At 64.0% G+C, this 54,434-nt stretch carries 58 protein-coding genes and 3 tRNA genes (1 of these 61 running past the window's edge); 31 read left to right on the top strand and 30 right to left on the bottom strand.

Features of this window, described 5'->3' with window-relative positions; translation table 11 throughout:
• The 4 genes in view from ACSC1P_RS12895 to mbhE are tightly spaced (each overlapping or abutting the next) and all read right to left on the bottom strand, a layout consistent with a single transcriptional unit that may run on beyond the window.
• Positions 1-871, bottom strand: the 5' portion of a protein-coding gene (locus ACSC1P_RS12895; RefSeq protein ID WP_435360594.1) for a complex I subunit 5 family protein. Its footprint begins 773 nt before the window's first position; 871 of the gene's 1,644 nt are visible here — the first part of the coding sequence; its start codon is at positions 869-871; its stop codon lies beyond the left edge, outside the window.
• A complete protein-coding gene (locus ACSC1P_RS12890) occupies positions 864-1,220 on the bottom strand; it encodes a sodium:proton antiporter (protein WP_435360593.1) in 357 nt (118 codons plus the stop codon). The genes ACSC1P_RS12895 and ACSC1P_RS12890 overlap by 8 nt, the downstream gene beginning before the upstream one ends.
• Entirely contained in the window at positions 1,217-1,738 is a 522-nt protein-coding gene (locus ACSC1P_RS12885) for an MnhB domain-containing protein (protein ID WP_435360592.1), read from the bottom strand. Before ACSC1P_RS12885 ends, ACSC1P_RS12890 begins: the two co-directional genes overlap by 4 nt.
• Positions 1,735-4,311, bottom strand: a complete 2,577-nt coding sequence (mbhE, locus tag ACSC1P_RS12880) for a hydrogen gas-evolving membrane-bound hydrogenase subunit E (protein ID WP_435360591.1) — start codon at positions 4,309-4,311, stop codon at positions 1,735-1,737. Before mbhE ends, ACSC1P_RS12885 begins: the two co-directional genes overlap by 4 nt.
• A gap of 456 nt (positions 4,312-4,767) precedes the next feature.
• Between mbhE and ACSC1P_RS12875 the strand changes: the two genes are divergently transcribed.
• The 3 genes from ACSC1P_RS12875 (at position 4,768) to hpt (ending at position 6,523) form a co-directional block, all read left to right on the top strand.
• Positions 4,768-5,334, top strand: coding sequence for a DUF7344 domain-containing protein (locus tag ACSC1P_RS12875; RefSeq protein ID WP_435360590.1), 567 nt, complete (start codon positions 4,768-4,770; stop codon positions 5,332-5,334).
• Between the two features lie 79 nt (positions 5,335-5,413).
• The gene (locus tag ACSC1P_RS12870; RefSeq protein WP_435360589.1) at positions 5,414-5,878 is read left to right on the top strand and encodes an archaellin/type IV pilin N-terminal domain-containing protein; all 465 of its coding nucleotides are present in this window, start codon (positions 5,414-5,416) and stop codon (positions 5,876-5,878) included.
• A 75-nt stretch (positions 5,879-5,953) separates the two neighbouring features.
• On the top strand, positions 5,954-6,523 hold the full coding sequence (hpt, locus tag ACSC1P_RS12865) for a hypoxanthine/guanine phosphoribosyltransferase (protein ID WP_435360588.1): 570 nt from the start codon (positions 5,954-5,956) through the stop codon (positions 6,521-6,523).
• A gap of 32 nt (positions 6,524-6,555) precedes the next feature.
• Here the strand turns inward: hpt and ACSC1P_RS12860 are convergent, their stop codons facing one another.
• Positions 6,556-7,569 carry an ABC transporter permease gene (locus ACSC1P_RS12860; RefSeq protein WP_435360587.1) on the bottom strand — a complete coding sequence of 338 codons (1,014 nt, stop codon included), beginning with the start codon at positions 7,567-7,569 and terminating at the stop codon, positions 6,556-6,558.
• Between the two features lie 260 nt (positions 7,570-7,829).
• Here ACSC1P_RS12860 and ACSC1P_RS12855 point away from each other — a divergent pair, with 260 nt between their 5' ends.
• From ACSC1P_RS12855 to ACSC1P_RS12835, 5 genes are read left to right on the top strand one after another with little or no spacing between them, the layout of a single operon-like run.
• Entirely contained in the window at positions 7,830-9,446 is a 1,617-nt protein-coding gene (locus tag ACSC1P_RS12855) for an ABC transporter permease (RefSeq protein WP_435360586.1), read from the top strand.
• Positions 9,443-10,513 carry an ABC transporter ATP-binding protein gene (locus tag ACSC1P_RS12850; protein WP_435360585.1) on the top strand — a complete coding sequence of 357 codons (1,071 nt, stop codon included), beginning with the start codon at positions 9,443-9,445 and terminating at the stop codon, positions 10,511-10,513. The genes ACSC1P_RS12855 and ACSC1P_RS12850 overlap by 4 nt, the downstream gene beginning before the upstream one ends.
• A 41-nt stretch (positions 10,514-10,554) precedes the next feature.
• Positions 10,555-11,952, top strand: a complete 1,398-nt coding sequence (locus ACSC1P_RS12845) for an ABC transporter ATP-binding protein (RefSeq protein WP_435361504.1) — start codon at positions 10,555-10,557, stop codon at positions 11,950-11,952.
• A gap of 44 nt (positions 11,953-11,996) precedes the next feature.
• On the top strand, positions 11,997-12,509 hold the full coding sequence (locus ACSC1P_RS12840; RefSeq protein ID WP_435360584.1) for a GNAT family N-acetyltransferase: 513 nt from the start codon (positions 11,997-11,999) through the stop codon (positions 12,507-12,509).
• A gap of 59 nt (positions 12,510-12,568) precedes the next feature.
• Positions 12,569-13,273, top strand: coding sequence for an SDR family oxidoreductase (locus tag ACSC1P_RS12835; RefSeq protein ID WP_435360583.1), 705 nt, complete (start codon positions 12,569-12,571; stop codon positions 13,271-13,273).
• A 190-nt stretch (positions 13,274-13,463) separates the two neighbouring features.
• On the opposite strand, the gene ACSC1P_RS12830 is transcribed toward ACSC1P_RS12835, so the two are convergent.
• From ACSC1P_RS12830 to ACSC1P_RS12815, 4 genes are all read right to left on the bottom strand, one after another.
• Positions 13,464-13,538: transfer RNA gene (locus ACSC1P_RS12830), tRNA-Met, on the bottom strand.
• Between the two features lie 334 nt (positions 13,539-13,872).
• Positions 13,873-13,947: transfer RNA gene (locus ACSC1P_RS12825), tRNA-Met, on the bottom strand.
• A gap of 123 nt (positions 13,948-14,070) precedes the next feature.
• Complete coding sequence (locus ACSC1P_RS12820) at positions 14,071-14,574, bottom strand: GtrA family protein (protein ID WP_435360582.1); 504 nt, start codon at positions 14,572-14,574, stop codon at positions 14,071-14,073.
• Positions 14,567-15,349 carry a glycosyltransferase gene (locus ACSC1P_RS12815; protein ID WP_435360581.1) on the bottom strand — a complete coding sequence of 261 codons (783 nt, stop codon included), beginning with the start codon at positions 15,347-15,349 and terminating at the stop codon, positions 14,567-14,569. The genes ACSC1P_RS12820 and ACSC1P_RS12815 overlap by 8 nt, the downstream gene beginning before the upstream one ends.
• 358 nt (positions 15,350-15,707) lie before the next feature.
• On the opposite strand from ACSC1P_RS12815, the gene ACSC1P_RS12810 reads away from it, so the two are divergent.
• Complete coding sequence (locus ACSC1P_RS12810; RefSeq protein ID WP_435360580.1) at positions 15,708-18,353, top strand: DUF2298 domain-containing protein; 2,646 nt, start codon at positions 15,708-15,710, stop codon at positions 18,351-18,353.
• Positions 18,354-18,360: 7 nt separating this feature from the next.
• Here the strand turns inward: ACSC1P_RS12810 and ACSC1P_RS12805 are convergent, their stop codons facing one another.
• Positions 18,361-18,627: an HAH_0734 family protein gene (locus ACSC1P_RS12805; RefSeq protein WP_435360579.1), complete on the bottom strand. Its 267-nt coding sequence runs from the start codon at positions 18,625-18,627 to the stop codon at positions 18,361-18,363.
• A 146-nt stretch (positions 18,628-18,773) separates the two neighbouring features.
• Here ACSC1P_RS12805 and ACSC1P_RS12800 point away from each other — a divergent pair, with 146 nt between their 5' ends.
• The 6 genes from ACSC1P_RS12800 to ACSC1P_RS12775 all read left to right on the top strand — a co-directional run bounded on the left by ACSC1P_RS12800 (position 18,774) and on the right by ACSC1P_RS12775 (position 22,339).
• A complete protein-coding gene (locus tag ACSC1P_RS12800; protein ID WP_435360578.1) occupies positions 18,774-20,009 on the top strand; it encodes a hypothetical protein in 1,236 nt (411 codons plus the stop codon).
• Positions 20,010-20,140: 131 nt separating this feature from the next.
• Entirely contained in the window at positions 20,141-20,422 is a 282-nt protein-coding gene (locus ACSC1P_RS12795) for a 50S ribosomal protein L44e (protein WP_435360577.1), read from the top strand.
• 4 nt (positions 20,423-20,426) lie between these two features.
• Positions 20,427-20,600, top strand: a complete 174-nt coding sequence (locus ACSC1P_RS12790) for a 30S ribosomal protein S27e (protein ID WP_435360576.1) — start codon at positions 20,427-20,429, stop codon at positions 20,598-20,600.
• The gene (locus ACSC1P_RS12785) at positions 20,597-21,397 is read left to right on the top strand and encodes a translation initiation factor IF-2 subunit alpha (protein WP_435360575.1); all 801 of its coding nucleotides are present in this window, start codon (positions 20,597-20,599) and stop codon (positions 21,395-21,397) included. Before ACSC1P_RS12790 ends, ACSC1P_RS12785 begins: the two co-directional genes overlap by 4 nt.
• A complete protein-coding gene (locus ACSC1P_RS12780) occupies positions 21,394-21,576 on the top strand; it encodes an RNA-protein complex protein Nop10 (RefSeq protein ID WP_435360574.1) in 183 nt (60 codons plus the stop codon). Before ACSC1P_RS12785 ends, ACSC1P_RS12780 begins: the two co-directional genes overlap by 4 nt.
• Before the next feature lie 4 nt (positions 21,577-21,580).
• The gene (locus tag ACSC1P_RS12775; RefSeq protein ID WP_435360573.1) at positions 21,581-22,339 is read left to right on the top strand and encodes a proteasome assembly chaperone family protein; all 759 of its coding nucleotides are present in this window, start codon (positions 21,581-21,583) and stop codon (positions 22,337-22,339) included.
• A gap of 92 nt (positions 22,340-22,431) precedes the next feature.
• Here ACSC1P_RS12775 and ACSC1P_RS12770 read toward each other — a convergent pair whose 3' ends face one another.
• Positions 22,432-22,731: a hypothetical protein gene (locus ACSC1P_RS12770; protein ID WP_435360572.1), complete on the bottom strand. Its 300-nt coding sequence runs from the start codon at positions 22,729-22,731 to the stop codon at positions 22,432-22,434.
• 42 nt (positions 22,732-22,773) lie between these two features.
• Positions 22,774-23,673: an alpha/beta fold hydrolase gene (locus ACSC1P_RS12765; protein ID WP_435360571.1), complete on the bottom strand. Its 900-nt coding sequence runs from the start codon at positions 23,671-23,673 to the stop codon at positions 22,774-22,776.
• Positions 23,674-23,793: 120 nt separating this feature from the next.
• Here ACSC1P_RS12765 and ACSC1P_RS12760 point away from each other — a divergent pair, with 120 nt between their 5' ends.
• From ACSC1P_RS12760 to ACSC1P_RS12750, 3 genes are all read left to right on the top strand, one after another.
• Positions 23,794-24,408: a J domain-containing protein gene (locus tag ACSC1P_RS12760; RefSeq protein WP_435360570.1), complete on the top strand. Its 615-nt coding sequence runs from the start codon at positions 23,794-23,796 to the stop codon at positions 24,406-24,408.
• A gap of 134 nt (positions 24,409-24,542) precedes the next feature.
• The gene (artA, locus tag ACSC1P_RS12755; protein WP_435360569.1) at positions 24,543-25,493 is read left to right on the top strand and encodes an archaeosortase A; all 951 of its coding nucleotides are present in this window, start codon (positions 24,543-24,545) and stop codon (positions 25,491-25,493) included.
• 1 nt (position 25,494) lies between these two features.
• Positions 25,495-26,199, top strand: a complete 705-nt coding sequence (locus ACSC1P_RS12750; RefSeq protein ID WP_435360568.1) for a metallophosphoesterase — start codon at positions 25,495-25,497, stop codon at positions 26,197-26,199.
• Between the two features lie 36 nt (positions 26,200-26,235).
• Here ACSC1P_RS12750 and ACSC1P_RS12745 read toward each other — a convergent pair whose 3' ends face one another.
• Positions 26,236-27,513: an NAD(P)/FAD-dependent oxidoreductase gene (locus ACSC1P_RS12745; RefSeq protein WP_435360567.1), complete on the bottom strand. Its 1,278-nt coding sequence runs from the start codon at positions 27,511-27,513 to the stop codon at positions 26,236-26,238.
• A gap of 140 nt (positions 27,514-27,653) precedes the next feature.
• On the opposite strand from ACSC1P_RS12745, the gene ACSC1P_RS12740 reads away from it, so the two are divergent.
• Positions 27,654-28,853 (top strand): threonine synthase, encoded by a 1,200-nt coding sequence (locus tag ACSC1P_RS12740; protein ID WP_435360566.1) that lies wholly within the window; start codon positions 27,654-27,656, stop codon positions 28,851-28,853.
• A 33-nt stretch (positions 28,854-28,886) separates the two neighbouring features.
• On the opposite strand, the gene ACSC1P_RS12735 is transcribed toward ACSC1P_RS12740, so the two are convergent.
• Positions 28,887-29,078, bottom strand: coding sequence for a hypothetical protein (locus ACSC1P_RS12735; RefSeq protein ID WP_435360565.1), 192 nt, complete (start codon positions 29,076-29,078; stop codon positions 28,887-28,889).
• 188 nt (positions 29,079-29,266) lie between these two features.
• Here ACSC1P_RS12735 and ACSC1P_RS12730 point away from each other — a divergent pair, with 188 nt between their 5' ends.
• Entirely contained in the window at positions 29,267-29,956 is a 690-nt protein-coding gene (locus ACSC1P_RS12730; protein WP_435360564.1) for a metal-dependent transcriptional regulator, read from the top strand.
• 162 nt (positions 29,957-30,118) lie between these two features.
• The gene (locus ACSC1P_RS12725; protein ID WP_435360563.1) at positions 30,119-30,805 is read left to right on the top strand and encodes a LysE family translocator; all 687 of its coding nucleotides are present in this window, start codon (positions 30,119-30,121) and stop codon (positions 30,803-30,805) included.
• 29 nt (positions 30,806-30,834) lie between these two features.
• Here ACSC1P_RS12725 and ACSC1P_RS12720 read toward each other — a convergent pair whose 3' ends face one another.
• Positions 30,835-31,530: an HD domain-containing protein gene (locus tag ACSC1P_RS12720; protein WP_435360562.1), complete on the bottom strand. Its 696-nt coding sequence runs from the start codon at positions 31,528-31,530 to the stop codon at positions 30,835-30,837.
• 115 nt (positions 31,531-31,645) lie between these two features.
• Between ACSC1P_RS12720 and ACSC1P_RS12715 the strand changes: the two genes are divergently transcribed.
• Positions 31,646-32,365, top strand: coding sequence for an alanyl-tRNA editing protein (locus tag ACSC1P_RS12715; RefSeq protein WP_435360561.1), 720 nt, complete (start codon positions 31,646-31,648; stop codon positions 32,363-32,365).
• A 6-nt stretch (positions 32,366-32,371) separates the two neighbouring features.
• Complete coding sequence (locus ACSC1P_RS12710; protein WP_435360560.1) at positions 32,372-33,352, top strand: DUF3179 domain-containing protein; 981 nt, start codon at positions 32,372-32,374, stop codon at positions 33,350-33,352.
• A gap of 140 nt (positions 33,353-33,492) precedes the next feature.
• Here ACSC1P_RS12710 and ACSC1P_RS12705 read toward each other — a convergent pair whose 3' ends face one another.
• Together ACSC1P_RS12705 and ACSC1P_RS12700 are read right to left on the bottom strand one after the other, a co-directional pair.
• The gene (locus ACSC1P_RS12705) at positions 33,493-33,666 is read right to left on the bottom strand and encodes a DUF5786 family protein (RefSeq protein ID WP_435360559.1); all 174 of its coding nucleotides are present in this window, start codon (positions 33,664-33,666) and stop codon (positions 33,493-33,495) included.
• Between the two features lie 125 nt (positions 33,667-33,791).
• Positions 33,792-33,894: transfer RNA gene (locus ACSC1P_RS12700), tRNA-Gln, on the bottom strand.
• Positions 33,895-34,230: 336 nt separating this feature from the next.
• On the opposite strand from ACSC1P_RS12700, the gene ACSC1P_RS12695 reads away from it, so the two are divergent.
• The gene (locus ACSC1P_RS12695) at positions 34,231-34,713 is read left to right on the top strand and encodes a hypothetical protein (RefSeq protein ID WP_435360558.1); all 483 of its coding nucleotides are present in this window, start codon (positions 34,231-34,233) and stop codon (positions 34,711-34,713) included.
• Between the two features lie 86 nt (positions 34,714-34,799).
• Complete coding sequence (locus ACSC1P_RS12690; RefSeq protein ID WP_435360557.1) at positions 34,800-35,237, top strand: DUF8147 domain-containing protein; 438 nt, start codon at positions 34,800-34,802, stop codon at positions 35,235-35,237.
• Positions 35,238-35,247: 10 nt separating this feature from the next.
• Here ACSC1P_RS12690 and ACSC1P_RS12685 read toward each other — a convergent pair whose 3' ends face one another.
• The 9 genes from ACSC1P_RS12685 to ACSC1P_RS12645 all read right to left on the bottom strand — a co-directional run bounded on the left by ACSC1P_RS12685 (position 35,248) and on the right by ACSC1P_RS12645 (position 43,624).
• Complete coding sequence (locus ACSC1P_RS12685; RefSeq protein ID WP_435360556.1) at positions 35,248-35,682, bottom strand: metal-dependent transcriptional regulator; 435 nt, start codon at positions 35,680-35,682, stop codon at positions 35,248-35,250.
• 13 nt (positions 35,683-35,695) lie between these two features.
• Positions 35,696-36,193 carry a ferritin-like domain-containing protein gene (locus tag ACSC1P_RS12680; RefSeq protein WP_435360555.1) on the bottom strand — a complete coding sequence of 166 codons (498 nt, stop codon included), beginning with the start codon at positions 36,191-36,193 and terminating at the stop codon, positions 35,696-35,698.
• A gap of 136 nt (positions 36,194-36,329) precedes the next feature.
• A complete protein-coding gene (locus tag ACSC1P_RS12675; protein WP_435360554.1) occupies positions 36,330-36,866 on the bottom strand; it encodes a DUF7261 family protein in 537 nt (178 codons plus the stop codon).
• On the bottom strand, positions 36,863-37,306 hold the full coding sequence (locus ACSC1P_RS12670) for a DUF7262 family protein (protein ID WP_435360553.1): 444 nt from the start codon (positions 37,304-37,306) through the stop codon (positions 36,863-36,865). The genes ACSC1P_RS12675 and ACSC1P_RS12670 overlap by 4 nt, the downstream gene beginning before the upstream one ends.
• A complete protein-coding gene (locus tag ACSC1P_RS12665; protein WP_435360552.1) occupies positions 37,299-37,988 on the bottom strand; it encodes a DUF7263 family protein in 690 nt (229 codons plus the stop codon). The genes ACSC1P_RS12670 and ACSC1P_RS12665 overlap by 8 nt, the downstream gene beginning before the upstream one ends.
• A complete protein-coding gene (locus tag ACSC1P_RS12660) occupies positions 37,985-38,629 on the bottom strand; it encodes a DUF7266 family protein (RefSeq protein WP_435360551.1) in 645 nt (214 codons plus the stop codon). The genes ACSC1P_RS12665 and ACSC1P_RS12660 overlap by 4 nt, the downstream gene beginning before the upstream one ends.
• On the bottom strand, positions 38,626-39,435 hold the full coding sequence (locus tag ACSC1P_RS12655) for a DUF7289 family protein (RefSeq protein ID WP_435360550.1): 810 nt from the start codon (positions 39,433-39,435) through the stop codon (positions 38,626-38,628). Before ACSC1P_RS12655 ends, ACSC1P_RS12660 begins: the two co-directional genes overlap by 4 nt.
• Complete coding sequence (locus tag ACSC1P_RS12650) at positions 39,432-41,291, bottom strand: type II secretion system F family protein (RefSeq protein ID WP_435361503.1); 1,860 nt, start codon at positions 41,289-41,291, stop codon at positions 39,432-39,434. The genes ACSC1P_RS12655 and ACSC1P_RS12650 overlap by 4 nt, the downstream gene beginning before the upstream one ends.
• Positions 41,292-41,395: 104 nt before the next feature.
• Positions 41,396-43,624, bottom strand: a complete 2,229-nt coding sequence (locus ACSC1P_RS12645) for a type II/IV secretion system ATPase subunit (protein ID WP_435360549.1) — start codon at positions 43,622-43,624, stop codon at positions 41,396-41,398.
• A gap of 170 nt (positions 43,625-43,794) precedes the next feature.
• On the opposite strand from ACSC1P_RS12645, the gene ACSC1P_RS12640 reads away from it, so the two are divergent.
• Both ACSC1P_RS12640 and ACSC1P_RS12635 read left to right on the top strand, forming a co-directional pair.
• Positions 43,795-45,297, top strand: a complete 1,503-nt coding sequence (locus ACSC1P_RS12640; RefSeq protein WP_435360548.1) for an outer membrane protein assembly factor BamB family protein — start codon at positions 43,795-43,797, stop codon at positions 45,295-45,297.
• A 26-nt stretch (positions 45,298-45,323) separates the two neighbouring features.
• Entirely contained in the window at positions 45,324-45,728 is a 405-nt protein-coding gene (locus ACSC1P_RS12635) for a VOC family protein (RefSeq protein WP_435360547.1), read from the top strand.
• A gap of 13 nt (positions 45,729-45,741) precedes the next feature.
• Here the strand turns inward: ACSC1P_RS12635 and ACSC1P_RS12630 are convergent, their stop codons facing one another.
• Both ACSC1P_RS12630 and ACSC1P_RS12625 read right to left on the bottom strand, forming a co-directional pair.
• Positions 45,742-46,587, bottom strand: coding sequence for an MBL fold metallo-hydrolase (locus ACSC1P_RS12630; protein ID WP_435360546.1), 846 nt, complete (start codon positions 46,585-46,587; stop codon positions 45,742-45,744).
• Positions 46,588-46,662: 75 nt separating this feature from the next.
• Positions 46,663-48,087 carry a GntP family permease gene (locus ACSC1P_RS12625; protein ID WP_435360545.1) on the bottom strand — a complete coding sequence of 475 codons (1,425 nt, stop codon included), beginning with the start codon at positions 48,085-48,087 and terminating at the stop codon, positions 46,663-46,665.
• Between the two features lie 299 nt (positions 48,088-48,386).
• On the opposite strand from ACSC1P_RS12625, the gene ACSC1P_RS12620 reads away from it, so the two are divergent.
• Positions 48,387-49,580, top strand: coding sequence for a right-handed parallel beta-helix repeat-containing protein (locus ACSC1P_RS12620; protein WP_435360544.1), 1,194 nt, complete (start codon positions 48,387-48,389; stop codon positions 49,578-49,580).
• A 15-nt stretch (positions 49,581-49,595) separates the two neighbouring features.
• Here ACSC1P_RS12620 and ACSC1P_RS12615 read toward each other — a convergent pair whose 3' ends face one another.
• Both ACSC1P_RS12615 and ACSC1P_RS12610 read right to left on the bottom strand, forming a co-directional pair.
• Positions 49,596-50,267, bottom strand: coding sequence for a hypothetical protein (locus tag ACSC1P_RS12615; protein ID WP_435360543.1), 672 nt, complete (start codon positions 50,265-50,267; stop codon positions 49,596-49,598).
• Positions 50,268-50,447: 180 nt separating this feature from the next.
• On the bottom strand, positions 50,448-51,293 hold the full coding sequence (locus ACSC1P_RS12610; RefSeq protein ID WP_435360542.1) for a DUF7351 domain-containing protein: 846 nt from the start codon (positions 51,291-51,293) through the stop codon (positions 50,448-50,450).
• Positions 51,294-51,492: 199 nt separating this feature from the next.
• Between ACSC1P_RS12610 and ACSC1P_RS12605 the strand changes: the two genes are divergently transcribed.
• From ACSC1P_RS12605 to ACSC1P_RS12595, 3 genes are all read left to right on the top strand, one after another.
• Positions 51,493-52,947, top strand: coding sequence for an alpha/beta fold hydrolase (locus ACSC1P_RS12605; protein WP_435360541.1), 1,455 nt, complete (start codon positions 51,493-51,495; stop codon positions 52,945-52,947).
• A gap of 68 nt (positions 52,948-53,015) precedes the next feature.
• A complete protein-coding gene (locus ACSC1P_RS12600) occupies positions 53,016-53,759 on the top strand; it encodes a hypothetical protein (RefSeq protein ID WP_435360540.1) in 744 nt (247 codons plus the stop codon).
• Between the two features lie 113 nt (positions 53,760-53,872).
• Positions 53,873-54,434: hypothetical protein (locus ACSC1P_RS12595; protein ID WP_435360539.1), on the top strand; the 562-nt coding region annotated here is incomplete at its 3' end.

The following is a 54,434-nucleotide window of genomic DNA, read 5'->3' as shown; positions in this document are numbered from 1 at the left end:
CCGAGAGGCCGGGCAGCGACAGCGCGAGGTCGCCTGTGCTCGCGTTGGCGAACACAGTGAAGTACAGCCTGATGATGGCGTATATACCGACCTTCTTCACGACGCCCGCGAGGACAGCAGCAACGGGTGCGGGTGCGGCGCGGTACGCCGCGGGCACCCACCACTGGAACGGGACGATACCCGCTTTCAGGGCGAAGACGACGAACAGGATGGCCGACAGGCCGAGTACCGGCGCGATGCTCTGGATGCCGAACGCGGCTGGGTCGCCCAGCCGACGAGCGAGGTCGGCCATGTTGAGCGTCCCCGTCGTCGCGTACAGGCCACCGATTGCGAGCAGCATCAGCGCGCTCCCGACGAGGTTGAGCACCACGTACTGGAGCGCGGCCCGAGTCTGTTCCGGCCCGGAGTAGAACACGACGAGGACGTAACTCGACATGAGCATCACCTCGAACCAGACGAACAGGTTGAAGATGTCGCCGGTGAGGAACGACCCCGTGACGCCGACCAGCATGAAGTGGTACAGCGGGTGGTACGAGATTCGCTGCCCGTCTTCGTCGACGTAGAGGAACGAGAAGACGAGTGCGGCCAGCGAGACCACGGCCGCCAGTGCCAGCATGAACACTGCGAGGTCGTCCGCAATCAGCGAGATGCCGAACGGGGCGCTCCAGTTCGACAACTGGTAGGTCAGGATGTTCCCATCGGCGGCTTTTACCTGCTGGTACAGATACGCGACTGCGGCGACGTAGCCGACACCACCGAGCAGACTGATGGCTTTCTGGAGCCGCGTGGAACGGTGTGCGACGAGCGCGAGGATGGCCGTCACGAGTGGCACCAGTACCGGTGCGATGACGGCGATTGGGTATTCAGACATCGTCGGAATCACCTCCGGGAGACAGCTGGAACAGGTCGATCGTCCCGTGTTCTTCGTACACCCGGAAGGTCAGCACGAGCGCGAACGCGGTCGTCCCGAACCCGATGACGATGGCCGTCAGGACCAGCGCCTGCACCAGCGGGTCGGTGACGCTCGCAGCACCCTCGCCGTGATGACCGAGGACAGGGACAGACCCCTGCATCACGCCCATCGTGATGAGGTAGACGTTCGCCGTCTGCGAAATGATGCTGACCCCCCAGACGACGCGGACCACGTCGCGCCGCAGGACGAGGAACGTCCCGAGCGCGAACAGTAGGCCGAGAACGGTCGCGAGGACGAATTCGGTCATTCGCCACCCACCACCGAGAGAATCGTGAGGAGGCCACCGACGACCACGAAGTACACGCCGATGTCGAAGACGAACGCGGTCGCCCAGTGGATGGCGAACAGGCCACCCTCGCCGAAGAGGAACTCGCTAATCGGCCCGAGGCCGAGGAAGTCCCCGCCGAGCGTGTCGTCGGTCTGGTTCAGGAACGCGTCGCCGTAGGCGATGGCACCGATGCCACCGAGGACGGCGACGAGCAGGCCGACCGCGTACATCGTCCGGAAGTCCGTGACGATGGCCGGCCGGTCGATGCCGGGTGACGGCTCGACGTCGCGTTCGAACACTGTCTCCTGCAGGTAGTCGAGCCCGAAGATGACGTAGACGAGCGCGAACGCGGCGGCTGTGAGGACGCCCGCGATGAAGCCGCCACCGGGCAAGTTGTGCCCTTGAAGCAACAGGGCGACCGCCGAGACGAGGATGATGGGCACGACGATGCGTGCCACCGTCCGCGAGATGACGGTCGTGTCGTCCGAGTAGCTCACTGCGTCTCACCTCGTTCGCGCATCGCAACGAGAGTGACGACGGACAGTGCGGCCATCGAGACGACGGCTATCTCTCCCATCGTATCGAAAGCGCGGAAGTCGACCAAGATGACGTTGACGATGTTGTTCCCACCCGCGGCCGGGTAGGACGCTTCGGCGAGCGCGCTGGCGATGGTGTCCGGCTGGTGCTGCGTCGTGACGAGCACCGTGACGAACACGACCGCACCGACGACCAGCGACAGCGCCCCGTCCTTGACCAGGCGCTGCCGGTTCCACTTGCCGTAGAACGCCGGCAGTTTGTCGAGGACGAGCAGGAAGATGACCAGCACGAGCGTCTCGACGACGAGCTGGGTCAGTGCGAGGTCGGGTGCGTTGGCGAGGATGAAGAATATCGCCACCATGAACCCGAGAATCGATAGCGTGAGCACGCCCGCGATGTGCGACGGCGCGCGCCCGACTGCGAGCGCACTGACGACCGCCAGCGAGAGGACGAGGACGACCGGCACCGACGTGGCGAGGTTCGCGCCCTGCACGGCGACGCCCCACACGAACAGCGCGACCAGTCCGACGGCGACCGCGCCACCGATTCCGGCCGACACCTTCAGCGAGGCGTTGCTGAAGACGACGGCCGCGAGGACGAGCATGCTGACGACGAGCGCCAGCGGGAGTAGCGCCCCGAGTGAATCCGGCAGCGGTGGGGTCGCGCCCGCAGCGACGTAGCCGAGCGTGGCGAGGGCTGCGAAGCCGCCGATGGTCCACGTCGCGTAGGTCCGAAGCAGCCCGTTCTGGACTTCTCCACGAACCGAGTCACTGAACGGGTTCAGGCCCTCGGTGGCGTTGTCGTACCACCAGTTCGCACGGACAGGGCCGCGAAGTATCGACCGAATGCCGTGGTGCAGCCGGTCGTACTGTGGGTAGGCGAGGAGGCCGAGCGCGATGGTGAGCGCGCTCATCCCGGCCCACGCCGTCAACTCGGTCGGCAGGTGGTAGTGGAACGTCTCGGTCTCTACCCCGAGCGGTTCGGCCGAATGGACGACCGCGGTCATGAAGTCGTCGAGCGGCTTGAAGTAGACGTGGAACGTCTCCGTGATGCCGACGAGGCCGATGAACGCGGCCAGTGACGCCAGAATCGCGGGCGGAATCAACATCGCCTTTGGCGGCGAGTGGACGTGGCCCAGTTCCTCGGGCTTCTTCCCGAAGAACAGCATCACGAACCGGATGGAATAGAGGAACGTGAATATGCTCCCGAACACGGCGACGGCCGGGACGAGCCAGTAGATGCCGCCCGCGTTCGACCCGGTCAGCCACGCCGCGTGGAAGAGGAACTCCTTCGAGTAGAAGCCGTTGAACGGCGGGACGCCGGCCATCCCGAGACCGGCGATGGTGGCGATGACCGCCGTGATGGGCAGGTCTTCGCGCAAGCCGCCGAGTTCCGAAATCTTGCGTGTCCCCGCTTCGTGTGCGATTATCCCGGCGACGAGGAACAGCGTCGCCTTGAACAGCGCGTGGTTCAGGATGTGGAAGCCGCCAGTCTCCGCGCCGTAGTGTCCGGCGAAGCCGAAGCCGGCGACGATGAGTCCGAGGTGTGACGCCGTCGAGTACGCGAGCAACTCCTTGATGTCCGTCGCGGCGACGGCGAGGATAGCCGTGACAGTCATCGTCAGGAGACCGAGCGCGACGAACAGCATCGACCACGCTTCCAGACTGCCGGGGTGTGCGCCTTCGGGCAGGAACAGGGGTCGCATCCGGCCGACGAGGTAGACACCCGCCTTGACCATCGTCGCGGAGTGGAGGAACGCAGAAACCGGCGTGGGTGCTTCCATCGCGTTCGGCAGCCAGACGTGCAGTGGAACCTGCGCGGACTTGGCCGCCGCGCCGATGCCGACGAGTGCGAGCGCGAGGACGAAGACGCCCTTTTCCTCCATCGTGGTGCGCATCGCTTCGGCGTTCGCTGCGCTGCCGAGCATCGCGTTCTCACCGCCGTAGAGTGACCACGTCGCGCTGCCGAGCGCGTCGACGCTCACGGTGTGCAACACGATGAAACCGACCAGCATGAACAGGCCACCCGCGACCGTGATGAGCATCGACTTGCGCGCGGCGTACTGCGAGGACGCCTCGTCGGTGTAGTGCCCGATGAGCAAGAACGAAGTCAGACTCGTCAACTCCCAGAAGAGGAACAGCGAGATGAGGTCCGACGCGAGCGCGACGCCCAGCATCGACCCCATGAACGCCAGCAGCGTGGCGTAGTACTTCGGCTGGCCAGGTTCGCCGTGCATGTACCCACCGGAGTAGGTGAGAATCATCACGCCGACGCCGCTCGCCAACGTGGCGATGAGCAGCGCCAACCCGTCGACGTAGAACTGTAACTGTACCCCGAGCGTCGGAATCCACTCTATCCCTACTGCCCCGTGTGTGCCGTACAACTGGGAGACGAGTCCCAGACACGCGAGCGCGACGGTAGCCGCGAAGTACGCCGTCCGCTCACCGAGGACACGATAGACGAATGGGACGGCCGCCGCGCCCAGAAACGGCAGTCCAACGAGGGCGAGGAGGACCGTCAGGTCCGGTGTCATAGCTAGTCGGAACCAACGAGGAACCGGACTTAGTTCTTCTCAAACCGGCGGGCGAGCGGCGCTCTCGACTCTGTTCAGCCAGCCGAGGAGAACACTCATACCGTACCGACCGGTTCCGGCCGGTAGGTCGACGCCGACGGGGGAGCTACGATTCGGTCGCTCGGTCATCGACGGAAATTTACACTTTCGAGCTCCTCTCGAAGGTGCGGTGCACCCGCGGAACTGTCGACGGACGTAATCGTCTATCGAGGGAAACATCTCGTGGGATTTTGCCCCGAAACGGTAGGTATCTTCCTCCTCGACGCCTCAGCCGGCGACTCCGAACGTTCGTTCGTTGAAAATCACCGCTCAGTGACAGTACGAAACGTTATGTGGGCCGCCGATGGACGATAGGGTGAATGCACCGCGGCTGTGACGACCGATGGGACCGAAGGGAATCGGTTGCACGGGGTGAACATGAGTAATCAACGAATCGCCACCGACGGTGGGCTGTCGAAGGGCGAAATCTTCGATGTGCTCCGGAACCAGCGACGACGATTCGTCCTCCAGTACTTGAAGCGCCGAGACGAACCGGTCGACCTCGGCAGCCTCGCGACCCAGGTGGCCGCGTGGGAGTACCGGACACCGTGCGACGATGTCACTTCGGAACAGCGAAAGCGCGTCTACACGACGCTCCAGCAGACACACCTCCCGCGCATGTCGGAAGCGAACATCATCCGCTACGACTCGGACGAAGGACTGATTCAACCGACTGCGCGCACACGCGACCTCTCCATCTATCTGGAAATCGTCCCCGGGAGCGAACTGCCGTGGCGGGAGTACTACCTCTCGCTCGGCGCAGTGAGCGCAGCACTATGTACCGCAGTCTGGTTCGGCGTCTACCCGTTCACGATGATGCCGGACATCGCGTGGGGAATGCTCATCTCGCTCGCGTTCACCGTCTCCTCCGCGGTCCACATCTACTACGAGCAGAACATGCGACTGGGCGACCTCGAAATCCCGCCCGAACTCGAAATCGAGTAGCCGGGACGAGACACGTCACCGATGGTGACTGTCCGGGCGGCCAGATTGTTTATACGGCAGTGATTCTTACTCCGACCAGATGCAACTTCGGGCCCTCTTCACGGACGACGACGCCCTCTCGCCGGTCATCGGCGTCGTGCTGATGGTGGCGGTGACGGTCGTTCTCTCGGCAGCGATTGGCGCGTTCGTCCTCGATATCGGGTCACAGGTGACCGAAGCCTCGCCCAACATGGTCGTCGAGTACAACATGTCGGTTGGGACGAACGGGTCTGACTACGTCGAACTCTCGCACACGGGCGGTGATTCGGTCGATGCAGAACGATTGACGGTCAATATCGGCGGAACGGCGGCGTACGAAGCCGGGTCCGTCAGTGGGACTGACTTCACCGATGGTACGAACGACTGGTCTGGAACAGTGACTGCAGGTGCGGTGCTGGAGATACGGGAAGATAGCACTGACAGCATCACCGCCGGTCAAGTCGTCCAGGTCATCTGGAGCAAAGGCGGACAGTCCACGATTCTCAGCCAGCGCGGCGTCGCCTGACCGGGCGGGCCACGAGAGACAACCGGCGGTAGCGACAATCGTCACCTTCATTGGCTGGTTGGTACCACCTACGACATGGACCAACTGAAGGAGTCCCTCCTCGACGCGCCAATCATCGAGAAGAACGGCTATCACTACTTCGTCCATCCCATCAGCGACGGGGTTCCGCAGTTAGACCCCAGCCTGCTCCGCGAAATCGTCATCCGCATCATCCGCAAAGCAGAGCTGGAAGACGTCGACAAAATCGTCACACCGGCCGCGATGGGTATCCACATCTCGACGGCCGTCTCGCTCATGACGGACATCCCGCTGACGGTCATCCGCAAGCGTCAGTACGGGCTGGACGGCGAGGTCTCGCTCTCGCAGCAGACCGGCTACTCCGAGAACGAGATGTACATCAACGACGTGCACGAGGGCGACCGCGTCATCGTCCTCGACGACGTGCTCTCGACCGGTGGCACGCTCGCGGCGGTTCTCAGCGCGCTCGACGACATCGGTGCCGAGGTCGTCGACTCCGTCGCAGTCATCAAGAAGGTCGGCGGCGAGAACAAGGTCGAAGAGTCGCCGTACCACGTAAAGACGCTCATCAACGTCGACGTGGTCGACGGCGAAGTCGTCATCGTCGACGAGCGCGGCGACGACTGAGCGAGTCGGTTCGAGTCGAATTTTCCGTTTCGTCACTCCGCGTCGCTACCCACCCGTGGGTCTAACAGCGTGTAGGCGATATCCTGGACGAAGTTGCCGATAATCCCGACGAAGGCGACGAGCATCGTACAGCCGAGGATTAGCGGCATGTCGCGGTTGGACACGGCCGAGAGCATCAGACTGGCGAAGCCCTCGATGCTGAAGATGGACTCGATGACGAACACGTTGAGGACCATCACGCTGAGCATGTCCGTGAAGAACAGCGAGAGCAGCGGGATGGCGGCGTTTCGAAGGACGTGTCTGGCGACACGAATCGGCCCGGCACCTTTCGCACGGGCGATTTTCACGAACTCGGTGTCGATGTATTCGAGCGACTCTGCGCGAGCGTAGCGCAGTTGCCCGGCGAGCAGTGCGGTGGTGAGCGTCGCAATCGGGAGGACGTAGTACTTCTGTGTCGTCGTGAGTTCTGGCCCGGGGACGAGGCCCCAGTGGAGGGTGAAGCCGAGGTGGTACAGTTCGCTGGCGGCGATGGGGTACGGGAAGCCGACGACGTTGTGCTGGTTGACGATGGCGTCGATGAGGATGAACGCGAGCCAGAAGTTCGGGACGCCGAGGCCGAGGTAGGCGACGGTCGTCACCAACCGGTCGCTGAAGGTGTGTTGGCGGAATGCGGCGAACAGCCCGAAGCTGATGCCGAACACCGCGGCGATGATGACGGACGGGACGAGGTAGCCGAGCGTCAGTTCGAGGCGGTCCCCGATGACGTCCAAGACTGGTTCGCCGGTCGTGTACGAGATGCCCCAGTCGCCGGTCGAGATACCGACCATCCAGTTCAGCCAGCGTTCCGTAATCGGGTCGTTCAAATTGCGCGCCGACCGGTAGGACTCGATGGCTTCGGACACGTCGCCGCCGCTACTCGCGGCGTTGAACGCGACGGCGCCAACGTTCGGGTCGTTCGTGAACGCGATGACGCCGAAGGCGACGCTCATGACGAGGTACGCCGAGAAGACGGCGAAGACGGTACGTCGGAGGAGTTTCCACTTCATGCTCACGGGAACCCACCACGTGAGTCGAGCGAACGTCGGCCAGCAGCGAGTCGAACAGCACCCATTCGTCTCTGGTTGCCAGAGCTACAGTAATAAAGTGTGCGGAGAATCGCCCGAGAATCGGAAAAACCGAACGACTGCGGCGAGTTCGTATGTACAGTCTCTGTTTGAGCAACTGGTGGTTTTAAACCTATCTAGCCTGTCGTGTTGAGCAGCTATGCAGTGTGGGTTCGGAACTGAATCGCAGTATGGGTGGGTCGATGGCAGCAGGTAGCGTGAACGAACCCGCTGGCTTCGAGACCATCGACTGGGACGAGGTAGAGCCGTCCGGTGGGTGGCTGACGCGACGGAGCGCACTCTTTCTCGTCTGTCTGTTGGGTATCATCTGTCTCGCGGCGTACGATTACTTCGTCGTCGCGCCGGAGCCACTGTTCTCCAACGTTGGACTGGCAGAAGGCTTGTCTCAGCCGTTTACGTGGGACGTTCGCGGCATCGATTGGCTGTTTGCCCTGTCGCTGCTCGTCTTCGGCTTCTTCGTGCTGTACCCGCTCGCGGCCGACCGCGAACGGACGGCTCGGTACTTCGCGAAACTCACGAACAACAAGTCGGCGACGTTCGCACTCGGCTATCTGGTCTGTTTCTTCGTCTTCGGGGTCGTCGGGACCATCGTCGTAGGGTCACCCGACACGAGTGTTCAGCATACGTCGAAACCGCCAGTGTCGTTCGCCACTCCCATGGGGCGTATCGACCTGTTCACCCTCCTCGTCCTCGTCGGCCTGACCGCGCTGGCGACGTGGACGCTGCTCGCTCGGTTCGACCGCGTACGGGAACTGTCCGCGTTCACGCCGGTTTCTGGCGCGTTCGGTCGTCTCGGGCTCTGCACCCTCACCGTGTTCACGCCACTGAGCGTCGTGTTCGCGCTCACCTCGGTGGGAAGCCTGCTGGTCGCTGCCGGTATCAGCTTGCTCGTCGGCGTCGCCTACACTGGCCGATGGTTCCTGCGAAGCGAGCAGTCGCTCGACCGGGAGACGCTTCGGGCCAGCGGGGTCGTCCTCGCCGGCTTCGGGGCGGTGTTCCTGCTCGGGTTCGCGCTCGTCCAGTTCGTCCTCTACGGGTTCCTCAGGTTCGACCCGGTGGCGACCGGTGTCGTCTCGACGTCGTGCCCAGCGTCCGCGGCCGCCCCCGGTGGCGGCTGTTACGGCACGTGGGACTACCCGCTCGGGACGAACCGCTGGGGGAAGGGGATGATACAGCTCCTGTTCGACGGGATGCGCGTCGCCTTACAAGTCGCGCTCATCTCGTCGATGCTCATCGTCCCGCTGGCGACGCTCGTCGGGACGATAACGGGCTACGTCGGTGGTGTCGTCGACGACACGCTGATGGCGTACGTCGACGTGCAACAGACCGTGCCGGCAATCGTGGTGTACATGATCGCCGTCCACGTGTTCGGACGGAGTCTGTTCGTCCTCGCCGTCGTCTTCGGCCTGCTCTCGTGGGGTGGCGCGGCCCGCCTCGTTCGCTCGGAAGTCATCCAGCGTCGCGAAGAGGACTTCATCACCGCCGCAGAGAGTGCTGGTGCCAGCCACCTGGGCATCATGGTTCGACACGTCCTGCCCAACGTGTCGAACACGGTACTGACCGCGGTGACGCGCCAGATTCCGCAGTTGATTCTGGCCGAGACCGCCATCGCGTTCTTGAACCTGAACAAGATTATGAACGTCAGCTGGGGCGAGACCATCAACATCTCGCTCGACTACCTGCCCGACGGCTGGTGGATGTCGACCGAACCGGTCGTCGTCCTCGCCGTCACCGTGCTCTCGTTCAGCGTGCTGGGTGACGCGCTGCGCGACGTACTCGACCCACGAGGTGATTCATGATGTCCCTACTCGAAGTGAGAGACCTGTCCGTCCAGTTCGACACGGATAGCGGCACCGTACACGCGGTCGATGGCGTCTCGTTCGACGTCGACCGCGGTGAGACAGTGTGTATCGTCGGCGAGTCCGGCTCCGGCAAGACCGTCACGAGCGAGTCCATCACGAAACTCGTCCGTGAACCGCCGGGCAGTGTTTCTGCCGACCGCGTCTCCTTCGAGGACGAGGACCTGCTCTCACTCCCGAAGAAGCGACTGCGCGAGATTCGCGGCGGCCGAATCGGCCACGTGTTCCAGAACCCGCAGGGGTCGTTGAACCCAGTGTACACGGTCGGTCGCCAAATTCGCGAGGCGATTCGTCTACACGAAGACGTGTCCAAACAGGACGCGAGAGAGCGCGCCGTCGACCTGCTCCACCGCGTCGGGATTCCGAAAGCTGGCGAACGATTCGACGACTACCCGCACGAGTTCTCCGGCGGACAGAAACAGCGCATCGTCATCGCCATGGCCATCGCGGCCAGCCCGGACCTGCTCATCGCGGACGAGCCGACCACGGCACTCGACGTGACGATTCAGGCCCAGATACTCCGGCTGTTGCGCGATTTGCAGGACGAGTACGGGATGGCGATGCTGCTCATCACGCACGACCTCGGCGTCGTCGCGGAGGTGGCCGACCGGGTCGTCGTGATGTACGCGGGCAAAGTGATGGAGACTGGTGACGTGTTCGAGGTGTTCGAGAACCCGTCGCACCCGTACACACAGGCGCTGCTGGAGTGTCTGCCCGGTCGCCGCGGTGGGGCCGAGGGTATCTCCGGGTCGCTGCCGGACGCGAAGAGTCCGCCCGCTGGCTGTCGGTTCGCCGACCGCTGTCAGCACGCGGTCGACGCTTGTCGCACGGGCGACCAACCATCGATGGTGCCCGTCGGTGACGAGAGCGACACGCACCGGGCGTCCTGCGTCTACTACCAAGCCGGCTACGACGCCGACACGGTTCGCCAGTCGCCTGCAACAGGCGCGAGCGACGACGCGGGCAGTGATGGCGAGGCGCGGACCGATGGAGGTGCCTCGCGATGAGCAGTGACAAATCGAGCGACGACCAGTCGAACGACGACCACGTGAGTCGGGACCCACTGCTCGAAGTCCGCGGGCTGGAGAAGCACTACCCGGTGACGAAGGGCGTCCTTCGCCGCGAGGTTGGCCGCGTCAAAGCCGTCGACGGCATCGACTTCACCCTCCACCGCGGTGAGACGCTCGGTCTCGTCGGCGAGTCCGGGTGTGGCAAGTCGACCGCGGCGACCTCACTCCTTCGACTAGAAGAACCGACCGACGGTGAAGTCGTCTTCCACGGCGACGTTCCTGCCGACGGGAGCGGGTCTGGCATCGGGTCGCTCGCGTCTGGGCTCTCACGGTCGGCCGACGGCAAATCGCAGGACGACCGCGACGTACTCGGATTCTCCTCGACGCAGCTCAAGCGGTTCCGACGCTCAGCCCAGATGATCTTCCAGGACCCGTCGAGTTCGTTCGACCCCCGGATGAGCGTCGGCGAGTCGGTCGCCGAACCGCTGCTCATCCACGGGATGGCCGACGAAGAACGTCGTCGGGCTATCGTCGAGGACCTGCTCGAACGGGTCGGGCTCTCAGCCGACGATTACGACCGCTACCCGCACGAGTTCTCCGGCGGGCAGAAACAGCGCATCGCCCTCGCCCGCGCGCTCGTCGTCAATCCGGAAATCGTCGTCGCTGACGAACCAGTCTCCGCGCTCGACGTGTCGATTCAGGCCGAAATTCTCACGCTCATGCGCGACCTGCGCGACCGCTTCGGCCTGTCGATGCTGTTCATCAGCCACGACCTCGGCGTCATCCGCGAAGTCTGCGACCGCGTGGCCGTGATGTACCTCGGCGAAATCGTCGAAGTCGCGCCGACCGAGGAACTGTTCGAGGACCCGCAACACCCCTACACGCAAGCCCTGCTCGCGTCGATTCCCCGACCAGACCCACGCCAGCGCGGCCTCGGAATGGAACTCACCGGCGACGTGCCAAGTCCTGAGAGCCCGCCTGCTGGCTGCCGGTTCCACACTCGCTGTCCGAAAGTCATCCAGCCCGACCACCTCGACCTACCCCAAGAACAGTGGCGGCGCGTCCTCGACTTCCGCCATCAGGTCGCTGCTGGCGACGTGGACCGCGATGGCGCGGTCGAACTCGCGCTCGCACGGAGCGACGCGAGCAGTGAAGACACGCTCTCGCAGGCAGACCTCCGGTCGGCGCTGCGCGCCGAGTTCGACCTACCCGAGGCGCTGGCCGACGAACAGGCCGAGTCGACGCTGGCCGACGCCATCGGACACGTTCTGGGCGGTGACACCGACGCAGCGAGCGAGACCATGGCCGACGACTTCCACACCGTCTGTGAAGAACGCGCGCCGACACTCGAAGCAGTCGGCGACGACCACGTCGCCGCCTGTCACCTCGTCGAACCCGTCGCCGAAGTCGAGTCGCCGACCGCCGCAGACGACTGACCCTGTCTGCTGGTTTTACGTCTCGTCTCCTCCTCGCAGTAGTCATGAGTGGCGACCTCCACGTGCGCGGCTTCGACCATCGCGACATCGACCGAATCGACGCGGTACGACGCGCGGCCCTCCGCTCGGCTGGTGTCTCCTTTGGTGACGCCGAAGAAGACAGCACAGTCGAAGCTATCCGGGCGAATTTTCTCGATGGCGATGGCGCGTTCCTCGTCGGGACGGTCGACGAGGAAGTCGTCGCCACGGCTGCATTTCGCCCCGCGAGTCCGGACCTCACCGACGTGTTCGGAAGCATCGACGACACGACGGCCGAAGTGAAGTGGGTACACGTCGCCCCAGACCACCACCGCCGCGGATTCGCGTCGACGATGCTCGCGGAACTGATGTCGCTCGCGAGAGGGCGCGGCTACGAAACGTTCGTCCTACACACGAGCGAGTACCAGACGGCTGCGCACCGGTTCTACGAAAACCACGGCTTCGAACTGGTCGCCCAGACGGACGTCGAACTCGACGGCGAGTCGTTCGAGGCGTGGCACTATCGGAAGCAGTTGTGAGTGGCCACCGAACGGGGTAATGCGCACTTCCTTATTCGACCCACCCGATGACTCGACGTATGACCGAACCGAAGGTCGCAGTCGTGACCGCGGCGGGGAGCGGAATCGGTGAAGCGTGCGCACGGAAACTCGACGAAGACGGCTACACACCTGTGCTGCTCTCGCGGTCGGGGAGCGCCGTCGACGTCGCGACGGAACTCGGCGGGGACGGGTTCGAAGGCTCCGTGACGAATCCCGACGACCTCGCAGCGCTCGTCGAAGCGACGTACGAGCGCTACGGCCGTATCGACGCCGTGGTGAACAACACGGGCCACCCGGCGTCCGGTGACTTACTCGACCTCTCAGACGAGGAGTGGCACGAAGGGCTGAACCTCGTGCTGTTGAACACGGTCAGGATGGCACGACTCGTCACCCCCATCATGCGGGAACAGGACGGCGGGGCGTTCGTGAATATCTCGACGTTTTCCGCCTTCGAGCCGTCGAGTTCGTTTCCGGTCTCGTCGGTACTGCGGGCTGGTCTCGGCAGTTTCACCAAGCTATACGCCGACCGGTACGCGGCGGACGGGATTCGGATGAACACGGTACAGCCGGGGTTCGTCGACAGTTACGACATCGACGAGGAGACGAGAGACCGAATCCCGATGGGTCGACGTGGACGAACTGGGGAAATCGCCGAGACGGTCGCCTACCTCCTTTCACCTGCATCGAGCTACATCACCGGCCAGAACATCCGTGTCGACGGCGGCCTCACGAAGTCGCTGTAGGCACTCGTGGCTATTTCGTTTTTTCCACGACTCGTTCGACTACACTCGTCTCTCGTCGATTTGGTTCTCGAAAAATAGCGGGAGGTAGATTTGAACCTCACTCGCTTCGCTCGCTGGTTCAAACTACCGTGACCGGATTTACGACTCACGGACTCGTCGCTTTGCTCCTCGTCGTTGTTCGTCGTAAAAGTAGCGGGAGGTAGATTTGAACTACCGATCTGCGGGTTATGAGCCCGCCGGAATCTCCTGGCTATCCCATCCCGCTACCATCACGTATCCGGGTCGAACAGATAAGGGTTGTGAGTTGGATGTCGCCTCCGTCAGTGACATTCGTGAGGATTTCGAACCGGGTCGTGATTAATTCTGTTCGGTGGTCTCGACGATTCGGGTGACAGACAAGTGGGAAATTTGGTAAGAAAACGATCGACTCGCTCACCGTGTGAGTTCTGAGGGATAAGCGAGAGGTAGATTTGAACCTCGGTCGCTTGTCTCACTTCGTTCGACGCGCTCCCTGGTTCAAATCTACTCGTGGCTATTTTCGAGAATAAGCGACTCACTCCTCGCTACGCTCGTCTCTCGTCGGTTTGATTCTCGAAAAATAGCGGGAGGTAGATTTGAACTACCGATCTGCGGGTTATGAGCCCGCCGGAATCTCCTGGCTATCCCATCCCGCTATCATTACATACCCGAGTCCACTACTTAAGGCCTATGATGCGGCGGCCGTGTGCGTGTCGCTCCCACGCTGCCCGCTGGCGATTTTCGACACGGCCGACGCGGAAAATATCTCGTGGCGACACTCAGTCGTGGACCTTCCACGTGAACAGGCTCTCGGCGACGTAGTTGACGAGCATCCCGACGCCGATACCGCCGACTTTCGAGACGACGAACCAGCCGTCGATGCCGAGGACGGTCGTCGACAGCGAGACACTCCCGATGACGAGGGCTTCGAGGGCGACGACCCGGTACAGCAGTCGGAACGTGAGGAGTTGGACCAGAATCCCGCCGGCCCGAACGACGTTCGAGCGAGCGAGTCGCTTGAGCGTCGGGAACAGTCCGTTTTCGCCCTCCTCGGAGAACGTCCAGTTGTCGTTGAGGAGGAACATGACGACGACGGCGACTTCGATGCCGACGAAGACGGCGAGTTCGGGAAACACCCCGAGTTCGCGCAGCACCGTCGCGGTCGTTACGTCGAAGGCCGCGCCGACGACGCCGACCGAGGCGAACTGGCCGAAGCGGACGCCGGAGAGGAGTGCCTCGGCTTTCTCTGTGGGCGATTCGCCGTGGCCGTCGCCGTCAGTCATCTGTGTCGACTGTATGGCGTTCGACCAGTGCGAGGCGGTTCTGGCGACGGGCGGAGATGAACGTGTGGACCGGATTGCCCCGCAGTCGCTGTGCACGGTGGCGTGACTTGGCCAGCGACACCGCGAGTTCGATGGTCGTCCCGATGGGCGAGACGGTCGACTCTGGCTGGTCCTCCCACGTCACCGGGACTTCGGTCGCACTGAAGCCGAGCGCGGTGGTGATGGCTACCAGTTCGATGTCCCAGGCGAACCCGGGTTCGTAGAGGTGGTCGCGGACGTGGTTCCACACCTCGGCGTCGATAGCCTTCGCACCGCACTGGAAGTCGTAGAAGTCGACGCCCAGTGCTTGCCGGGCGAGCCAGGCGAAGCCGTCGCCGAGATAGCGACGAGCGAACGTCTGGTGCGAGCGCACGTCGGCCTCGGGGTGCCGGCGTGAGCCGACGGAGAGTCCGACGTGGTTCTTCTGGACTGGCTCGACCACGTCGGCGATGGAGTGTGCCGGGGTCGCGCCGTCGGCGTCGGCGAACGCGAGGACGTCGGTGTCCAGTCGCTCGAAGCCACAGGTGATGGCTGCGCCTTTGCCGCGGCGGCTGTCGGCTGGGTAGACACGGCCGGGCGCGTCGCGGAGAGCGGCGACGACGGCCGACGTTGGCGCGTCGAGTTCGACGACGAGTTCAGCCGGGTCCAGCCGGTCAGTGAGGGCGTGCAGGAAGTCGACGAGTGTGTCGACGTTGGGGTCGTACGCGGGGACGACGATCCCGACGGACCGTGACATCAGTACGGATAGGGTCGCCCGAGAGAGTAAAAGGATTCGCTTCCGCTTGATGAAAGGTCGGGACTTCGTGGATGTTCGTTGAGAGTGGATTCGAGCACCGGCGTCGCGGGTGTGAGTACGGGAAGGCAGCCCACTAGCGCCGACGGTAGATACCGCAGCCACACCCTCCCCAACCGACTCCCTCCGCTTCGCTCCGGTCGTCCCTCGCGCGATGTCTCTTCGCGGTCTCACTCCGTTCGACACGCTCGCCAGCGCGCGCCAGAGCGGCTGTGTCGGCGCACGTCTGCAAACACTAGTCCAGTCACATCGACGATTCGAAGGGAAAAACCCTTAGCCGCGAAAGCCCCGATTCTGGGCAATGGAATACGGGCTGGTCGTCCTCTGGTTCGTGATGCTGGTCGGACTGACCGCCATCACTGCGCCGCTCGCGGCGCTGTTGTTCTCGCCGTTGTCGGACCGCGGCGGGTCGCTCGCCCTCCCGCTGGCGCTCGCCGTCGTCGGCGTCGTCGGCTACTGGGTCGGACAGGTCGCGTTCGGCTGGCCGGGACTCGTCGCCACGCTCGTCGTCCTCGGCGGCGGCTCGGCGTACGCGCTCTGGAGCGACGTGGAGACGGACTGGCGAGCGGTCGGGCGCGGACTCGCGGTGTTCGGTATCGGGTTCGCGCTCATCGTCCTGATTCGTGGCGCACAGCCAGCCATCGTGGCTGGTGGCGGTGAGAAGTATCTCGACTTCGGACTGCTGAAGACGCTGCTCCGGGCGAATCAGCTCCCGCCGGAGGACTTCTGGTACGCGGGCGACCGCGTACAGTACTATTACGGTGGCCACCTCGTCTCGGCGCAGTTGACGCGCCTCACCGGGATTGCCCCGCGGTACGCGTACAACCTCGCGCTGGCGACGTTCTACGGCGCGTTGCTCACCACGGCGTTCGGCGTGGCGCGGAACGTCGCCGTCGAACGAAATCTCCCAGCCACGCTCGCTGGGGCGGCGGCGGTGTTCTTCGTCGGCTTCGCGAGCAACCTCACGCCGCTGGTTCGGGCGTTCATCTGGCTCCTGCCGGCGAGCATGAAGTCTCCCATCGAGACGAACTCGAACCACCCTGGTCCCGAGGCGGTGGAGGCGTTCGGTGTCCGGTGGAGTCGGCTGGCGACCGGTCCGGAGGACTTCCACTACTGGACGGCCTCGCGAGTCATCCCGAACACCATCAACGAGTTCCCGCTGTTCGCGTGGCTCAACGGCGACCTCCACGCGCACATGATGAGTACACATCTCTTGCTGCTCGCGGCCGCGGTTGCGCTCGCCTACTGGCTGACGCCGCAGGCACAGGTCTGGCGGCGTCGGTTCTACCTGTTCGTCTGCGCGCCCGTGCTCGCGGGCTGGCTCGCCATCGTAAACACGTGGAGCTATCCATCGGTGGCTGGCGTGACGACGCTCGCGGTCCTGTTCGCGGCACCGCACCCGGCCAGCGCGTTCCCGACACGCGTCTGGGAACGGGTCGAACCGGTCGTCGTGGACTCCCGGCCGGCCGCGGAAGCGACCCGACTGCTCGCGGCTGGCTGTATCGGTGTCGCGGTCGGCGTCGGTGGCTTCATTTTCGCCATCCCGTTCTTCAGCGGGGCGACGAGTGGCCAGTCGCTCGCGTTCATGCCTGAGCGGAGTGGCCTACCCGGACTCGTGTTCGTCCACGGAGCCTTCTTGCTGGCGACGCTGGCGTACTTCCTGCCGCGTCTCGCTCCCGACCGTGACCTCGACTTCGGCTTCACCGTGCCGGTGACCGTCATCGCCGTGCTCGCAGTCGCCAACGCGGTCGTCGGCTGGGTTCCGCTCCCGACCGCACTGGTGGGCCTCATCGGCCTGCTCGCCGTGACGCAACTGCACGAGGGCCAGACGGGCGTCGCGGCGGTGCTGTTCGTCGTCGCGGCCGCGCTCGCGTTCCTCTCGGGACCGACCATGGGCCGCGTCGGCGTCTACGGCGCGACGATGCTCGCCGGCGTCGGTGCAGCCACGCAGCGACTGGACGAGGAGACCAGAATCGTTGCGGCTGCCGGGGTCGCCTTCGCCGTCTTCGCTGGCGTCGCGTGGCTGTTCGACGCGGTCGTGCTGGCGGTCGTGACACCAGCACTGGTCATCGGCTGGGTGTTGCTCCGCCTCGACCGCGACCTCGGCTACGAGACGGTCCTGGTCGTCGCTGCGGTCGGCCTCGTCACGATGGTCGAGTTCGTCTACGTCTCAGAGCGCGCCGGAAGTGGCCGGTACAACACCGTCTTCAAGTTCTACATGCAGGTGTGGGTTCTCTGGGCAACTGCGACGGGAATCGTCCTCACCGATGTGGTCGCACGACAGTGGCCACGGTGGAGTGTTGGCGAGCGTCTCGCGGCCAGACGAGGGCCGGGCCTCGCGCGACTCACACAGGTCGCCGCAGTCCTGTTCGCTGTGTTCCTCGTCTGCTCGACGTCCATCTACGGCGCGCTCGCGCTCACCGCGCACTTCGAGCGCCACGACGGGCCGGCGACGCTCGACGGCAAGCAGTGGACCGAGGACTACTACCCGGACCAGTACGCCGCCATCGAGTGGCTGGACGCGAAAGAGGGCCGTCCGGTCGTGGTCGAACGCCCGACGACGGAACACCTCTACAGCGTCAACACGCCGTCGACGCCACTGGTCAGCGGCGTCTCCAGTCTCACCGGCTTACCCACCATCGCCGGCTGGGGCCACGCCTCGAACTACCACACCGAGGACGGCTGGCGAGAACGGATGACCGACGTGGGAGCAGTGTACGAGGGTAGTGAGAGTGAGCGAGCAGCAGTACTACAGAAGTACGATGCCGAGTACGTTTACGTCGGCCCCCACGAGCGCGAACACTACGGGAACGTCGACTTCGCTGGTGAATCGTGGGTCGCCGAGACGAAGGAGTTCGGGGACGTGACGGTCTACGTGGTCGACCAGCAGGCGCTCGCGTCGAGCGCTGACGAGTCGAACGGGTCGAGCGAAACGGTTCGCGCGTAAGGAGAACTCAGGCCGAGGGGGACGCTTTGGCCTGAATGACTTCGACGGCTTCCGCGTCGACGCGGTCGACTTCGAGGTGGTGCGGGATGTAGTTCTGCAGTTCGAAGTCCTCTTTCTCGTCGTCGTTTCCGACGACGCACCAGAGCTGGACTCGGTCCGGCCCGTGCCACTCGCCGTTTCGGCTGATGGAGAAACAGCGGACCTCCTCGTCGTCGTACTTCACGACAGCGCCCTTGCGGATGCCGGGGTCCCCGTGAATGATGAGACGCTTCATGCGCCGAGGTTTGCACAGCGCCCAATTAAGCGTGTCGAAGCACCCGATTCGACTCGTTCACAACGAGCCCAGAAATGATTCTACAGTTACCAATCGTGAAACTAATGTAGTATCGTGCTGAATACTGCAGTCGATAGAGGGTGGGCATGTATAGCACGGAGGCACTGAGCAACACGACAACAGTCTCGAAGGAGGGCGTCCACGTCGAGAAAGGCATCGAACCGGGAGACAACAGAATGACGGTCCACTACCGACTCACGTCGGACCACGACACGGCGGTCGCGGTCAGAATCGTCGAAGCACTGGGGGCTGGCTTCCCGACCGAGGCACTCGACCTCGACGCGGCCGGTCGGAGCGACTGGCTGTTGGAGGGACCGACCTCCCAAGCCGTCCTGATGGCTATTCTCGACCCCGAGAAATCGGTGACGACGCGCTACGTGGTGAACAGCGACGAACCGAAGGCAGTGGAACAGATTTTCGCCGCGCCGACCATCGACGTGGTCGACCCGGTCGAATCCTCCGGCCGGAGCAGTACCGACACTACGCACGAAGACGCAGTCGAAGTACGCCGTGACGCAAGCGAAGTGGGCCGGACCGCTGGTGGGCGGCGACACAGTGGCGAACGTGCTGCAGAATCGACCGGCCACGAAGAGCACAAAACGCACCGAGCGACCGTATCGGCCCCGGCGTCACTCGACGGCGAGACGGTCGTCGATGCGCTGGTCGCGGCACTCGCTGCTGGCGCAGTCGACGACGAGCAGGTGGCGACGCTCCGCAAACACGTCGCCCCACCAGTCTCTCGCAGTGATAGCCTCCGCTTTCGACGACTCCAGTCCCGACTCGAAGACTTCGCAACCTACGCAGACGGCCTCGCCGACCTCATCGACGAACACGGGACGGCTAGTGGCATCGTCGACGACTTGCACGACGACATCGCGGCCGTCCGAGCGTCACTCGACGAGACGGCAGCGCGACTGGACGAAGCGAGCGGCGAGCAGCCCTCTGCGGCGGCCCGCTTTCGTGCGGCTGAAGAACAGTTGACGACCGTGGCGAACCGACTCGACACGGTCGACGACAGACTCACGACGGTGGATACTCACCTCGACCGTATCGAAGCACGCTTCGACCGACTCGACGGGCGAGTAGAGTCGCTCGACGGCCGGGTAGAAGGACTCTCCGTGGAACTCGACGCGGCCCGTTCGGAGACCGCGTCACTCTCCGAGCGTGTCGACGATTCGATGGCCGACCTCGACGACCGTCTCACGTCGCTCGAATCGTCTGTCGAATCGACGGAAGCGTGGCGCGAGCAATTGGGAGAGGCGTTTCAAGGCCGCGTCTTCGGTGGCGACGACGAATTCTCGGCAGAGCACGCAGAGGAGTGAGGGTTTCGGGGGCGTCGTGAGCACGGGTTTCGCGCCGTCCGGAACGGCCGAATCCCGTGCAGTCTGTCGGTCGAACCGAACCAAATGCGTTTTAAAGGACCGTAGCCAAACCCTCCGTAAGGCCGATATCTATGCAGATGCCACGACGTTTCAACACGTACTGCCCGCATTGTAACGAACACCACGAACACGAGGTCGAGAAGGTCCGAACAGGCCGAACGACCGGGATGAAGAAGGACCAGCGCAAGCAGCGCGAGGGGAAGAAAGTCATCGGTAACGCCGGTCGCTTCTCCAAGGTCCCCGGTGGCGACAAGCCGACCAAGAAGACCGACCTCAAGTACCGCTGTGCAGACTGCGGCAAAGCCCACCTCCGTCAGGGATGGCGCGCCGGTCGACTGGAGTTCCAGGAGTAAATCTATGGCAGGAAGTTTCATCAAAGTCAAATGCAGCGACTGTGAGAACGAACAGATCGTCTTCGAGAAGGCCTCGACAGACGTGAACTGCGCCGTGTGCGGAACCACGCTCGCCACGCCGACCGGCGGCAAGGCGGAGATCCCGCACGACATCCTGGAGACGGTCGAAGCACGATGAAGTACAGCGGCTGGCCCGAGAACGGCGAACTCGTCATCGGGAAGGTCGACGAGATCGAAGACTTCGGTGTCTTCGTCGACCTCGAAGAGTACGAGGACAAGCGCGGTCTCTGCCACATCAGCGAGGTCGCCAGCGGGTGGATCAAGAACGTCCGCGACCACGTCCGAGAGGGTCAGACCGTCGTCGCCAAAGTGCTGGACGTGGACGAAGGGTCCCAGCAGATAGACCTCTCCATCAAGGACGTCAACGACCACCAGCGCTCCGACAAGATTCAGGACTGGAAGAACGAGCAGAAGGCCGATAAGTGGATGCTGCTGGCGTTCGGCGAGGACGTCTCCGACGAGAAGTACGCGTCCGTCGCCAACGAACTCCTCGACAAGTTCGGGAGCCTCTACGAGGGCTTCGAGCAGTCGGCAATCCACGGGCCGGAAGCACTCAAAGACCGCGACCTCTCCGACGACGAAGTGGAGATACTCGTCTCCACCGCACGCGAGAACGTCTCGGTCCCGTACGTCAACGTCACGGGCTACATCGACCTGCGGAGTCCGAGTGCGAACGGCGTCGACGACGTGAAGGAGGCGCTCCAGGCAGCCGAAGGTAACGGTGAGGTGCCCGACGAGGTCGAACTCGACGTGACCTACGTCGGGTCGCCCGAATACCGCATCAAGGTGAAGGCACCGAACTACAAGACCGCCGAGTCGGAACTCGAAGCGGCGGCCGAGCGCGCGAAGGTCGAAATCGAATCGCACGGCGGTACCGCGGCGTACCACCGTGAACGTCGGTCCGACGACGAATGAAGTCCGACATCCGGGTGTGTTCGGCGTGGCGCGACCGCCACGAACGCCCGGTGTACACACTTTCTGCGAACTGCCCCGACTGCGGAGCCGAGGCCGTCAACAGTGCGCCTGCACCGTTCGACCCGGCAGACCCGTACGGGGAGTACCGACGCGCTCTTAAGTCGGCCGCACGCGAGTGACGGTATGGAGCAACTCGACATCGAGCGCGTCGCTGAAGCGGAGCTTTCGGACCCAGTGTTCGTGGAAGGACTGCCCGGCGTCGGCCACGTCGGGAAGCTCGCGGCGGAACACATTCTGGACCAGCACGATGGCGAACTGGTCCGCCGGCTCTACTCTCGTGACCTGCCGCCACAGGTCGACGTCGACGACGACGGCGTCGCCGAACTCACACACCTCGAACTGCACGCCGTGGAGACGGACGGCCGCGACCTGCTCGTCCTGACAGGTGACCATCAGGCACAGAGCAACGAGGGCCACTATCGACTCGCCGACGCGATTTTGGACATCGCTGCGGACTTCGGCTGTGAAGAGGCGTACGCACTCGGTGGCGTCCCGACTGGTGAACTCATCGACGAGTACGCGGTGCTGGGTGCGGTGACGAGCGACGACCTCGTCGAGGCGATGGAAGACATCGGTGTCGAGTTCCGTGAAGACGAACCCGCTGGCGGTATCGTCGGTATCTCCGGCCTCGTCCTCGGTCTCGGCCGTCGGCGTGGGCTCGACGCGGTGTGTCTGATGGGCGAAACCTCAGGCTACCTCGTCGACCCGAAGAGCGCACAGGCCGTCCTCGAAATTCTCGAGGAACGGTTCGAGATGGAACTCGATTACGCGTCGCTCGAAGAGCGCGCCGAGGAGATGGAAGAAGTCATCGGGAAGATTCAGGAGATGGAACAACAGCAGGCGAACGTGCCGAGCGACGACGACCTGCGGTACATCGGCTGAGTTTCGGCGTCACATCCGTTTCGGCGTCACACCCATCGTTTTTCGACAGTCGTGGCGGTCTTTTGACGGTCTTTCGACGGCTGTTCCCACACTCACAGGAGTGGCTTCTCGACGTCTCCTTCCAGCGCCAGCGGTTCGTCGGCGCGTTGTTCGTCGCGGTCCCGCAGGTAGACGATCGCCAGTGCGAACACGGCGGCGATGACGATTGCGTCCGCCAGCGGCCCGACCGAGATGGTCCGAATCGCGAACGCGGTCCAGGCGATAGCGCCGACGAGACCGACTCGGATGTTTTGCCACGACCAGTCGCCGCGCTGGTAGAGCGCGAGGCCTCCGAGGGCGAACGCGAGCCAGCAGCCGACGAGCAGCAAGTGGAGCTGAGTCGTCAGGTCCATGTCATCGGTACGGGTGCGAAGCGCATAACCCCGCGAGTGAGGTCACGGTGTGGTCGTTTCGGCGAGGAAGCGACCGATGCGGTCGGCGACCGGCCCGGGGAGTTCTCTGGGCGGCATATGGCCGCAGCCGGGCACGACGTACAACTCCGCATCGGGGAGCAAGGCGTGGGCGCGGATGGCCCAGTCGACCGGCACCAGTCGGTCACGTTCGCCGTGGACGAGTAACGTCGGCACGTCGAGGTCGGGTAACTGGTCGAGGTAGGCGGTTCTGAGCCCGGTCGGTGTGACTTCGTACCGCTGGAACGCCTGCCAGGCGTCGCCCGCGTCGTCGCGGTCGAGGGCGGCGACGCCGTCGGCGCCGAGTTTGTCGTCCGGGGCGACGGTGATTCCCTGGAACGCGAGGCGGCCGAGCAGGTCACTCTGTCGGAGTGCCCACCAGAGCGCGCGGTTCAGGGGTTTCGCGCGGGTGAACCAGTACGCGAGTTTGCCACCGGGGACGCTCGTCCCGAGGCCGTAGCTGTCGACGAGGACGAGTCGGTCGACCCGGTCTGGGAATCGGGTCGCGAACTCCAGCGCGACGCCGCCGCCCATCGAGATACCGACCAGTGCGACGCGGTCGTGGCCCAACTCGTCGAGGAACTGGTCGAGGACGTCCGCGTAGTACGACAGTGTAGGCGTCTCGGCCGGTGGGCCGCTGTTGCCGTAGCCCGGCCAGTCGGGCGCGAGGACGTGGTCGTCGGAGGCCAGTTCGGGGAGGAGGTAGCGCCACGAGAGCGCGGCTTCGTCGAGGCCGCCGCCGTGGAGGAGGACGACGGGTGTCCCCGTCGACTCGGCGTCGCCAGCAGTGTAGTAGTGCAGGCGCACCCGGTCGAGGTCGAGGTAGCGCGAGAGGGTCGGGTGGCTCGCCGGTCGCTCGGAACTTGGTGGTTCAGTAGTGGCCATCTGTCACAGATACGGCAGCAGCGGTCAAGTCGTTTCCTCCAATTCCCGCAATCGCTAACCCCCGCCTCCGTTGCACTCTTTAGCCACGGAAGCGTATCTTCTGGCAAGAGGGAAACACGCGTGTTCGAGTTCGGTTTCGATTGGCTGGCGACACTCCCGTCGTGGTTGCTCCTCGGCGTCTCACTCGGCGCAGTGTTCGCTGTCTTCTCGGCCTCGATGTTCGTCGTCGGCGAGTACTTCTTCCCGGAGGCCACGCAGCGCGGGGTAGACCCATCGCTCTCTGGTGAGGCGAGGCGGCGAGAGGAGATACGCTGGTACCTGACCGAAATCGGTGAGCGATTCGCCGAAGACCATCCGGTCGACGGACACCCGGTCGCGTTCTACCTGCCCGAACGTGACGTTGCCGTGACGTTCGATGCCCACGCGTTCTTCCGTATCCAGTCGACGGGCACGCACGCAGTGCTGTGCGAACACGAGATGCACGGCCACCACCTCGGCAAGCGACTACCGTTCGAGGTACCAGAAATCGAGTGGAAGGCGACCGACGAGGACGCGGACATCATCGCACAGGCGTTCCACGCACTGGGACTCACGACGTCGGCGTCCACCGAGGAGGTCCGTACTGCGTATCGCGAACGCGTCAAGCAAGTCCACCCCGACCACGGCGGGACCGAAGAACGATTTCGCGAGGTCAGAGAAGCGTACACGACCGCCAAAGAACACGCGGCCGACTGAGTTCGACGGCGACCTGTGCAACCCGAAGCCAGCCGATTCGCGGCCCGGGAACCGACAGCAGACACGGTTACGCTTCGGTAACCAACTGCTCGGATGGCAACAAGATTTTATGCGTTCTCTACGTGCCCCCCTACATGAACTTCCCCCCTGTTGCGACCCTCCCGAGCGTGTTCGGCATGCCGTTGCCGGACCTGCTCGCGTGGGTCGTCATCGCGGCGTTTCTGGTCGGGGCTCTTCTCGACCAGTACGACCGCGATATCGCGCGGCGGTGGCTGGCGGGTACGTGGGTGGTGTTCGGCGTGTTCTGGCTGCTGGTGTTCCCGCACTTCGCGTTCGAAGTCCGGAGTTTCGTCGAAGGTGGGCTCTCCCTCGTCGCGGTGCCAGCCTGTATCTACACCGGCTACCTCATCTGGGGCGGCCGCGAGGGCTTGCACACCCTGTCGAAGGCTGTCGGCGTGATGGGACTCATCTACCACCCGACGCAGGCGATTCCGGCCGTTCGTAAGTTCCTCATCGAGCAGGTCGCCTGGCAGGTGTATCAGGGCATCACGCTGCTCGGCTACAACCCCGAGTTCACCACCGGCCCCGACTACGGCTACTTGAACAAGTACGTCTTCGCAGACTTCTCGACGTACATCGTCTACGCTTGCACCGGCATCGGCTCCATCGCCATCTTCGCCGGCCTCATCGTGGCCGTCCAAGCCCCGCTCCGTCGCAAACTGAAGTCGTTCGCACTGGCCGTGGGCGTCATCTGGGTGCTCAACATCATCCGGAACGTGTTCGTCGCTATCGCCGCAGGCAAGCTCTGGTTCGAGCAGGGTCCGGTCTTGTGGCTGGCCACGACTGCGGGCGTGGAGCAGGGACACGAGTCCTTCTGGTTCGCACACAGCGTCCTCTCACAGACGCTCTCCGTGTTCGCACTCGTCGGTATCACGTGGGCAGTCGTCCACGTCCTGCCGGAACTGCTCTCCATCCTCGAAGAGGTGCTCTTCGTGGTGACTGGCACCGAGTACGACCTCGAAGACGCACTCGGCGTGAACGAACCGGTTCGGGCCGACGGCGGCACTGTCGACGGCGAGCGCTGACGTGGACCGTCGAATCGAGTTCGCCGACCGGGCGGCCTACTTTCCCGACGCCGACGCGCTCGTCCTCGCGGACCTCCACCTCGGTCGTGCACACACGTCGAACGTCGACTTTCCGTTGAACGAAGGCCACGAGACCTTGGACCGACTCGACGCACTGCTCGAACAGTTCTCCCCAGAGACAGTCGTCTTCGCGGGCGACGTGTTGCACTCGTTCAAGACGGTTCCAGTTCCGGCTCGCGAAGCACTCGACCGGCTGACCGAGCGAGTCGAGCGAGAGGCGACGCTCGTCGTCGTCCGGGGCAACCACGACGAACAGCTCGACCGCGTGTCCGACGGCGAGGTCGTGGATTCACACCGACTCAGCGATGGGACAGTCGTTTGCCACGGTCACGAAGCACCCGACATCGACAGTGATGCGACCCCCGGCCGGTACGTCGTCGGCCACAACCACCCGACCATCGAAATCGAGAGTCGACGTTATCCCTGTCTGCTGTACGGGCCGAACTGTTACCGCGGTGGCGACGTGGTGATGCTCCCGTCGTTCACGACACTCGCCGCTGGAGTATTGGTCAATCGGAAGCGAGCGAACGACTTCCAGTCGCCCCTGCTGGCGAGGCCGAAGCAGTTCCACCCCGCGGTTCGTGACGAAGAGAGCGAAGAGACGCTGTGGTTCCCCCCGCTGGGGAAACTGCGGCGCATGCTATAGGAGGCAACAGCGCGATACCGCGGGTGTTGTCGAACCTCAGGACAGGTCCGCGACGACTGCATCGGCGGCGACCTTGCCGCTCTCCATCGCAGCTTGAATCGACGACCAGCGTGTGTAGTCGCCGGCGAGGTAGACCGGGTCTTCGGGGTCGCGGGTGTCGGGGAGTGTCTCGGAGAAGCCCGGCGGCTGCTGGAACTGTGCGAACGGGATGCGGTCCGTGTGTCGCAACTCGAATCGGTCGAAGCGACGCTCGGGGTACCACGACGCGACTGTCTCACGCGCGAGTTCGGCGAGTTCGTCGTCGGACTCCTCGCGGTCGCCGAGGAACGTCGCGCTGAGCAGACGGGTCCCATCCGGTGCGTAGGTCTCGGAGACGGCCGTGTGGTCGGCGACCTGATTCGGTGCGTCGGATTCGGTGTTGAGCATGAGTCGCTTCCCCGCGTCGAGCGCACCGGTGTCGTCGATGGCGTACCACTGCGTCACACAGCCGTTCGCGTCGGTCGGAATCGACTCGACACCGGTGAGTTCCTTGGCACGCTTCGGGTCGGTCGCGACGACGACCGCATCGGCAGCAACCTGTTCGCCGCCGAGGTGGACCGTCGCACCCTCGCCGCCGTCGTGACTCTCGACCGCTTCGACCGGCCTGCGTGTCTCGACAGTCGCCCCCGCGGCTTCGGCGCGCTCTCTGAGTTGGATGGCGATGTCACCCATCCCATCGGCTGGGACGGCCGTCTCGCCCGAGGCGAGCATCGTGAAGGTGGCTTCGAACACGCGTTTCGAGGTCGATAGCGACCGGTCGAGCGTGATGCCGCCGTAGAAGGGGGCAGCGAAGTTCTCGACGAACTTCGTCGAGAACCCGCGTGAGTCGAGGTACTCGCGCGTCGACTGGTCGTGGCCCTCGAAGAGCGAATCGAGCGAGCGACCACGAAGTTCTCGGCGCAGCCGCAGTGTGTTCACCTTGTCGGTGACGGTCACGTCACGGTTGAAAATGGACTCGGTGAGCGAGCCGGGGTCGCGGAAGGGGTCGGCGAGGATGGACCGATGGCCGGGGCGACAGAGGCAGGCACCGGGGCTGAACGGGCGCAAGTCCAGCGCGTCGTAGTCGAGTTCGCGCTGTGCGGCAGGATAGGCCGTGAACAGCACCTGAAACCCCCGGTCGTAGATGTAGCCTCCGTCGTGGGTGGAGCGGACCCGACCACCCACGGACTGCTCACGCTCGAACAGTGTGACCGTCGCCCCGGTGTCTGCGAGATGTCTCACCGCCACGAGTCCGGCGAGGCCACCGCCGACGACCACCACGTCGTGTCCAGTCATTACTCGACGTTCGCTGGCGAGCGTGAAAGAGTGCGTGGCTTCGGTAGTCGGGCCCGGGTTCCTGTGCGGCGGCGGGCCGACCGCTCTCCGACGGGTGCGAGATGGACAGGGATTAGGTCGTACCACGCGAAGCCCGGCACATGGAGACGACCGACGCGTTCGTCGGCCTCGACTGCGTGGACTGCGGGGAACGCTTCGACCCCGCCGAGGCGACACACCGCTGCCCAGACTGTGACGGTATCCTCGACCCGGCGTACGACTACGACGCGCTCGACCTCACCCGCGAGGCCCTCGAATCGCGCCGCTTCGACTCGCTCTGGCGCTACGAGGACTTGCTCCCGTTCGCCCGCGAGACGGCCGTCTCGATGGACGAGGGTGCGACGCCGCTCGTCTCGTGTCCGACGCTCGCCGACGAACTCGGTGTCGGCCAGGTGTACATCAAAGACGAGGGGCGAAACCCGACGGGCACGTTCAAAGACCGCGGCCAGACCGTCGCCGTCACCGCCGCCGTCCAGCACGGGGCGACCGACGTTGCCCTCGCTTCGGCGGGCAACGCCGGGCAGGCCGCCAGCGCGTACGCCGCTCGTGCCGGCCTCGATTCGCACGTCTTTCTGCCCGCCCGCTCCGGCTTTACGAACAAGGCGATGGTCAACGTCCACGGCGGGGACATGACCGTCGTCGGTGGCCGCATTTCTGACGCGGGCGCGGCCTTCGCCGACGCGATGGAAGACCCCGAGAACGAGCACTGGTACTCCCTCCAGACGTTCCAGACGCCGTATCGCCACGAGGGGAAGAAGACGATGTACTACGAACTCGTCGAGCAACTGGACTGGGACGTGCCGGATGCTGTCGTCTACCCGACTGGCGGGGGCGTCGGCCTCGTCGGGATGCACAAGGCCGCGGGCGAGTTCGAGGATCTGGGTCTGGCCGACGAGACGCCAGCGTTCTACGCCGCGCAGGCGACCGGCTGTGCGCCCATCGTTACCGCGTTCGAAGACGGCCGTGACGTTCACGAACCGTGGGAACACCCAGACACCATCTGTGGCGGTATCGAGATTCCCGACCCGGGCGCGAGCCCGTGGATTCTCGAGGTACTGCGCGAATCCGACGGCGGTGCCGTGGCGACGAACGACGACGAGATTCTCGACGCGGCCATCACCGTCGCCCAGCACGAAGGACTGGAGATGGGTGCGACCTGTGCCGCGGCCGCCTCGGGTGCGTGGGAACTGTCCGAGCGAGGGGAGTTCGGCGAGGACGACACGCTCGTCATCATGAACACCGGCACCGGAAACAAGGACGACGACGTGCTGCGCAGTCACCTGATGGGTAAGGGTATCTGAGCAACGTGAGGAGATAGACGACGAACGGCCGTCTCAGTACTGCTTCTCGGTGAGCAGGTACGTCGAGCCACCGCGGCGTTCGAACGTCACCGGGCCCTCGCGAGCACGGCGACGGGCGATGTCCGCGACCGATTCTGTTCGGAGGTCCGTGACGTCGATGCGTCGCCGGACCGGTTCCGCGGGTTCTGCGGGGTCCGCGTCTTCCGGGGTGGCGAGTACGTTCATACTGGACAACAGGACTGGTTTCGGTATTAAAGCGACCCACGCGGAGTGAAAGTGAAACTGACCGACAGCGATGGCCTGTGTCGACTGTTCGCATAGTTAGTGGATGTCGAACCACGCTGTCGCTGGACGGCTGTCCTCGTTCGCTGACCGTAGAACTTTAGGTTTAGACGGGGCTAATTCCGGGTAGAATGCTCAGTGACGTCATGGAGGACTACCTGAAGGCCATCTACTACCTGCAGGAACACGAGGGCGTCCCAGTCACGACCTCGCAAATCGCGGAGTATCTCGGCGTCACTGCGCCCACGGTCACGAGTATGGTCGAGAAACTCGACGACCGCGGGCTCGTCCACCGCGAGAAGTACAAGGGCGTCGAACTCACCGAAGAGGGCGAGACCGTCGCGCTCGAAGTCCTCCGGCATCACCGCCTGCTGGAGGCGTACCTGACCGAACACCTCGACTACGACTGGTCGGAAGTCCACGAGGAGGCGGACGTCCTCGAACATCACATCTCCGAAGAGTTCGAACGTCGCGTCGCCGAAGCACTCGGCAACCCGACCGTCGACCCACACGGTGACCCGATCCCGGGTGCAGACCTCTCGCGGCCCGAGGAAACCGGCCTGACTGCTCTGTCGGCGCACGACGAGGGCGCAGTCGTCGAAATCGCCCGAGTCAGCGACCGCGACGAGGAAGAACTTCGCTACCTCAAAGACGCAGGTATCACGCCGGGAACCATCGTCGAAGTGGTCGACGTGGCTCCGTTCGGGATGGTCACCGTCCTCGTCGACGGCCACGAACAGAGCCTCCCGGACGCGGTCGCGAGCTCCATCCGCGTGAAGCCGGTCAGTCACGAACCGGAGCCACCTGTTGGCGACACCTGAGTCCATGCCACGATTCCGACAGCCAGCCGACTAGGTCACTGTCCTCTCACCTCGGTCGTCACAGTGATGGCTGGTTCTCCGAAGCAGTCGTGAACCCACAGACTCCGGCGGGGTCTGCTGGCATGCAGAGTGTTTTTCACTCGGCCTCTCCGACGACTATCCGTGTCCACGTTGCTCACCTCGGCCCTGACCGGGGTCGTGTTCGGGTTCGCACTCGCGTCACCACCCGGTCCGATGAACGCCATCATCGCCGAGGAGAGCGTCGTGCGTGGCTGGAGCGCGGGCGTCCGTGCCGGGCTCGGTGCGTTCACCGCCGACGCCGTCTTCTTCGTCCTCGCGGCACTCGGTCTCGTGACGTTCGTCGAGGACGCCACGCTGCTCAAGGCGGCGATGGTCGCCGTCGGTGGCGCGTTGATGCTGTACTTCGCCGCGGGGGCACTGGCCGACGCGCGTGCCGGTGAATCGTTCGTCGACGCCGACGGCGAGAGCGAGAAGGGATTCCAGAAAGCGTTCGTCCTCGCGCTCACGAATCCGTATCAGATCGTCTTCTGGCTCACCGTCGGTGTCCACATGCTCGACGACCAGACCATCGACGTGTTCAGTCACGTCCCCTACGTCGGCACCGACCTCGCGGGCGTCCTGCTCGTCGAATCCGGGAGCCCGGCGCTCATCGTCGGGTTTTTCTGTGGAATTTTGGTCTGGGTCACGGGATTTCCCGCGACGCTCGTCTCGGTCGGCAACCGCGTCGACCGATTCGCCCCAGCAGTCGCTGCGGCGAGTGCGGTCGTCCTCGCCGGCTTCGGCGTCTTCTTCCTCGTCGATGCAGGGGCGACGCTCGGCGTGTGGTGAACGCTGAAGACGTGTGGTCGCGCCTCGATTCAGATGTCGAGGTCGCGGCCGTCGTGCTCCATCTCGGAGACTTCCTCTTCGAGCCACTCACGGAACCACTTGACGCGCTTGAGCCGCTGGTGAGCGATGCTCTCTGCGGCGTCGGATTCGATACGGTTCGCGGCGTCCTTGCCGCGTTCGAGGACGCGGTCGACCATCTCGGAGGCGTCCATGTGCGTGCGGGCTTCGTAGCCCATGCGTAGCAGCATGAGTGCCGTCCCGTTCGCGCCGACTTTGTCGAGGATGTCGGCTTCGATGAGACAGCGTGTCTCCAGTGGGAGGTTGGCGAGGTCACCCTGATACGAGTGGTCCTCGATGGCGCGACAGACCTCGTCGATGAACGACACCGGGAACTGTCCCTGTGCTTCGAGGTACTGGCGGGCGACACGAGCACCCTCTTCGGCGTGCACTTCTTGGTCGGCGTCGAGCTTGGCGATGTCGTGGAACAACGCGGCCACTCGCGTCACGTCTACGTCTGCACCCTCACGGCGGGCGATGGTCACGGCGAGGTCGACGACGTTCAGGATGTGGTTGTACCGGTACTCGGCGGAGTGCCACGGGTACCAGCGCATCCGGCCACCCTCGTCTTCGTTCTCCACGCTCGCGACGAGATAATCATACACGAAATCCGTCATCGCTGCAAACTCTTCGTCTGTCACGCGAGACTCCTTGATTTCTACACCCACAGAGGCTCACCTCGCGCTTGGCGGTCCTTAGTCATTCTTAGCCGTACAAACGTCTGTTCGACTCTTAGGCGTTACGACACCGTGAATTAAGACCCTGAGTCGCCTTCCGGTGAACGTGACTACCCCACGTTATCTTGAAGATTCGACAGTTAGGCGGTTCGAGGCGACGGTCGAGCGGGTCGTGGACGACCGCGTCGTCCTCGACGAGACACACTTCTATCCGGCCGGTGGTGGCCAGCCAGCAGACACCGGAACGCTGACCGTCGACGGCGAGTCGATGCAGGTCACCGACGTGCAGAAGAAAGACACTATCTATCACACAGTAGATGGGACTCCTCCCGAAGCGGGCACTACAGTAACCGGCACCCTGGACTGGGACCGCCGCCACGCCCACATGCGCTATCACACCGCCCAGCACCTCCTCTCCGCACTCTTGCTCGGCGAGTTCGATGCCGAGACGACGGGGAACCAGGTGTACGCCGACCGTGCTCGGCTCGACTGTGCGTACGACCGGTTCGACACTGACGACCTCGCGACCATCGAAGACCGACTGAACGACCTCGTCACGGACGCGTTGCCGGTCCAGTGGTACGACATGGACCGGGCGGTCGCCGAGGAGCGACTCGACACCGAACGAACGCGAATCGACCTGCTGCCCGACTCCATCACCGAGTTACGCATCGTCGAAATCGGCGACGAAGCCGACCCGTTCGACCGCACTGCCTGTGCGGGCACACACGTCGAGAACACGCGAGCAATCGGCGACGTGACGGTCACGGGTCGTGAGACCCGCGGCAGTGGCGAAGAGCGAATCTACTTCGAACTCGAGGCGTGAGTGAGCGTGAACGTCAGACAGGTCCTGCCGCCGGACGCCATCCCGAGCGTCGACGACCCTTCGTTCGAACCGCTCACCGAGTACGACGGCGAGGACAGCGACGAAGTCGTGCTCGTCGACGGCGAGACGCCGCGTGCCTACCCGATTCGCTACCTCCACTACCACGAGATAGTCAACAGTGACCGAGACGGCGACCCCATCGCCGTGACGTGGTGCCCACTCTGTGGCAGCGCAGTCGTCTACGACCGGGTAGTCGACGGACAGGTACTCGACTTCGGCGTCTCTGGGAAACTGGCCAACGACGACCTCGTGATGTACGACCGCCAGACCGAATCCGACTGGAAGCAGAGTACCGGGACCTGCATCGCAGGTGAGTTCGACGGCACCGCCCTCGCGGTCCTCCCTGCAGCGATGACGACCGTCGCACAGGCTCGGGCAGTACGCGACGACGCCGAGGTCGAAATTCTCGTTCGCCCCGGTGGCGTGTCCGAGGCTGGCCAGAAAGGCGGCGCCGCTGCCGAGATTACGTACGATTCCGACCCCTACGACCACTACTTCGATATGGACGGCTTCGGCCTCGGCGCACATCGCGGCACTGGCAGCCGCGAGTGGGAGCGCGAGGACGACATCGCAGCGAAAACGGTCGTCCTCGGTGTGGAAGCGACCGACACGTGCGGTGACGGCGTGGCACTCGGCTTTCCCCTCCTGCGGGTCGAGGCAGCCGGTGGCGTCGTCCAGACGACAGTCGGCACGAAGTCGGTCGTCGTCTTCGCCACCGACGACGGTATCCACGCGTTCGCAGACCCCAGTGTCGGCTTCGAACCCACAGACGACGGTCGGTTCGCAGGCGACGGGACGACCTGGAACGGCGCGACCGGTCGAAGCGACGACGGCCGCGAACTGACCAGACTCGCTGCTCGCCGGTTGTTCGCTTTCGCGTGGCAGGACGACCACGGGCCCGATAGTTTCTACCAGAGAACCGAGTAAAACTGAGGCGCTGCGAGTTCGGACTTCACTGCGCTCGCGACGTCGAAGTCGACCCGTTCCGACTCCCCGACGCTACCGTCGTCGGCCGCCAGCGCGAACTACCGGAGAAAACTGAGACAGATATTCGTCGCGGAACGGCCCTACTCGTCGTCCTTCATGTGCTGCAACTGGTCGATGAGTTCGTCGTTGGACATCTCGGGGTCGAACTCGACTTTCCCATCGTGGTCGTGCTCGTGGACCGAAACGCCGTCTTCCTCGTCGATGTCGTTGTCCTGATTCTGCTGCTCAGACTCGTCGTAGGTGCCGAATCCCATAGGATTGCAAACTTGTGTACGCGAGATTGAAAAAGGTCCTGTTCTGCCGGGAAGAGTGGATACATCGTTCGTGAAGGTTAGCCAAGCACGTCGCTACAGGAGCGATTATGACAAATTATGTGTGATAGTCCCGGGCGGATTCGAACCGCCGTCATAGGCTCGCTTCGGCGGTGGAAGGTACCAGTCGCCTCCAAAGGCCCATATGATTGGCCACTACACCACGGGACTTCGTCTACCGGTTAGAAATCCCCGTACAATAAGATTGCTTTTTATCTCACGGATGTGGTGCGGTCACGTCTCCCGATTCTACCCGGCGATGCCGTGGACTTTGGTGTGGTGTTGACGCATTCCGCGCTCGGTCTGGAGCACTCGGTCACAAGTCGGGCAACGCATATTTTCGCTGCGCCTCGACTGGATAAATCACTTCGCCACGCGGGGTGAAAGTGGTCCGAGTTGTGAGAGGGAGGTACTGTGTGTGAACCCCAACAGTCACAATGGCTGAAACGTCGTCTAACAAGCGTCTGACGGAGTTTGAAGTACGGCCACGGTGAATAGGTGAACGAGATGTCTACCAGCCCCTTGGGGCACCGCCACCGGAAGCGGGCGGCCGAGTTCACAGCGCTTTACGGGCCAGTGAACAAGCTGCTGCTGTTGGTCGGTGTCTTCCTCCTGAAAACGAGCGTGCAGTTCGCGTTCTTCTCGGATTCCCTGCTGAGTGCGGTCGCGTACTACGTGATTACGGTCGGCCTGCCGATTGTGGCGTTCATCGCCCTGCAGCGGGCGAACCCGGCGCGACGTGGGTCGATGCGCGGTCGAAACGACGGGCCGCTCGACAGTCTTTTCGACTCTCTCGGGCTCTCGGTGCCGTCGTTCGACGTGTCACTGCCGTCGCTGCCATCGCTGGGCAGTCGGCGTCGAAGCCGTAAGCGGGGCAGTCGGCGGTCGTCGCTTGGCGGGTCGCAGTCGCTCGGGTCGCGGATTCGGAACCGAGTCGGCGACGTGTTGTCGGCGCTGCCGTTGCCTGGTGACGATATGGACCGACTCTGAACGCAGGTCGGTCGCGTTCTGAACGAGATTCTCAGTCGCAGAGACTCAGACTCCCGGTATATCTGTTCTGTCGTCGTATATCGAGTATGAACACTGTTTCGCGGACTCTCGTGAGTGTCGTCGTTAGCGTCGTCGTGTTCCTCGCGGTCGGTGTCGGCGTGACTGCTGGCGTCGAGCCGTGGGTCGAATTTTCGGTGTTCGTCGGGGTCCCGGTCGGTGTCGCCGCTGGCGTGGCAGCACTGTTCGCGGTCTGGGTCGAACTGTGGCGTCGTGCGGTGCAGTCAGCAGGAACGGACGCAGCAGTCGTGGCGCGCTGGCGTGGGTCGTCACTCGCCGCGCTCGTCGGTGTCGCGGTCGCGACTGCCCTCGGGGTCTTCGCGTTCTTCGTCGTCGACTCGACGCTCGGAATCGGTTTGCTCGTCTTCGGTGTGCCGGTCACACTGCTCCTCGCGGCGGTCGGCGGCTACGTGCTAGCTGGCCGTCGTAGTGGGAGCACTCCGAAAAAGGGGTCGTTCTCGGGGTAGCAGCGGCAACTCAGTCCGCGGTCTCTTCGACGCTCAGTTCGAGGTGTTTGCACTTGTCGGCCTCGGCGTCGAAGCAGTCGGGGCAGTCGCCGCGGCGGTCGATGATGGTGTCGAGTCGCTCGGCGACGGTGTCGTCGATGACCGCTTCGAGTGCGTGGGCTTCCTCGCGGAAGTTCTCGACTTCGAGGACGTTGGCGAGGAAGCGTTCGATGATGCAGTAGTTCTGGAGTGCGTCCTCGGCGCGGACGATGCCTTCGTCGGTGAGGGTCGCGCCCTTGTACTTCTCGTGTTCGACGAAGCCACGGTCTTCGAGTTTTCCGACCATCTCGTTGACGCTGGCGGGGGAGACGCTGAGGGCGTCCGCCAGTGTGCCGGTCGCGGCCGGGCCGTCTTGCATCCGCTGTACGAGGTAGATCGCCTTGAGATACTGGTCTTGTGTGTTCATCGGTTCGCTCGCCTCATTCGCGTGCCTCCATCACTGCGGTCACTTCCTCGACGCCGTCCGCTTCCTCTTCGCGGATGGTTCGAAGGGTAGTGAGAACTTGTTCTCGGTCGACGCTGAAGTCCGTCTCGCTTGCCTCGATGGCGTCGATGAGGTCGTCGTAGAACTTGTACGCCGTCTCCTCGTTGCAGAGTTGATCGTAGAGGAGGCCGTCGAAGTCTTCGGGCTTCGTCTGTGCGTACTTCGCCTCCACGAGGGCATTTATCTCTTCGTAGGGGACGGTCTCGGCGTCGAGTTCTTGGATAAGCGCTTCGAGACGGTCGCGGTGGTCGGCGGACTCTTCGGCGGCGTGTTCGAGCAGCTCGCGGACGTCAGCGTCCACGGCCGGGTCCTCGTCGCCGAAGGAGTCCAGGTGATGGTAGGCGCGGGATTCGACGACCTCCTCCAGCACCGCGCCTATCTGTAAGAGGCGCGCGAGCTGGTGGTCGGTCGAGACGCGCTGGCCCAGGCTCATACCACCAACGTATGGACACACGGACTTAACGCTCCCTATCGTCAGTTCGGGTGACGAGAGCAGCATCGGGTCGTGGCACACTGGCGATTGGACCGTGTGTGGAGGAATGACCGCCAGTGCTCACTCGCGCCGGTGTTCAGCTGTCGCCGCCGCCGACCGGGACTAGAACTGTCACCGTCGACACGCCTCGATTCGTCGTCACGGTCAGGTCCACAGCCACCGCCAGTACCGTCGTCTCGCTTGCTCGGTCCTGTACGACGACACCCCGCGTGGCGACACAGGAGCCGAAGCGTCGGTTCGGTCCAGATGGGCACTCGGTGTCGGCCCACGCTCGTGCTGCGGACTGATTGACTGCGACTTGGTAGGCGACACCGGCGGTGACCTGCGAGGCTTCGAGTGTCTCGAACCGTGGTTCGAGGTCGGCCCGAACCATCGAGACCACTCGTTCACGCGCCGCCCACGATGGCCCGGTCGCGTTGCGACCGGCCTCGTGAACGACACGTTCCAGCACGCGCACCCCGTCGCCGACCGGCCGTTGCGGGCCGTCTGTCGCCGCGAGGTCGGGATGTGCTCCGAGTTGCAGGTACGCGAGTGCGAGTGGAATCAGTGCGACGACGAGCACGCCTGCCGCGGCGAGGACGAGTTGGCCGCGCTGAGTCCCGTCCCGAATCATACGTACCACACTCGGACCGTTACGTCGCCGTTGGCAGTCGGTACCGTCGCGACGCCTACCGAAACGCCGGCCGGGGCGGGGTAGCCGACCGCGCCGTGCGGCGTCTCGATACGGTACAGCAGGTTGTCGGGGAGGATACGGCCGACGCGGCGTTCTAGTGAGGCCTTCTCACGGTCGAACGAGACCGAAGACGAGACGACTTCCGCGAGTCGCGTCGCACCGCCGTGTCTCGGTGGTTCGCCGGCGAGGACGGTCGCCGTGTCACTCGCGTAGGTGTCGAGTTGTGCTTCGGTCGTGTCGCCGTCGGCGACGGGGAGTGCGAACAGCGTGACGACGCCGAGGACGAGGAGCACACCGATACCGGCTTCGACAGCTGGGAGCGAGAGCTGTCCCCGGTCGGACCGAACATCGCGCCGTAACGCCGGGTTGAACTCACGCATCGACCGTCACCACCAGCGTCCCTTTCGTCGTCTGTGTCGGGTAGTAGGTGAGTTCGACACTGCCGGTCGGTGGATTCCCGGTCGTCTCGAACGACAGCGTCGTGGTCTCGAATCGGGAGACCGTGACCGTCGTGTTCCCGTCGAGACCAGCAGGATCGCGCAAGACGATACGGCCGTTCGCCCGGACAGTCGTGACGTTCGTCCCCGGTGGCGCGTCGACAGTGATGGCGACGCGGTCGGTCCGGCGCGGAAGCGTGACCGAGTCGGTCGAGTCCAGTGGCGGGGTCAACGCCACAGTCCGCTCTCGCTCGACGAGGACGATGCGACGGACCGTCGACCCGTAGTCGGGAGCGCCGGTCTCGACGAGTGTCCGGTCGTCTATTCTGACTCGAACGTCAACGTTGGCGTCGGCAGCGACCGGGAAGTCGGCTTCGAACGTGGCAGTGTCGAGCGAATCGAGTGCGTCGGCATCGAGGACGTTCCCTCGGCGGGTCACTGGACCATCAGCAGCGACCAGTCGGTTCGAGAGCGAGACCGCGAGACGCCGTTCGCCGGGCTCGCGGTCTGCACCGGCCAGTGCGCCGTCGGCGACGGCGAGCGCCACGCCGAGAACCGAGGTGAGTGCGAGGAGCGCGATGCCGAGCGCGACGAGGTTCGCCTGTCCACGGACGTCGGTCGTCATCGGCTGACGCCTCCTGTCGCGAGAGATGCTCCGTCGCCAGCCGAGGCATCGACTGCTCCGGTGACGGCCTCCGGGTCGCCGCCGGCTGCCGAGTCTTCGCTGGCTTCCGAGCCGTCATCTCCGGCCAACCTAACGACGACGCCGTCCGTCGTCCGTTCGACCACGACGACAGCCTGTTCGTTGCTAGCCCACTCACCTTCGACTCGGACCACGTGTGCCGGCAACGCGAGCACCGCGTCACTCGTGACGTGTTTGTCTGGATGGTCGAGGACGAGCCGACGGCCGTCGACACGAATCCGATACGGCTCGCCGCGGAGCGTCCGCGGCAGGTCGACCGCGTGTCGAACGGCGACACGGGTCGCGTTCGGTGGCACCGCCGCCTCGACCTGCTGAGTCGTCGCTGCGAGCGTTCGGTCGGCTAGCTCGTCTCCCGCGTCGCCCCGATAGTCCGGAACGACACCGCCGTACATCGTCGTGGTGAGCATGCCGAGGTAGAGGAGGACGACACTCGCTTCGAGCACCTTCCCGACGACCGGTGAGAGGCCGCGTTCCTCTCGGTCGTTTCGGTCGTCGCTGACACCGCGGCCGACGCGGCCACCGCGAGCGATATGGCCACCGCGGCAGATGTGGTCCGGCCTCACGACGAACCACCACTCGCCTGTCCGTCGGCCAGTCGCGGACTGTCAGCGTCGTCCGAGCCTACGGGCTCGTTCAGGCCGAGGCGGAGCGCGTGGACGACCAGATACGCCGGTCGCTGGCCGTCGAAACTCGCGATGGTGCTCTCGACGCCATCGCCGTCGATATCACGGCTCGTCACCGTCGCCCCGAGGCTCTCGAAGTACTCGCGCCACGCAGCCGGCGTGGTGGTTTCGACGGCCAACCGGTAGTGGTCGCGGGGGAGTTCGGTCCGCTCGTGGGAGACGTTCGTGTACAGCGTGACTGGTTGCCCGCCGATGCTCACGCTGGCGGTCTCGGTGCCGACCGTGGCGACGCCCGCCACGAGGACGGAATCACCCGACGCAGCGACGACGGGCGGCGCTTCGACCATCCGAGCGGCGTGCCCATCGCCGCGAACGATACCCCCCGCGAGGAAGGTGACTCGTTCGCTGCCGGATTCGTAGACCAGCGCGTTCGCCTCGACCGTCTGGACCGTTCCCGAGTCGTTCAGCAATCGGACTGTGCGGGAGACGGTTCCGAGTCGGCCGTCGGTCGCGTGGAGTCGTCCGACGTGTGTCCCGGTGACTTCGACCGGCCTGAGCGCCGCGTCGAGGTCGTCCGTGACCCGGTTCGCGTCGGCGGTGGCGGCACCGCTGTCGACAGCGACACCGATGCTGGCCGTGAGCGTCCCGAGTGCGAGGACGGTGATACCGAGCAAGAGCGCGACGCCGATGACGTGCGACTGCGCCCGCATTCCGCGAGCACTGGTGGAGTTCGACGCGGCAATCATACCATTCCCACCCCATTGAAGACGACGTGTGCGACGAGCACGAGCGCGCCGGAGTGAAAGAGCGCGTCGTACCAGTCGCGGTTCGCCACGCCCGCGAACCAGCCACAGGCGAGCATCGTCGCCTGCGTAACGACGAAGAAGCGAAAGTGCTCACGCTCGACCCGAATCGCGTCGGCGTCGAGGGCGAAACTCGTCCCCGGCGCTGACACGGCCGAGAGTTGCGCGAAGCTATCGAGGACGTAGGTGTTTACCGCGACCATGATGCCGACGATGAGCAAGGCGACCGTCCAGCCGACGGCGACGTAGACGAGCATCGCGTTCCGGAGCGATTTCTTCTCGTGGTACAGTCGTCCGACCTCGGTCTGTAGCGTGTCGAACACCGTCTCCACGTCGCTCCCGGCGTCGAGCGCGCCAGTGACCAGGCCCATCGTCTGCTCGGCCAGCGGCGTGCCGACGCGACGGACGAACCGGGCGAGTGCGGCCGCCCGGAGGTCACCCTCACGTGTCGTTAGGTTCGCGTTGAACGCGAGGTCCGCCACGTCGGCGTCGAGTTCGCCGAGGTCCACGTCGTTGGCGACGAGTTCGACTGCTTCGGCGAAGGGGCGACCGAGCGCGACGTGGCCCGAGACGGCGTGGACGAAGTCCTTGATTTCTCTGTCCTTCGCGTCGTCGATGCGCGCCCGGCGTAGCGCGACCGTCCCGACCGGGAGCGCGTACGCCACGTAGGCGAGGAGACACGCCGACAGCGGGTGCGCACCGGCGACGAACGTCACCAGTCCGAACAGCGATGCAGGCGCTGGCAGCACGACGGCTGTACTGGCCGGGTTCGTTGTCACCGTCGCCAACGTGGCGACGATGCCGTGCGGTCTACGGTACGACGGCACGCCCGTGGGCGGGCGAAGCTGTTCGACGAGGGTCGCGGCACACCAGCCGACGACGAGGACGAACGCCGCAGAGCCGTAGACGATACCGAGTCGCGGTGTCACCGGTCCGAACGGCGTCGGTGTCGGGCGGTTCAGTCCCGGCGTCAGGACGCTCATCACTGTGAGGACGATGACGAGCAGCGCCGGCAGGACGAGCAGGACGACGAACAGCTCTGCCAGCAGTTCGAGGAATCCCTCGGCGCGGTCCTGGTCCCGGGTCTGCCGGTGGCCGAGCATCCGTGCTTCCATCCGGAGGTAGCTGGTGAGTTCCTCGGTCCCCTGGTCGGCGTGTTCGCGGTACTTTAGCAGGAACGGCGCGAGTAGGTCGCGAGAGGGCGTGTCGCGGGCCACGATTCGCAGTCCAGTGTCGAGGCTGCCAGTCAGTTCCGCCTTGTTCAGCACTGTCCGTGCTTCGACGGCGGTTTCGCCGTATGCCTCGCGGTTTTCTGCGACCTTCCTGAGCATCGCCCGGTGGTCGTCGCTCCCGCTGGAGAGGGCGCGCAGGTAGCGCACCGCGCTCGGAAGGGTCCGCTCGATGTCTGTCCGGCGAGCCGACGCCACCCAGCCGAGGTAGCGGCCGCCGAGCAGTCGCGTCGTGAGTTTGACCGCCAGACCGACGACGACACCGCCACAGAGCGCGAGGACTGTCGGTGGGAGCCGCGGGACGGCACCGGGTGCCAGCAACGGCAACCCGGACAGGAGGAAGTCGGCGAGCGTCGTCGCGGTTCGGCCGACGAGCAACGTTGTAAGCACGGCCCCAGTGAGAAACCCCACGAGTGCCGCGACCCACGACAGCGCGTACAACCGCGAGATGTAGCAGTCGAACGGAATCTCGATGGCTGTCGCTCGGTAGTTGTCGCGGGCCACGTCGTGGCGGCGGCGGTCGGCGTGGCGCGAGAACAGCGCGTAGCAGAGGCGGTCCACGAACGCGATGCGGCCGGTGGTCGGTCTCGCAGTGGCGGCGGTCGACCCCGCAGTGGTGGCCGTCGATGCCGACGAGCCCTCGACCTCGCTCGCGTCCGAACGGTGTCGAAAACTCACGCCTTCCTCCGGCCGCGAATTCGTTCGACCGTGGCCGTCTCGTCGGTCCGCAGGTCACAGAGGAACCCGAAGAGGGCGTCGAAGTCGGTGTACTCCTCCTGTACGAGGTACTCGACGTAGCGGTGCTTGCGGTGGAACTCCTGTTCGACAGCCTCGACCGGTCGGTCCGTGCGGGCCGCGAGCGCCTCGAAGAAGTACATGTCGCAGTGGCTGGTCGTCACGTCGTGCAGGTCGGGGTGGGCGTAGCCGAACTCGAACGACCCGTCGACGGTCCTTGTGAACACCCGATTCCAGTAGACTTCGGTTCCGGTCTTCTCGACGACGCCGCACTCGCCAGTACAGGTCTCGAACTCTTCCTTCGTGACGAACTCGATAGCTTCGCCGACGTAGCGCTGCCCGCCGACGTGTTTCGGGAACACGACGAGGTCGAGTTCGCGGAGCAGGTAGGGTGGGAGTCCTTGCTCCACGACCCGGTTGACCAACTTCTCGATACTCTGGGCGTGTGTCGTCCCGAGCAGGCCGTGGCCGGTGTTGAGCGCCTCGGCGAACGTCGAGAACGACGCCGGTGTGTTGATTTCGGCAATGACTTCCACGTCCGGATTCAGGTAGTTCGCCTCGGTCATCAGGTCGGCCATCGTGACCGCCTTGAACTCGTTCTCGTGGTCGCGCGTCGTGAGCGAGACGCCGGTTTCGTGCGGCAGACGCACCTCACGTGACCCTTCGTCGATGCTGATTGGCCGGTCGTCGTAGGGAACGAACGGAATGTGCGCGTTCATCAGCGTCGTCTTCCCGGCACCGGTCGGGCCGGAGAAGAGGACGACGCCGTGGTGTTCATACGCCATCCAGAGCAGGGTGACGAGGTCAACCGTGAGCGACCCGCTCTCGACGAGGTCGATTGGCGTGAGTGCGTCGGGTGCCTGCTTCCGAATCGAGATGTGCGGGCCGTCCTCGGAGATGACCGGTAGTGCGACCGCACACCGGATGGTCACGTCGTCGTCGACTTCCTCGGGTCGCAAATTCACCTTCGCCGACGGGTTCGACGCGTTCAGTTCCACGCCATCGGCCGCGGCGAGTTGCGTGACCACGTTGATGAATGCCGATTCCGAGTCGAACACGAGATTGGTCGGCACCCGGCCGTCGTGGCCGAGCGCGGTCCGCGGGACGACCTTCACGCGCTCGCCGACGCGGTTCGCCTCCACGTCTTCGAGGTTCGGGTCCCGAATCGGGACCGTGAGTTGGCCCTGTCCCACGTAATCCCGAACGACGTAGTAGACGAGGTCTTCTAGTCGCCCTTCGTCGTACCGGCCGTCGACCGGCGGGACGCCGAGACCAGCGTCGGCGAATGCCTCGCGCACTCGGTGCGCACTCGTCTCGGCCCATGCACTCGCGTTGGCCGCGGTGAGCTGTCGCGACAGAAATCGCTCGGCACGGTCGCGAATGAAACTAGTTCTGTCGTCGACGACGCTCGCGACGTTCGTCTCCCAAATGCGCTCTTTGCACTCGTCGATGAGCGCCTCGTCGCCGGGCATCAGGCCGGGTTCGAGGACGGCGTACTTCGTGGCGAACGCGTCGGAGCCGATGAGGTTCTCGCGGTAGAGGACGACGGGCACGTCGAACTCGCGGAACGGGACCTCGTAGCGGGCGAGTCGTTCGCTAGCGAATCGGTCGAGGAAAGCCACGTCGTTCGCTAGGTCAGTCGTCGCCGGTGCGTAGTTTCGCGTGTGCACCGCCAGCGCCTCGCCGCTCGGGTCGGCGACCTCGATGTGGTCGTCCATCGCGAGTGGCGTCAACTCGCCGAGACAGCCCACGTCACGGACGGCGTGATAGCGGACTCGTCGTCTCGCTGCGGCGCTCCCGTCGAGCAACCGGTCCAGTGCGCGTTCGTACTTCGGCGCGAGGCCGTCGTGCATCCGGGCGACGGTTCCCTCTCTGGTCCGCGGGCGGCGGAGGTTCGCGGCGGCGAAGTGGTTCGTGATTCGGTCGAGGAGTTCCGTGTCGGACTCGGTGAGCGAGGGCTCCCGTACCGAATAGTGGAAGCCGTCGTCCGTCTCCCGAATGGTAGCGACGGTGTCGCTGCCGACCGAGTGCTGTGCCCGGACATCGGGTGCGTACCACGCGTCCGGGTCACCCGGCGGAATCGGTGGTGGCACGGTCCCACCGTCGTCGTGCTGCGACGCCGCACTCCCGTGGTCGTCGGGGAGTGAGAGCGTCGACTCGTCGGTCATGGAACAAAATTACCACGATATAATATTTAAATTCTTAGATTCTAATATTTTATTTTGTGTCTTGATGTGCGGTTGGAGGTGATGTGGCGGAATAAAGAGTCGAGGGTTCCTCACGAGAGAATTGTCCCGGGGAGCGATAGACTAATGCGAATAAGTTGAGACTCAACCGTATGTCTGGAGGACGTGGGTCTGAGCCCTACGCCTTTTCTGTCGTCGCTATCGAACACGGCAACTATGTGGCCGATGGGCGACGTGGAAAGGAATTTGTGTGTTACGATTCGGAAGAAGACGACTTCAGCCATGGTGATTCAATCGGCGTTGCGAGTTTTTCAGTGGATTTGCTGCCACCGGAAGCGATTCATCCACAGTCACGACTATCGCTGACGTTTGAACTCTCGAACACTCTTCCGTCTCGCTCCGAGTTCCGTGGAAACCGAGAGTCATTCAGCGTGTTCGAAGGAGAGTTAGAGACTGAGTTCCGCTGGGTAAATCTTCACGACCGTAGATCCGGGGCGTACGTAGGGGAGACACATTACGATGAGGATGGGTATTTGCCGACAACGTTCGGCTGGTTAGAGGAGCACCTATACGTTGCAGTTCACGCCATCTACGATAGAGAATTCAACATGGTACAGCGTCAGCTCCCGACCGATGTAGACAGAACGTCTGGAAACGTCCGGACGCGCTGGAACGTCGGCCGTGCTGGACCCATGTCACGCCCCTCAGTAACGCCAGATACAGTCTATATTGGGACATTGAACGAAATTCTCGCTCTCGACTCGGCCTCTGGTGAGTTTAGGTGGACCACCTCTCTCCGGCAGGCACCGTCTCAGATGGACCCAGTTCGTCCCACAGCCCATAGTGGAACAGTCTATTTATGCGATGCAGAAGGAACGGTGTACGCACTCGACGCTGTGACGGGCGAGAAGCGATGGACTGCATCTATCAGTTCCGGACCGACAGCAGCACCGACCGTCCTTCCGGCTGAGGGAGGAGAAAAAGTGTCACACGACTCCACAGCGACGGTCGTTTTCGTCACAAGAGATCGACGAATCCATGCTCTCGACTCCGAGGAAGGGGAGCAAATCTGGACTGTTGAAATTGACTCCCGACAGATGGACTCTCCCGTAGGTGATGGAAATTGGCTCTATACCTGCCTTGACGACTGGGACCTCTACAGAATTGCGTGTGACTCGGGTCAGCGAGAACTGGTTATGACAGGATGGTTTTCTCCGTATCTCGTGTCTGACCGGGAATCGCTGTACGTAGTGAGTGGTGGCAATCAATTAGTCGCAATCAATTTGACCAGAGGAGAGGAAGTGTGGCGGTTCGTAACCTCGTGTAAAGGGAAGATTCACCGTAATCCAGTCATCGTCGACGAGACTGTAATCGTTGCAAACAACACGGGCTCAGTCCACGGAATCGATGCGACCACAGGAGATGAAATCTGGAAAAAAGAGCGATTCCCCAACACCCTGAACGTTGTTGGAAACACGGTCTATACTACGGCTGGCCACCACGTTTGTGCGCTCGACGCTCACACTGGCACTGTTCAATGGCGATATAGAACTGGCCTCGGCGATCTTACTGCAACAGCGGATGGAGTCTATGCGGTCGGCGAAAATGAGGACGGGACACAGACGCTTTACGCGCTCGAAGAGCCCCACGAATAGTTGTAGTTAGAAGTTCGACGATAGATATGAACCCCAGAATCAGCATCGTCACCCTCGGCGTCGCCGACCTCGCCCGTTCGACCGAGTTCTACCGCGACGGTCTCGGTCTCCCAGCGCGCGACGACGACAACGACGGCATCGCCTTCTTCGAACTCGCGGGGGCATGGCTCGCACTGTATCCATGGGACGCCCTCGCGGAGGACGCCACAGTCTCGCCCGAGGGCAGCGGCTTCCGTGGTGTAACACTGGCGCACAACGTCGCGTCGAAAGACGCGGTCGACGCGGCCCTCGACGAGGCCGCAGCGGCCGGCGGGACAATCGTCAAACCGGCACAGGACGTGTTCTGGGGCGGCTACTCCGGGTACTTTGCGGACCCTGACGACCACCTCTGGGAGGTCGCGTGGAACCCGGGTTTCCCGCTCGACGAGTGACCCATCGAGGGATTCAGAGCGAGAACCGCAGCCCGTCTTCGGCGACGACGACCTGCCCGTCGAACGCCGATTTCGCCTGTTCGGCCATCGCGTCGGTATCTCGGTACGGGAGTAAGTGCGTGAGGACGAGCGTGTCGACGCCAGCCTCGGCCGCGATTTCGCCGGCTTCTCGCGGCGTGCAGTGTGTCTCAGACAGTCCAGCCGCGGCCTCGTCGGACATGGGTTCGGTCAGTCGGTCCCACACGAGACCGTCGTGGTCTGGGTTCGGGTCGACGGTCTCGCGGGCTACACAGGCGTCCTGCACGAGCAAGTCCGCATTAGCAGCGAAGTCGGCGATGCCTGCCTCGGGCGTCGTGTCCGCCGAGAAGACGAACGTCGCGTCGTCAGTCTCGAACCGGTGGGCGTACGTCTCGATGGCGTGGTCGACTTGGCGCATCGTGGCCTGCCAGCCGTCGCCCTCGACCACGAGGACGTCTGTCGTCTGGACCCACTCTACGTCGTCGATGCCCGCTTCGTCGTAGAACTCTCTGCGATACGCGATGTCCTCGTCGTAGCAGTCGTACAGTGCGTCGAGCAGACGTTCCGTGTTCGCCGGGCCGTACACCGTCAGGGCCTCGCGGCCGAGCGACCAGCTGGCGACGACGAAGTGAAACAGGTCAGCGGTGTGGTCGAGGTGGTTGTGGGTGAGAAACAGCGTCTCTACGTCGGCCGGGTGAATCTCGTGTTCGACGCAGCGATGGGTCGTGCCCGGGCCGCAGTCGACCAGTACGGTTTCGTCGTCGAACTCGACCGCGATACTGGTCCCGGCGCGGTCGAGCGTCGGAATCGGGCTGCCGGTCCCGAGGAGGGTTACGTCCATGTCGCTATCTCTCGCAGCGAGTGAGAAAAAGGCGGGTCGAAATTCGTTGTCGCCGGTCGAAACCAGTTCCAACGATTAGGCCATCGGGAACACGGACGAGAGAGCCAGCGTCATCACCAGCCCGGTGACCGAGATGATGGTCGTCACGACGGTCCACGTCTTCAGCGTCTCCGTCTGCGTGAGGCCGCCGATTTCCTTCACGAGCCAGAAGCCGCTGTCGTTGTACCACGAGCAGATGTTCCCGCCTGCGCCGATAGCCATCACGAGGAACGCCGGGTGGACAGCCAGTTCGGGTACCTGCGGGGCCATGATACCTGCTGCGGTGAGCATCGCGGCCGTCGCCGACCCCTGTGCGATACGGACGATAGCGGCGATGAGCCACGCGCTGACGATGAGCGGGATACCGACGCCCGAGAGCGCGTCCGTGATGTAGGCACCGACACCAGAGGCGGCGAGGAGTGCACCGAACGCGCCACCTGCGGCGGTGATTGCGGCGATGTTGCCACCGCTTTTGAGTGCCTCGGTCAGTTCCTCGCTCCACTCGCTCTGTGAGAGGTCGCTGTGCTTGTAGAACACCCACGCAGCGACGAGTGCGGCGAGAGTGAGGGCGACGTTCTTGTCACCGAGGAACGCGGCGTAGGGTTCTGCAGCCACCATCGCCGCTTCGATGGTGTCCCAGAGTGGGATGTCGAAATCCTGCCCGACGAAGGCGTTGATTGCGGTGAGCGCGCCGATGAGGACGACGGCGACGATGATGGGTGCGAGCGACTCGAAGACGCTCGGCAGGTTTCGTGTATCACGTTCTGCGAGTTCGTGCAGTTCCTCGGTCGAGGTCGACATCGCGTCGCGCAGCGGAATGTCGAGCCGACGGTTTATCCAGCGACCGTAGACGATGCCGCCGAAGAACGCAGCAGGGAGTGCGGTCGTGATGCCGATGAGCATCGTGATACCGATGTTGACGCCGATTTCGTCGGCGACTGCCAGCGGACCGGGTGTCGGCGGGACGAAGACGTGTGCCGTCGCAGCACCGGCACCGACGACGACGATGAATAGCGTGTAGTCACGGCCGACGCGGGCACGCATGGAGCGAGCCAGCGGCGCTAGCAGGTAGAACACGCTGTCGAAGAACACCGGAATCGCCAGAATCGAACTACTTCCCCAGAGCGCGTAGTCCGAGTTCTCCTTTCCGAGGAGCGTCTGGAACCCGCGCACGATTCGTTGTGCGGCACCGCTTTCGAGCATCGACTTGCCGATGATCGCAGCCATCAGGATGGGTATCCCGATACCGCCCATCCCGTCACCGAACGCAGTGGCCACCCTGCCCGCGGCCATCGAGGCGGTGAAGTCGGGCACGAAGACGACGTTTATCACACCGACGAAGAACGCGGCCATGATCAGGCCGACGAACGCAGGCAGGTCCCAGCGGACGAGCAGGACGATGACGGCGAGCAATCCGAGGACGAACGTCAATAAAGGACTATGTGCGAATTCGATTGCCATTAGTTCTCGTGGTTGAACGTGTTCACCTTTCAAGTCGGAAAATGGTGTCGATGTGACAACCATATAGTACGGAAATAGTATAGAAAGAAAGTCGCAGATATGACTGCGAAAGCCCGTTTACTAATCAATAATTTACATTATTTATGCAGCGCTTGTGGCAATCAAATGAGTGGAACGAGTCGGTGGATTTGGGCACCGATAGTTGCGCAGGTCGGCTCCGTCGCTCGAATGTTCCGGAGTGACTGGAGAGCGCTGAAAATCAGGACTCCCGTTACGTCTTCGAGAGACCTCTAGGAGACATGGGGACCGAAACCTCACGCGACGAGGGGGTTGGGCGGAAACCGACGACGGGCGTCACTCGCCGGTCGCTGTTACAGGCCGCGAGTGTCGGTGTCTTCTGTGTCCCAGGAACGAGTAGTTCATCGGGCGTACCGAACGTGTGGAGTCGGCCCGGAAGTCGAGCGGTTGCGGGCGAGCCTGTCACCCAAATTCCCGCAGGGTCGGGGTCGCTCCACCTCAGCCGTGGTGGGACCTACAAGCTTGCAGGCGACGTGTTCGGACCCATTCTCATCACCGGACAGGGCGTCGTCCTCGACGGCGACGGCCACTCCATCACCAGCGGCTACGACGTCGCGGGCATCACACTCGTCGGAGCGACCGACGCCGGGATACGGAACGTGACGGTCGTGCCCCGTGACTCCGGCATCGTCGGCCACCGAGTCGGTGCCGTCTCGCTGACGGACGTGACTGTGTACGGCGGAGCAGATGGAGTGCGGTTCGACGACGAGATTATCGCCAGCACCGTCCCCGTGGACCCAGACCGCCAGGCTGGCACGGACGCGACGAGCCAGACCGCGGAGACACCGACGACCGTCCAAGCGAGTACCGTCGTCGTCGTCAACGCGGCCGGTCACGGGTTCTCACTCGACTCGACTGCCGGGACGTTCTCCCAGTGTCAGGCGATTCACTGCGGTCGGAACGAAGAGTATCACGGCATCAAGAGCGCGAGCCCGTCGGGGCTGACGCTCGACCAGTGCGTCGTCTCGGGTGCCGGTGGCTACGGATACCTGTTCACGGACGGGACGGGTGAGACGGCCGGAGCGCAGTCGGCCGTGGTGGTCTCGAACTCACTCGCGCGTGACTGTGGTGCCTCCGGCTTCTTCGCGATGCGAGTCGACGACGTTCGGCTCGCGTGCGACTGGTCGACGGGAAACCGTGAGCACGGGTTCGGACTGCTGAACAACGGGCAGGTCACACTCGTTCGGAACAGTGCAGTCGACAATGGCCAGTACGGCCACCTCATGGAGAGTAACACGAGCGCTCGTTACTTCGAGTTGCGCGCCGCTGACAACGGTATCGAAGACCTCGCCGCCAGGGCAGGAGCGACCGAAGTCACGGACGGGAGCGAGGTCGACGCCAGTACGTGCGTGAAACCGAAGGAACTGACGGAGGCGACGCTGCCGCCAGTCACCTCGAAAACGGGAGCAGTGTAGGAGCGTCCTCGTCGCTCAGATGAACCGCTTCGCCTCGAAGTCGCCAGTCAGGCGGTCGTATTCGAGGTCTAACTCGACGGATGTGTTGCGGAAGCGACCACTGTCGGTCCGGAAGTCGACACCGAAGTCGAGGAGTCGCGTGTCGTCGACACCGTCGAAGTCGAACCGCAGGTCGCCTCGCACGTCGAGTTCGGGGCCGTCCGTCTCGAAGGTGAAGAACCCACCGCGGTACTCCACGTCGTCACGGTCGGCCTCGAACTTGAGTGGCAGCCCGCCGACGAACAGTTCGTACTCATCGCCGCCCCACTCGGCCTCGATGAACTCGTCACCCACGTCGAGCGTGAACTCGATCTTGTCCTCCTTGCGTTCGAGGTCTAAGTACTGGACGAAGCTTCCGGGACGGCCGACGATTTCCAGTTCGTAGATGCCTTCGTTCGGGCGCTCACGCGAGCGAGTGAACGGGTCGTCGTACTCCACGTCGTCGCCCTTCGTCTCGAAGTGGGTCCCCGACACCGGGTCGTCGAACTCGATGTCGCCGTTTGGCTTGCGCTCGTAGTCCAGCCGTAACCCACCCCCGTACTGTGGCACGTTCGAACTCGATTGGCCGAGGTCGCCGACGACCCGCGTCCCGACAGTCCCACCGACGAACCCGACGGACAACGCTGCTGCTCCACCACCAACTGCCATCAAATACTGTCGCCGCGATACTCCTGCCATAGCTGTCTCACTCATGGAAATGTTACCTCAGTAGATAGCACATCTCGGAGGGCTGGGTAGTGTCGACACTGGCGCGTACGGGCGTGAACCAGCCGAAAGTACGTTTCGGGGGTGCCCACCGCCGATGAGCCGCCGATGAGCCGCCGGCGCTTACTCGATGGCTGTCACGGTGGCCGTTTCGTCGAGTTCGACCGTTACCGACTCGTCACCAACGAAGGTGATGCGGTACCGGGACGGTTCGCCGTCGATGCGTTCGGTGTCACTCGCCAGCGAGGGGAACTCCCACGGTGGGTGGTCGGCGACGACGATGCCGGCCGAACGGAGCCGTCTCCTGACTGCCTCGTCGACGAGGACCCACACTTCGACTGGCGAACTGTACACTATCCCACACCGTCTACAACCGGCACGGAGCACCGCCCTCCCGGCACTCTCACGGATTTCGTCGGGGAGCGAGACGGTCGTCCACTGGAAGTCGCCGACGCACTCGGGACAGGTGTCGTCTGCGACGGAGGTCAGTTGGTACAGTACCTTCCGTGACGCCTGGCGCAAGACCACGTCGACGCCACGGTCGAGCGCCGATGGTGGGATACCCAGTTCCTGTAACCCGTGGCCATCGTCGCAGGTGAACGCGACACCGCCGGTCGTGCCACGGGCGACGATGGGCGACGCACAAACCGGGCACTCGTAGCCGGTTTCGACGGCGCGAGGTTCCTCCGAGGCCAACACGCCGGACTGGACCGCGCTCGCGACGCTCTGTCCCGCGTGGGTGAGGCAGTACCCTTCTGCCGTCTTGTGGACGTACTGTCCGAGCAGTTTGTCGAGGTGGTACGAGAAGTTGCCCGAATCTTCGAACCCGACTGTTCGCCGCAGGTCCGCGAAGCCGACCGCCGGGTCGGCGGGTGTCTCTCGCTGGTTGGCCGCGAGGACACGCAACACCGACAGCCGTGTCTCGTCGGCCAGTGCCGCGACAGTCGACTCGGCGTCCGTCTCGTCCATATTCGACCATGGACAACGGCGGTGAAAAACGTGACTCGGTCGGTCGACCGCTTGCGGAAATCGGTCCGTCGGCTACCGACGAACGGGTTGCCCTGCCCCGGTCGGCGTGCTACTGTATCGAATTACAGGAACGACTTTTCTCACCCCGAAACCGACGACCACGTATGTCAACGAAACTCGCCGACGTGGGGATAGCACCATGACGGACAGACCCGGTCGGCGGACTCGCCGAACCCTCCTGCGCTCGCTCGGGGTGGCGGCCGCGGTCGGTCTCGCTGGCTGTAACTCGGGCGGTGACGACACGACAGCGTCGTCGACGACCAGTGGCGTGCCCACGACGACCGCCACCGGAACGTCGACTGACACAGCGACGGAGACGACCGACCAGCCTGCTGGAGACGTAACCGAAGCCGCTCGGCAATTCGTCGAGCAGTGGTCCGCCGGCAAGAACGAGGCTGCCGCGGAACAGTTCACGCCACAGGTCGCCGCACAGCTCGACCCGGCTGCACTTGGGCAGTTGTGGGCGAACCTCCAGCAGGAGTCCGGTGCCTTCGTCGGCATCGACGGCCTCGAAGAGTCGACCGTCCAGGAGTACCGGGCGGTCGTCGTCAGACTCCGCTTCGCGCAGGGGCTGCAAGGCCTCCGGCTGGTGTTCGACGACCAGGCCAAAATCGCGGGTCTCCAGTTCGTCTCCGTCGCGGACACGGAGTGGACGCCACCCGAGTACGTCGATATGGACGCGATTTCGACGACCACAGTCGAGGTCGACGGCCCCGGTGACTGCGTGCTCCCCGGTGAGGTGACGGTCCCGAAGAGCGCGCTGGAAACCGACGGGGACGGCCCACCGAGTCTCGTCCTCCTCGGCGGCTCCGGCCCGACCGACCGGGACGGCACCGTCGGCCCGAACAAACCGTATCGAGACCTCGCGTACGGGCTGGCGACCGACGGCTCGGCGTCGCTCCGGTACGACAAGCGGACGGCAGTCTGTCAGGTCGACCCCGCGACGCTGACCATCGACGACGAGTACACGGACGATGCGGTCGCCGCCATCGACCGACTTCGAACCGCACCCGGCACTGACGACGGGCAAACGGTCGTGGTCGGGCACAGTCTCGGCGCGAAACTCGCCCCGCGAGTCGCGACCCGCGCCGAGGGCGTCGCTGGTGTCGTGCTGCTCGCGCCGCCGGGGCGACCGCTCCACGACCTCGTCCTCGAACAGACCCGCTACATCGCCGAACTCGATGGGTCGGTCAGCGACGAGGAGCAGGCGCAACTGGACGCCGTCGAAGCCGCCGTGGAACGCGTCGAAGCCCTCGACATCGGTGACGGCGAGACGGTCCTCGGCGGCGGCCGAGCCTACTGGGAGAGTCTGCGCGAGTACGACGCCTTCGCCACCGCTCGCGACCTGTCCGTGCCGATATTCGTCGCCCGCGGGAGTCGTGACTATCAGGTCACGGAGACCGACATGCAGCAGTGGCAAGACGAACTTGCCGGACAGTCGGACGTGACCTTCCGGACCTACGACGGCCTGAATCACCTGTTCGTGTCCGGCGAGGGACAGCCGTCGCCCACCGAGTACGCAGAACCCGGTCACGTCGCCCCCGAAGTCGTCGCGGACCTCGCAACGTGGCTCGACGCTCGGTGGAGTGCCTGAGTACCGGGTAGTGGACACGGTCATTGAGCCTGGTTCGACTTAGGGCGCTCCAGTGCCTCTCTAGAGCTGTGTTCGTCGAGTTCCTCACCGAGGCCAGTGGCACGACCGAACTGACGGTCGCCGGCCTGGTCTTCGCGTCCCTGCTCGCGGTGGTTCACGTGTTCGCCGGGGCTGTCCCGTTCGGGACGGACCGGTCGCGCCAGCGATGGCTTTCGGCAGCAGGCGGTGCATCCGTCGCCTACGTGTTCGTCCTCCTGTTCCCCGAAGTCTCGGAGATCGTCTTGGAAGTCGCCGACCGCGGATTCTTCCTCGAGAAGTTCGTCACCCTCTTCGCCCTCCTCGGCTTCGTCGTCTTCTACGGCGTCGAAGTGTTCGTCGCGCAGGAGCGCCGCGAGGAACCCGAAGAGTCACCCCTCGTCTTCTACGGCCACGTCGCGACGTTCGGCGCGTACAACGTCCTCATCGGCTATCTGCTCGTCTATCAGGAGCGGCCTGGACTCGCGAACCTGACCCTGTACGCACTCGCGATGGCGTTTCACTTCTTGGTGAACGACGCTAGCCTCCGCCGGCATCACGGCGACCTGTACGTCGACTTCGGTCGCTGGGTCCTCGCTGGCGCGGTTCTCGCAGGCGCGCTGATCGCACTGGTGCTAAAGGTGAACGAACTACTCGTCGCGGTCCTGTTCGCGTTCCTCGCCGGGAGTATCGTGTTCAACGTCGTCAAAGACGAGGTGCCGAGTGTCGAGGAGAGTAAGTTCTTCGCGTTCAGCGTGGGAGCGGCAGCGTACGCAATCGTGCTGGTCCTCCTGTGACGACAGCCCGGCGTCGGTGACTGGGTAGTTCCCGCCGAACTGCCCCGTTGCGAACCGCGCGGTGAGCTATCACTAAAGCCGACAAATCACCTCTGTTCGGGCGGAGAGATTCGATGACCGATTCGACCAGACGGCGGTTCCTCGGGTCGATTGGCACGGCAGCGGCAGGCGTCGTCTCCTTGGCTGGCGGCCTCGCCGTCGCCACCGAGCCGACGCTGTTGTTCGGTCGTAATCGTGTCGACTCGGTGGTCGCCGATGCGCAACTGAAGCGTCCAGAACGAGGCGACTACCTCAGCTACGAGGTCGAGCCCGGCGGGGACATTTCGCTCGAATTCGGGCGGCACAAATTCTCGACCGGTTCGAACTCCGTGTCGATGGACGACGGCGTGCTGAGCTTCGACGTCGACGTCGGCGAGGTTCCGGCGGCCGGAGACACCTTCGACCTGGAGACGACTGTCCGCGGCATCACCTACGAACTCGCCTGGGGGTTCGAAGACGAGTTCGAGTTCACGGCGACGTTCCCTGAGGAGGAAGAAGAGGACGAAGAGGACGAAGAGGAAGAAGAGGACGAAGAGGACGAAGAGGAAGAAGAGGACGAAGAGGACGAAGAGGAAGAAGAGGACGAAGAGGACGAAGAGGAAGAAGAGGACGAAGAGGACGAAGAGGAAGAAGAGG

Origin of the sequence: Haloarchaeobius caseinilyticus, from assembly GCF_051207395.1 — an archaeon.
Lineage (GTDB): Archaea > Halobacteriota > Halobacteria > Halobacteriales > Natrialbaceae > Haloarchaeobius.
This window is presented reverse-complemented; position numbering and strand designations above follow the sequence as displayed.

Excerpts from the sequence above, each read along its gene's own strand:
- ACSC1P_RS12890 (WP_435360593.1), bottom strand. The coding sequence starts at position 1,220 with ATGACCGAATTCGTCCTCGCGACCGTTCTCGGCCTACTGTTCGCGCTC.
- mbhE (WP_435360591.1), bottom strand. The coding sequence starts at position 4,311 with ATGACACCGGACCTGACGGTCCTCCTCGCCCTCGTTGGACTGCCGTTT.
- ACSC1P_RS12875 (WP_435360590.1), top strand. The coding sequence starts at position 4,768 with ATGAGTAATCAACGAATCGCCACCGACGGTGGGCTGTCGAAGGGCGAA.
- ACSC1P_RS12870 (WP_435360589.1), top strand. The coding sequence starts at position 5,414 with ATGCAACTTCGGGCCCTCTTCACGGACGACGACGCCCTCTCGCCGGTC.
- hpt (WP_435360588.1), top strand. The coding sequence starts at position 5,954 with ATGGACCAACTGAAGGAGTCCCTCCTCGACGCGCCAATCATCGAGAAG.
- ACSC1P_RS12860 (WP_435360587.1), bottom strand. The coding sequence starts at position 7,569 with ATGAAGTGGAAACTCCTCCGACGTACCGTCTTCGCCGTCTTCTCGGCG.
- ACSC1P_RS12855 (WP_435360586.1), top strand. The coding sequence starts at position 7,830 with ATGGCAGCAGGTAGCGTGAACGAACCCGCTGGCTTCGAGACCATCGAC.
- ACSC1P_RS12850 (WP_435360585.1), top strand. The coding sequence starts at position 9,443 with ATGATGTCCCTACTCGAAGTGAGAGACCTGTCCGTCCAGTTCGACACG.
- ACSC1P_RS12840 (WP_435360584.1), top strand. The coding sequence starts at position 11,997 with ATGAGTGGCGACCTCCACGTGCGCGGCTTCGACCATCGCGACATCGAC.
- ACSC1P_RS12835 (WP_435360583.1), top strand. The coding sequence starts at position 12,569 with ATGACCGAACCGAAGGTCGCAGTCGTGACCGCGGCGGGGAGCGGAATC.
- ACSC1P_RS12820 (WP_435360582.1), bottom strand. The coding sequence starts at position 14,574 with ATGACTGACGGCGACGGCCACGGCGAATCGCCCACAGAGAAAGCCGAG.
- ACSC1P_RS12815 (WP_435360581.1), bottom strand. The coding sequence starts at position 15,349 with ATGTCACGGTCCGTCGGGATCGTCGTCCCCGCGTACGACCCCAACGTC.
- ACSC1P_RS12810 (WP_435360580.1), top strand. The coding sequence starts at position 15,708 with ATGGAATACGGGCTGGTCGTCCTCTGGTTCGTGATGCTGGTCGGACTG.
- ACSC1P_RS12805 (WP_435360579.1), bottom strand. The coding sequence starts at position 18,627 with ATGAAGCGTCTCATCATTCACGGGGACCCCGGCATCCGCAAGGGCGCT.
- ACSC1P_RS12800 (WP_435360578.1), top strand. The coding sequence starts at position 18,774 with ATGTATAGCACGGAGGCACTGAGCAACACGACAACAGTCTCGAAGGAG.
- ACSC1P_RS12795 (WP_435360577.1), top strand. The coding sequence starts at position 20,141 with ATGCAGATGCCACGACGTTTCAACACGTACTGCCCGCATTGTAACGAA.
- ACSC1P_RS12790 (WP_435360576.1), top strand. The coding sequence starts at position 20,427 with ATGGCAGGAAGTTTCATCAAAGTCAAATGCAGCGACTGTGAGAACGAA.
- ACSC1P_RS12785 (WP_435360575.1), top strand. The coding sequence starts at position 20,597 with ATGAAGTACAGCGGCTGGCCCGAGAACGGCGAACTCGTCATCGGGAAG.
- ACSC1P_RS12780 (WP_435360574.1), top strand. The coding sequence starts at position 21,394 with ATGAAGTCCGACATCCGGGTGTGTTCGGCGTGGCGCGACCGCCACGAA.
- ACSC1P_RS12775 (WP_435360573.1), top strand. The coding sequence starts at position 21,581 with ATGGAGCAACTCGACATCGAGCGCGTCGCTGAAGCGGAGCTTTCGGAC.
- ACSC1P_RS12770 (WP_435360572.1), bottom strand. The coding sequence starts at position 22,731 with ATGGACCTGACGACTCAGCTCCACTTGCTGCTCGTCGGCTGCTGGCTC.
- ACSC1P_RS12765 (WP_435360571.1), bottom strand. The coding sequence starts at position 23,673 with ATGGCCACTACTGAACCACCAAGTTCCGAGCGACCGGCGAGCCACCCG.
- artA (WP_435360569.1), top strand. The coding sequence starts at position 24,543 with ATGAACTTCCCCCCTGTTGCGACCCTCCCGAGCGTGTTCGGCATGCCG.
- ACSC1P_RS12745 (WP_435360567.1), bottom strand. The coding sequence starts at position 27,513 with ATGACTGGACACGACGTGGTGGTCGTCGGCGGTGGCCTCGCCGGACTC.
- ACSC1P_RS12740 (WP_435360566.1), top strand. The coding sequence starts at position 27,654 with ATGGAGACGACCGACGCGTTCGTCGGCCTCGACTGCGTGGACTGCGGG.
- ACSC1P_RS12735 (WP_435360565.1), bottom strand. The coding sequence starts at position 29,078 with ATGAACGTACTCGCCACCCCGGAAGACGCGGACCCCGCAGAACCCGCG.
- ACSC1P_RS12730 (WP_435360564.1), top strand. The coding sequence starts at position 29,267 with ATGCTCAGTGACGTCATGGAGGACTACCTGAAGGCCATCTACTACCTG.
- ACSC1P_RS12705 (WP_435360559.1), bottom strand. The coding sequence starts at position 33,666 with ATGGGATTCGGCACCTACGACGAGTCTGAGCAGCAGAATCAGGACAAC.
- ACSC1P_RS12695 (WP_435360558.1), top strand. The coding sequence starts at position 34,231 with ATGTCTACCAGCCCCTTGGGGCACCGCCACCGGAAGCGGGCGGCCGAG.
- ACSC1P_RS12690 (WP_435360557.1), top strand. The coding sequence starts at position 34,800 with ATGAACACTGTTTCGCGGACTCTCGTGAGTGTCGTCGTTAGCGTCGTC.
- ACSC1P_RS12685 (WP_435360556.1), bottom strand. The coding sequence starts at position 35,682 with ATGAACACACAAGACCAGTATCTCAAGGCGATCTACCTCGTACAGCGG.
- ACSC1P_RS12680 (WP_435360555.1), bottom strand. The coding sequence starts at position 36,193 with ATGAGCCTGGGCCAGCGCGTCTCGACCGACCACCAGCTCGCGCGCCTC.
- ACSC1P_RS12675 (WP_435360554.1), bottom strand. The coding sequence starts at position 36,866 with ATGATTCGGGACGGGACTCAGCGCGGCCAACTCGTCCTCGCCGCGGCA.
- ACSC1P_RS12670 (WP_435360553.1), bottom strand. The coding sequence starts at position 37,306 with ATGCGTGAGTTCAACCCGGCGTTACGGCGCGATGTTCGGTCCGACCGG.
- ACSC1P_RS12665 (WP_435360552.1), bottom strand. The coding sequence starts at position 37,988 with ATGACGACCGACGTCCGTGGACAGGCGAACCTCGTCGCGCTCGGCATC.
- ACSC1P_RS12655 (WP_435360550.1), bottom strand. The coding sequence starts at position 39,435 with ATGATTGCCGCGTCGAACTCCACCAGTGCTCGCGGAATGCGGGCGCAG.
- ACSC1P_RS12645 (WP_435360549.1), bottom strand. The coding sequence starts at position 43,624 with ATGACCGACGAGTCGACGCTCTCACTCCCCGACGACCACGGGAGTGCG.
- ACSC1P_RS12640 (WP_435360548.1), top strand. The coding sequence starts at position 43,795 with ATGTCTGGAGGACGTGGGTCTGAGCCCTACGCCTTTTCTGTCGTCGCT.
- ACSC1P_RS12635 (WP_435360547.1), top strand. The coding sequence starts at position 45,324 with ATGAACCCCAGAATCAGCATCGTCACCCTCGGCGTCGCCGACCTCGCC.
- ACSC1P_RS12630 (WP_435360546.1), bottom strand. The coding sequence starts at position 46,587 with ATGGACGTAACCCTCCTCGGGACCGGCAGCCCGATTCCGACGCTCGAC.
- ACSC1P_RS12625 (WP_435360545.1), bottom strand. The coding sequence starts at position 48,087 with ATGGCAATCGAATTCGCACATAGTCCTTTATTGACGTTCGTCCTCGGA.
- ACSC1P_RS12620 (WP_435360544.1), top strand. The coding sequence starts at position 48,387 with ATGGGGACCGAAACCTCACGCGACGAGGGGGTTGGGCGGAAACCGACG.
- ACSC1P_RS12615 (WP_435360543.1), bottom strand. The coding sequence starts at position 50,267 with ATGGCAGTTGGTGGTGGAGCAGCAGCGTTGTCCGTCGGGTTCGTCGGT.
- ACSC1P_RS12610 (WP_435360542.1), bottom strand. The coding sequence starts at position 51,293 with ATGGACGAGACGGACGCCGAGTCGACTGTCGCGGCACTGGCCGACGAG.
- ACSC1P_RS12605 (WP_435360541.1), top strand. The coding sequence starts at position 51,493 with ATGACGGACAGACCCGGTCGGCGGACTCGCCGAACCCTCCTGCGCTCG.